Annotated in this window: 57 protein-coding genes, 4 tRNA genes and 1 pseudogene (2 of these 62 running past the window's edge); 34 read left to right on the plus strand and 28 right to left on the minus strand. The window is 67.4% G+C overall.

Features of this window, described 5'->3' with window-relative positions; genetic code table 11:
* Both SBI67_RS23035 and SBI67_RS23040 read left to right on the plus strand, forming a co-directional pair.
* On the plus strand, positions 1-2777 hold the 3' portion of the coding sequence (locus tag SBI67_RS23035; protein WP_318982783.1) for a PecA family PE domain-processing aspartic protease. 718 nt of this gene lie to the left of the window's left edge; 2777 of the gene's 3495 nt are visible here — the last part of the coding sequence; its start codon lies off the left edge, out of view; the stop codon is at positions 2775-2777.
* 196 nt (positions 2778-2973) lie between these two features.
* Positions 2974-3366: a nuclear transport factor 2 family protein gene (locus tag SBI67_RS23040; protein WP_318982784.1), complete on the plus strand. Its 393-nt coding sequence runs from the start codon at positions 2974-2976 to the stop codon at positions 3364-3366.
* A gap of 18 nt (positions 3367-3384) precedes the next feature.
* On the opposite strand, the gene SBI67_RS23045 is transcribed toward SBI67_RS23040, so the two are convergent.
* Both SBI67_RS23045 and ppgK read right to left on the minus strand, forming a co-directional pair.
* Positions 3385-4809, minus strand: a complete 1425-nt coding sequence (locus SBI67_RS23045; protein WP_318983032.1) for an RNA polymerase sigma factor — start codon at positions 4807-4809, stop codon at positions 3385-3387.
* A 205-nt stretch (positions 4810-5014) separates the two neighbouring features.
* Positions 5015-5803: a polyphosphate--glucose phosphotransferase gene (ppgK, locus tag SBI67_RS23050; RefSeq protein ID WP_318982785.1), complete on the minus strand. Its 789-nt coding sequence runs from the start codon at positions 5801-5803 to the stop codon at positions 5015-5017.
* A gap of 70 nt (positions 5804-5873) precedes the next feature.
* Between ppgK and SBI67_RS23055 the strand changes: the two genes are divergently transcribed.
* Entirely contained in the window at positions 5874-6707 is an 834-nt protein-coding gene (locus SBI67_RS23055) for an inositol monophosphatase family protein (protein WP_318982786.1), read from the plus strand.
* Here SBI67_RS23055 and cei read toward each other — a convergent pair whose 3' ends face one another.
* Entirely contained in the window at positions 6708-7358 is a 651-nt protein-coding gene (cei, locus tag SBI67_RS23060) for an envelope integrity protein Cei (RefSeq protein ID WP_318982787.1), read from the minus strand.
* 160 nt (positions 7359-7518) lie between these two features.
* On the opposite strand from cei, the gene SBI67_RS23065 reads away from it, so the two are divergent.
* On the plus strand, positions 7519-7821 hold the full coding sequence (locus SBI67_RS23065; protein ID WP_024449775.1) for a DUF4193 domain-containing protein: 303 nt from the start codon (positions 7519-7521) through the stop codon (positions 7819-7821).
* Between the two features lie 7 nt (positions 7822-7828).
* On the opposite strand, the gene SBI67_RS23070 is transcribed toward SBI67_RS23065, so the two are convergent.
* Positions 7829-8305 (minus strand): DUF3093 domain-containing protein, encoded by a 477-nt coding sequence (locus SBI67_RS23070; protein ID WP_318982788.1) that lies wholly within the window; start codon positions 8303-8305, stop codon positions 7829-7831.
* 25 nt (positions 8306-8330) lie between these two features.
* Here SBI67_RS23070 and dut point away from each other — a divergent pair, with 25 nt between their 5' ends.
* Both dut and SBI67_RS23080 read left to right on the plus strand, forming a co-directional pair.
* Complete coding sequence (dut, locus tag SBI67_RS23075) at positions 8331-8795, plus strand: dUTP diphosphatase (protein WP_318982789.1); 465 nt, start codon at positions 8331-8333, stop codon at positions 8793-8795.
* On the plus strand, positions 8795-9475 hold the full coding sequence (locus tag SBI67_RS23080; RefSeq protein WP_318982790.1) for a DUF3710 domain-containing protein: 681 nt from the start codon (positions 8795-8797) through the stop codon (positions 9473-9475). Before dut ends, SBI67_RS23080 begins: the two co-directional genes overlap by 1 nt.
* Here SBI67_RS23080 and SBI67_RS23085 read toward each other — a convergent pair whose 3' ends face one another.
* Positions 9476-10183, minus strand: coding sequence for an alpha/beta hydrolase (locus SBI67_RS23085; protein WP_318982791.1), 708 nt, complete (start codon positions 10181-10183; stop codon positions 9476-9478). It abuts the gene before it with no gap.
* 124 nt (positions 10184-10307) lie between these two features.
* Here SBI67_RS23085 and SBI67_RS23090 point away from each other — a divergent pair, with 124 nt between their 5' ends.
* Both SBI67_RS23090 and SBI67_RS23095 read left to right on the plus strand, forming a co-directional pair.
* Positions 10308-10679, plus strand: coding sequence for an OB-fold nucleic acid binding domain-containing protein (locus SBI67_RS23090; RefSeq protein ID WP_024449780.1), 372 nt, complete (start codon positions 10308-10310; stop codon positions 10677-10679).
* Positions 10676-11392: a DUF3159 domain-containing protein gene (locus tag SBI67_RS23095; protein ID WP_318982792.1), complete on the plus strand. Its 717-nt coding sequence runs from the start codon at positions 10676-10678 to the stop codon at positions 11390-11392. Before SBI67_RS23090 ends, SBI67_RS23095 begins: the two co-directional genes overlap by 4 nt.
* Here the strand turns inward: SBI67_RS23095 and SBI67_RS23100 are convergent.
* Together SBI67_RS23100 and SBI67_RS23105 are read right to left on the minus strand one after the other, a co-directional pair.
* Entirely contained in the window at positions 11389-12054 is a 666-nt protein-coding gene (locus tag SBI67_RS23100) for a potassium channel family protein (protein WP_318982793.1), read from the minus strand. The genes SBI67_RS23095 and SBI67_RS23100 overlap by 4 nt on opposite strands.
* Positions 12054-12722: a potassium channel family protein gene (locus tag SBI67_RS23105; protein WP_109762181.1), complete on the minus strand. Its 669-nt coding sequence runs from the start codon at positions 12720-12722 to the stop codon at positions 12054-12056. The genes SBI67_RS23100 and SBI67_RS23105 overlap by 1 nt, the downstream gene beginning before the upstream one ends.
* A gap of 111 nt (positions 12723-12833) precedes the next feature.
* Between SBI67_RS23105 and SBI67_RS23110 the strand changes: the two genes are divergently transcribed.
* From SBI67_RS23110 to dxs, 4 genes are all read left to right on the plus strand, one after another.
* The gene (locus SBI67_RS23110; protein ID WP_318982794.1) at positions 12834-14825 is read left to right on the plus strand and encodes an APC family permease; all 1992 of its coding nucleotides are present in this window, start codon (positions 12834-12836) and stop codon (positions 14823-14825) included.
* Complete coding sequence (locus tag SBI67_RS23115; RefSeq protein WP_318982795.1) at positions 14822-15994, plus strand: class I SAM-dependent RNA methyltransferase; 1173 nt, start codon at positions 14822-14824, stop codon at positions 15992-15994. The genes SBI67_RS23110 and SBI67_RS23115 overlap by 4 nt, the downstream gene beginning before the upstream one ends.
* A 63-nt stretch (positions 15995-16057) precedes the next feature.
* Positions 16058-17326 carry a Na+/H+ antiporter NhaA gene (nhaA, locus tag SBI67_RS23120; protein WP_318982796.1) on the plus strand — a complete coding sequence of 423 codons (1269 nt, stop codon included), beginning with the start codon at positions 16058-16060 and terminating at the stop codon, positions 17324-17326.
* Between the two features lie 27 nt (positions 17327-17353).
* Positions 17354-19264, plus strand: a complete 1911-nt coding sequence (gene dxs, locus SBI67_RS23125) for a 1-deoxy-D-xylulose-5-phosphate synthase (protein ID WP_318982797.1) — start codon at positions 17354-17356, stop codon at positions 19262-19264.
* Here the strand turns inward: dxs and SBI67_RS23130 are convergent.
* Positions 19265-19708: pseudogene (locus SBI67_RS23130) on the minus strand (winged helix-turn-helix transcriptional regulator); the annotation flags it as partial. It lies immediately after the preceding gene.
* Positions 19709-19762: 54 nt separating this feature from the next.
* Here SBI67_RS23130 and SBI67_RS23135 point away from each other — a divergent pair.
* Positions 19763-20653, plus strand: coding sequence for an alpha/beta fold hydrolase (locus SBI67_RS23135; RefSeq protein WP_318982798.1), 891 nt, complete (start codon positions 19763-19765; stop codon positions 20651-20653).
* Here SBI67_RS23135 and SBI67_RS23140 read toward each other — a convergent pair.
* Both SBI67_RS23140 and SBI67_RS23145 read right to left on the minus strand, forming a co-directional pair.
* A complete protein-coding gene (locus tag SBI67_RS23140; protein WP_318982799.1) occupies positions 20633-21889 on the minus strand; it encodes an HRDC domain-containing protein in 1257 nt (418 codons plus the stop codon). The genes SBI67_RS23135 and SBI67_RS23140 overlap by 21 nt on opposite strands.
* Entirely contained in the window at positions 21889-22425 is a 537-nt protein-coding gene (locus SBI67_RS23145; RefSeq protein WP_318983033.1) for a DUF3000 domain-containing protein, read from the minus strand. Before SBI67_RS23145 ends, SBI67_RS23140 begins: the two co-directional genes overlap by 1 nt.
* A gap of 124 nt (positions 22426-22549) precedes the next feature.
* Between SBI67_RS23145 and hemE the strand changes: the two genes are divergently transcribed.
* From hemE to hemQ, 3 genes are read left to right on the plus strand one after another with little or no spacing between them, the layout of a single operon-like run.
* Positions 22550-23599, plus strand: coding sequence for a uroporphyrinogen decarboxylase (hemE, locus tag SBI67_RS23150; protein ID WP_318982800.1), 1050 nt, complete (start codon positions 22550-22552; stop codon positions 23597-23599).
* Complete coding sequence (locus SBI67_RS23155; RefSeq protein WP_318982801.1) at positions 23596-24951, plus strand: protoporphyrinogen oxidase; 1356 nt, start codon at positions 23596-23598, stop codon at positions 24949-24951. Before hemE ends, SBI67_RS23155 begins: the two co-directional genes overlap by 4 nt.
* A gap of 4 nt (positions 24952-24955) precedes the next feature.
* Positions 24956-25648 carry a hydrogen peroxide-dependent heme synthase gene (hemQ, locus tag SBI67_RS23160; protein WP_318982802.1) on the plus strand — a complete coding sequence of 231 codons (693 nt, stop codon included), beginning with the start codon at positions 24956-24958 and terminating at the stop codon, positions 25646-25648.
* Between the two features lie 18 nt (positions 25649-25666).
* Here the strand turns inward: hemQ and msrB are convergent, their stop codons facing one another.
* The 4 genes from msrB to SBI67_RS23180 are packed head-to-tail and all read right to left on the minus strand — an operon-like array spanning position 25667 to position 29778.
* Positions 25667-26092 carry a peptide-methionine (R)-S-oxide reductase MsrB gene (gene msrB, locus SBI67_RS23165; RefSeq protein WP_318982803.1) on the minus strand — a complete coding sequence of 142 codons (426 nt, stop codon included), beginning with the start codon at positions 26090-26092 and terminating at the stop codon, positions 25667-25669.
* Positions 26089-27375, minus strand: a complete 1287-nt coding sequence (aftC, locus tag SBI67_RS23170) for an arabinofuranan 3-O-arabinosyltransferase (RefSeq protein ID WP_318982804.1) — start codon at positions 27373-27375, stop codon at positions 26089-26091. Before aftC ends, msrB begins: the two co-directional genes overlap by 4 nt.
* 20 nt (positions 27376-27395) lie before the next feature.
* Positions 27396-28952 (minus strand): alpha/beta hydrolase, encoded by a 1557-nt coding sequence (locus SBI67_RS23175; RefSeq protein WP_318983034.1) that lies wholly within the window; start codon positions 28950-28952, stop codon positions 27396-27398.
* Between the two features lie 58 nt (positions 28953-29010).
* Positions 29011-29778: a pyrimidine reductase family protein gene (locus tag SBI67_RS23180; RefSeq protein ID WP_318983035.1), complete on the minus strand. Its 768-nt coding sequence runs from the start codon at positions 29776-29778 to the stop codon at positions 29011-29013.
* 35 nt (positions 29779-29813) lie between these two features.
* Between SBI67_RS23180 and zapE the strand changes: the two genes are divergently transcribed.
* Complete coding sequence (zapE, locus tag SBI67_RS23185; RefSeq protein WP_318982805.1) at positions 29814-30851, plus strand: cell division protein ZapE; 1038 nt, start codon at positions 29814-29816, stop codon at positions 30849-30851.
* Here zapE and SBI67_RS23190 read toward each other — a convergent pair.
* From SBI67_RS23190 to SBI67_RS23205, 4 genes are read right to left on the minus strand one after another with little or no spacing between them, the layout of a single operon-like run.
* Entirely contained in the window at positions 30848-31372 is a 525-nt protein-coding gene (locus SBI67_RS23190; RefSeq protein ID WP_318982806.1) for a GNAT family N-acetyltransferase, read from the minus strand. The genes zapE and SBI67_RS23190 overlap by 4 nt on opposite strands.
* Positions 31373-31377: 5 nt before the next feature.
* A complete protein-coding gene (locus SBI67_RS23195; protein WP_318982807.1) occupies positions 31378-31911 on the minus strand; it encodes a hypothetical protein in 534 nt (177 codons plus the stop codon).
* A gap of 52 nt (positions 31912-31963) precedes the next feature.
* Positions 31964-32389: a PPOX class F420-dependent oxidoreductase gene (locus SBI67_RS23200; protein WP_318982808.1), complete on the minus strand. Its 426-nt coding sequence runs from the start codon at positions 32387-32389 to the stop codon at positions 31964-31966.
* Between the two features lie 8 nt (positions 32390-32397).
* Entirely contained in the window at positions 32398-33126 is a 729-nt protein-coding gene (locus tag SBI67_RS23205) for a Clp protease N-terminal domain-containing protein (protein WP_318982809.1), read from the minus strand.
* An 82-nt stretch (positions 33127-33208) separates the two neighbouring features.
* Between SBI67_RS23205 and SBI67_RS23210 the strand changes: the two genes are divergently transcribed.
* Positions 33209-33397 (plus strand): hypothetical protein, encoded by a 189-nt coding sequence (locus tag SBI67_RS23210; protein ID WP_318982810.1) that lies wholly within the window; start codon positions 33209-33211, stop codon positions 33395-33397.
* Positions 33398-33400: 3 nt separating this feature from the next.
* Here the strand turns inward: SBI67_RS23210 and SBI67_RS23215 are convergent, their stop codons facing one another.
* Positions 33401-33898, minus strand: coding sequence for a UCP032817 domain-containing protein (locus SBI67_RS23215; RefSeq protein ID WP_318982811.1), 498 nt, complete (start codon positions 33896-33898; stop codon positions 33401-33403).
* 108 nt (positions 33899-34006) lie between these two features.
* Between SBI67_RS23215 and SBI67_RS23220 the strand changes: the two genes are divergently transcribed.
* Positions 34007-34279 carry a hypothetical protein gene (locus tag SBI67_RS23220; protein ID WP_318982812.1) on the plus strand — a complete coding sequence of 91 codons (273 nt, stop codon included), beginning with the start codon at positions 34007-34009 and terminating at the stop codon, positions 34277-34279.
* A 275-nt stretch (positions 34280-34554) separates the two neighbouring features.
* On the opposite strand, the gene SBI67_RS23225 is transcribed toward SBI67_RS23220, so the two are convergent.
* The gene (locus SBI67_RS23225) at positions 34555-34854 is read right to left on the minus strand and encodes a hypothetical protein (protein ID WP_318982813.1); all 300 of its coding nucleotides are present in this window, start codon (positions 34852-34854) and stop codon (positions 34555-34557) included.
* A gap of 163 nt (positions 34855-35017) precedes the next feature.
* On the opposite strand from SBI67_RS23225, the gene SBI67_RS23230 reads away from it, so the two are divergent.
* On the plus strand, positions 35018-35212 hold the full coding sequence (locus SBI67_RS23230; RefSeq protein WP_318982814.1) for a hypothetical protein: 195 nt from the start codon (positions 35018-35020) through the stop codon (positions 35210-35212).
* Positions 35213-35571: 359 nt separating this feature from the next.
* Here SBI67_RS23230 and SBI67_RS23235 read toward each other — a convergent pair.
* The 4 genes from SBI67_RS23235 to SBI67_RS23250 form a co-directional block, all read right to left on the minus strand.
* Positions 35572-35646, minus strand: a tRNA-Val gene (locus SBI67_RS23235).
* Between the two features lie 13 nt (positions 35647-35659).
* Positions 35660-35733: transfer RNA gene (locus tag SBI67_RS23240), tRNA-Cys, on the minus strand.
* 27 nt (positions 35734-35760) lie between these two features.
* A tRNA-Gly gene (locus tag SBI67_RS23245) sits at positions 35761-35833 on the minus strand.
* A 95-nt stretch (positions 35834-35928) separates the two neighbouring features.
* On the minus strand, positions 35929-36342 hold the full coding sequence (locus SBI67_RS23250; RefSeq protein WP_413232550.1) for a DUF6636 domain-containing protein: 414 nt from the start codon (positions 36340-36342) through the stop codon (positions 35929-35931).
* An 85-nt stretch (positions 36343-36427) separates the two neighbouring features.
* Between SBI67_RS23250 and SBI67_RS23255 the strand changes: the two genes are divergently transcribed.
* A tRNA-Val gene (locus SBI67_RS23255) sits at positions 36428-36502 on the plus strand.
* A gap of 320 nt (positions 36503-36822) precedes the next feature.
* Complete coding sequence (locus SBI67_RS23260) at positions 36823-40101, plus strand: bifunctional diguanylate cyclase/phosphodiesterase (protein ID WP_318982815.1); 3279 nt, start codon at positions 36823-36825, stop codon at positions 40099-40101.
* Between the two features lie 17 nt (positions 40102-40118).
* Here the strand turns inward: SBI67_RS23260 and SBI67_RS23265 are convergent, their stop codons facing one another.
* Positions 40119-40820, minus strand: a complete 702-nt coding sequence (locus SBI67_RS23265; RefSeq protein ID WP_318982816.1) for an MspA family porin — start codon at positions 40818-40820, stop codon at positions 40119-40121.
* Positions 40821-41068: 248 nt separating this feature from the next.
* Between SBI67_RS23265 and SBI67_RS23270 the strand changes: the two genes are divergently transcribed.
* Positions 41069-41239: a hypothetical protein gene (locus SBI67_RS23270; protein WP_318982817.1), complete on the plus strand. Its 171-nt coding sequence runs from the start codon at positions 41069-41071 to the stop codon at positions 41237-41239.
* Positions 41240-41284: 45 nt separating this feature from the next.
* On the opposite strand, the gene SBI67_RS23275 is transcribed toward SBI67_RS23270, so the two are convergent.
* Both SBI67_RS23275 and SBI67_RS23280 read right to left on the minus strand, forming a co-directional pair.
* The gene (locus SBI67_RS23275; protein WP_318982818.1) at positions 41285-41797 is read right to left on the minus strand and encodes a DUF2510 domain-containing protein; all 513 of its coding nucleotides are present in this window, start codon (positions 41795-41797) and stop codon (positions 41285-41287) included.
* Entirely contained in the window at positions 41798-42142 is a 345-nt protein-coding gene (locus SBI67_RS23280; RefSeq protein WP_318982819.1) for a hypothetical protein, read from the minus strand.
* Positions 42143-42296: 154 nt separating this feature from the next.
* Here SBI67_RS23280 and SBI67_RS23285 point away from each other — a divergent pair, with 154 nt between their 5' ends.
* From SBI67_RS23285 to SBI67_RS23295, 3 genes are all read left to right on the plus strand, one after another.
* Positions 42297-42929 (plus strand): TetR/AcrR family transcriptional regulator, encoded by a 633-nt coding sequence (locus SBI67_RS23285; protein WP_318982820.1) that lies wholly within the window; start codon positions 42297-42299, stop codon positions 42927-42929.
* 56 nt (positions 42930-42985) lie between these two features.
* A complete protein-coding gene (locus SBI67_RS23290) occupies positions 42986-44182 on the plus strand; it encodes an acyl-CoA dehydrogenase family protein (protein ID WP_318983037.1) in 1197 nt (398 codons plus the stop codon).
* A gap of 104 nt (positions 44183-44286) precedes the next feature.
* Positions 44287-45297, plus strand: coding sequence for a hotdog family protein (locus SBI67_RS23295; protein ID WP_318982821.1), 1011 nt, complete (start codon positions 44287-44289; stop codon positions 45295-45297).
* A 19-nt stretch (positions 45298-45316) separates the two neighbouring features.
* Here the strand turns inward: SBI67_RS23295 and SBI67_RS23300 are convergent, their stop codons facing one another.
* On the minus strand, positions 45317-45772 hold the full coding sequence (locus tag SBI67_RS23300; RefSeq protein ID WP_318982822.1) for a nuclear transport factor 2 family protein: 456 nt from the start codon (positions 45770-45772) through the stop codon (positions 45317-45319).
* A 480-nt stretch (positions 45773-46252) separates the two neighbouring features.
* Here SBI67_RS23300 and SBI67_RS23305 point away from each other — a divergent pair, with 480 nt between their 5' ends.
* The 8 genes in view from SBI67_RS23305 to SBI67_RS23340 are tightly spaced (at most 42 nt apart) and all read left to right on the plus strand, a layout consistent with a single transcriptional unit that may run on beyond the window.
* Positions 46253-46963 carry an MlaE family ABC transporter permease gene (locus tag SBI67_RS23305; protein ID WP_318983038.1) on the plus strand — a complete coding sequence of 237 codons (711 nt, stop codon included), beginning with the start codon at positions 46253-46255 and terminating at the stop codon, positions 46961-46963.
* Positions 46964-46977: 14 nt separating this feature from the next.
* Positions 46978-47817 (plus strand): ABC transporter permease, encoded by an 840-nt coding sequence (locus SBI67_RS23310; RefSeq protein WP_318983039.1) that lies wholly within the window; start codon positions 46978-46980, stop codon positions 47815-47817.
* A 4-nt stretch (positions 47818-47821) separates the two neighbouring features.
* Entirely contained in the window at positions 47822-49219 is a 1398-nt protein-coding gene (locus SBI67_RS23315) for an MCE family protein (protein WP_318982823.1), read from the plus strand.
* 42 nt (positions 49220-49261) lie between these two features.
* On the plus strand, positions 49262-50290 hold the full coding sequence (locus SBI67_RS23320) for an MCE family protein (protein WP_318982824.1): 1029 nt from the start codon (positions 49262-49264) through the stop codon (positions 50288-50290).
* The gene (locus tag SBI67_RS23325; RefSeq protein ID WP_318982825.1) at positions 50287-51651 is read left to right on the plus strand and encodes an MCE family protein; all 1365 of its coding nucleotides are present in this window, start codon (positions 50287-50289) and stop codon (positions 51649-51651) included. Before SBI67_RS23320 ends, SBI67_RS23325 begins: the two co-directional genes overlap by 4 nt.
* Positions 51651-52943, plus strand: coding sequence for an MCE family protein (locus SBI67_RS23330; protein WP_318982826.1), 1293 nt, complete (start codon positions 51651-51653; stop codon positions 52941-52943). Before SBI67_RS23325 ends, SBI67_RS23330 begins: the two co-directional genes overlap by 1 nt.
* Positions 52940-54079 (plus strand): MCE family protein, encoded by a 1140-nt coding sequence (locus tag SBI67_RS23335; protein WP_318982827.1) that lies wholly within the window; start codon positions 52940-52942, stop codon positions 54077-54079. The genes SBI67_RS23330 and SBI67_RS23335 overlap by 4 nt, the downstream gene beginning before the upstream one ends.
* On the plus strand, positions 54080-55314 hold the 5' portion of the coding sequence (locus SBI67_RS23340; RefSeq protein WP_318982828.1) for an MCE family protein. It continues 235 nt past the right edge of the window; only the first 1235 of its 1470 coding nucleotides appear in the window; the start codon lies at positions 54080-54082; its stop codon lies beyond the right edge, outside the window. It begins immediately after the preceding gene.

Raw genomic sequence — 55314 nt, forward strand, 5'->3', positions numbered from 1 at the left:
TCACCGCGCCGACGGTGATCACGGCCAGCAGCGTCACCGGGGTGGTCACCGGCTCGGCGATCGCCACCGACGCCGACAACGACAAACTCACCTACAGTGCCACCGCGACCAAGGGCACCGTGACCGTCAATACCGGCACCGGCGCGTTCAGCTACACCCCGTCGGCGGCCGCCCGCCACGCCGCTGCGTCCGACACCGCCACCGATGCCGACCGGTCCGCCACCGTCACGGTCAGCGTCACCGATGGCCACGGCGGCACTGCGGCCACCGTCGTCGACGTGCCGGTGGCCCCGAAGAACAGTGCGCCGGCGGTGACGGTCAGCGTGGGCAGCCCGAACGCGACGACAGGTGTGGTCGCCGGCAGGATCACCGCCACCGACGCCGACCGCGACGCCCTGGCCTACAGCGTGACGACGACGGCCGCGAAGGGGACGCTCACCGTCGATGCGAGCACCGGCGCCTACAGCTACACCCCGACCGTGGACGCGCGTCTGGCCGCGGCGGCCAAGGGTGCCACCACCGCCGACAAGCACGACACGTTCACCGTGGCCGTCGACGACGGCCACGGTGGCGTCACCGCCAAGACCGTCACCGTGTCGGTGGCCCCGCTGGGGGACCGGCCGGTCGCGGCGACCCCGACCGTGAACGCCGCGGACGCCACTGGAACCGTCGACGGCGCAGTCGAATTCATCGAGCCGTATGCCCAACTGCCGCTGACCTACACGGTGACCAAGGCCACGGCCAAGGGTACGGTCACCGTCGACGCGGCCACCGGTGAGTTCGTCTACACCCCGTCCGCGGCGGCCCGCCTGGCGGCCGGTGTCTCGACCAAACCGGTGACCGACAAATTCACCGTCACCGCGGCCAACTCGATCACCTCGACCACCGAGACGGTCACCGTCACCGTGGCGCCCGCCGTGCTCGCGGTCACCGGTTCGGTCGACCCCGCCGGTGCGCCGCGTGCCCTCACCGGTGCGGTGAGCCCCGACGGCAAGACCGTCTACGTCGCCGACGCGACCGCCGGCACGGTGTCGGCGATCAGCGGGGCGCTCACCACCACGATTCCCGTCGGCGGCGCGCCGGGCGCCGAGGCGATGAACCCCAGCGGCAGCAAGGTCTATGTCGCGGACAGGGCCTCCGATGTGGTGTCGGTCATCGATACCGCGACCGACACCGTCACCGGCACCATCACGGTCGGACGTAATCCCTCGGCGCTGTTGGTCAGTTCCGACGGCGCCACCCTGTATGTCGCCAACGCCGGTTCCAATACGGTGTCCGTGGTCAACACCGCCACCGGGACGGTGACCAAGACCATCCGGGTGGGCAGTACGCCGTCGGGGCTGGCGCTCAAACTCGACGGCAGCCGGCTCTATGTCGCCAACACGGGTTCCGGCACGGTGACGAAGATCAACACCGCCACCCGGGCCGTCACCATGACGCTGAAGGTCGGCAGCGCACCCGTCGGGCTGGCCGTGAGTCCCGACGGCAGTGCGCTCTATGTCGCCGACACCGGCGCCGACGCCATCTCGATGATCTCGACCAGCAACAATTCGGTGATCACCACCAAACTCCAAGTCGCGGTCGACGCACTGGCGACCGCACCCGATGGCGGCCTCTACGCTTCCGACGGCGCCGACACGGTATCGGTGGTGTCGGTCCGCAGCGGGGTCGACACCCCGGTGCTGACGAATATGACGGTCGGTTCGCCCGATGCCAGGACGGGTGTGGTCACCGGGTCCGTCACCTTCCTCGACCCGTCGGGGAAAGCGTTGACCTACAAGGTGATCACCGCGCCGGCCGACGGCACGGTGACGGCCACCTCGGCGGGTGTGTTCACCTACACCCCGACCGCCACGGCACGGCTGGCCGCCGCAGCGACCGATACCACCGACACCTTCACCATCGTCGCCACCAACGGGTTGGCCACGACGTCGCAAACCGTGACGGTGCCCGTCGCCGGCCAAGTCAACGCGTCCGTCGCGCTGAAGATGGTGTACGGAACCGAGCCGGTGGTCTACGTGTCCGTCAACGGCGGGGCCCGGGTTCCCGTGCTGGTCGACACCGGATCGGTGGGCCTGGTGATCACCTCGAAATACGTTGGCACACAACAAGATCTCGGCGTCTCCACCGGATCTGGGGCCAGCGGATACTCGGGCGGTCTGAGCTATACCTTCGACACCTACACGACCACAGTCGATTTCGGCAACGGAATCGTGTCCGGACCCACCTCGGTCGATATCGTCAGCTCCGCCTCACAGTCGGCCTTCGCATCGTTCGCCGCCCGCGACGGTGTCGTGGGAATCCTGGGCGTCGGGCCGAATTCGTATGGGCCCGGGCCGAGTTCGGTGATCTCGGCACTCTCGGGTGACCTGAACTATGGCGTGCTCATCGACGAACAGAATGGCCTGCTTGAATTCGGCCCCAACCCGTTGGCCGCGCTGGTGACGCTGACCGGCTCGCCATGGACCTCGGTGCGGGTGCAGGTCGGCAGCGGCACCATCCGGCAGGTGACGACTGTGCTCGACTCCGGTGGGGTCTACGGCACCATTCCGTCCTGGTTGGTCGGCGGTGCATCGACGGTTCCGGTGGGCACCGTCATCAGCGTGTACACGAGCGACGGACGCACCCTGCTGTACTCCTACACGACGACCGCATCGAACAGTCCCACCGTGACCTCGGACTCCTATATGAACTCCGGCTACATGCCTTTCGACATGGGGCCGATCTACGTCTCCTATGTCGGCGGTGGCGGCGGTCAGACGATTTTCGACGTCTGACCGGTCGCACGCGAGGTCATGTTGTTCACTCGGCAATGACCGGTGGATCTGCGCCTGTACATCGCTCGGGTACGGACTTACATTCGATGTGGTGCGTGGACGGTCTGTCTGATCCGAGAGCCGACGTTGCGTGACTTCCCGAACCGGCTACACCCGCCACGGCCGAATATCGGATCGGTGCGGAAGGGAACAGCACATGTCAGAGCAACAGGACAATATCGATCTCGTCACCCGGGGCTACGAGGCGTTCACCAAGGGCGATATCGACACCGTGATGGCGTTGTTCGACGACAACGTCGAATGGGTACAGCCCGGCAACAGCACCATCAGCGGCACCTATCACGGCAAGGGTGAACTCGGGCAGTACCTGGCCCGCCTGGCCGAGAAGAACGTGTCGGTCACCTTGAACCGGCTGGTTGCCGACGGGGACACCGTCGTCGCGCTCACCGAAGTCGCCGTTGGCGACGAAAAGGGAAGCGACGCCGACGTCTTCACGATTCGTGACGGTAAGACCGCCCGGGTCCAGGTGCACACCGACACCGCGTTGATGGAGCGCGTCTACGGTTCCAAACAGCACGCCGCCCACTAGGCAGGTGCCGGCGACGACCTAGTCGAGGTAGTCGCGCAGCACCTGCGAACGGCTGGGATGCCGCAGCTTGCTCATGGTCTTCGACTCGATCTGGCGGATACGTTCGCGCGTGACGCCGTAGACCTGTCCGATCTCGTCGAGGGTGCGCGGCTGCCCGTCGGTCAGGCCGAAGCGCAGCCGGACCACACCGGCCTCGCGCTCGGACAGCGTCTCCAGGACCGACTGCAGCTGGTCCTGCAGCAGCGTGAAGGAGACGGCGTCGACGGCCACGACGGCTTCGGAATCTTCGATGAAGTCGCCGAGCTGGCTGTCGCCCTCGTCGCCGATGGTCTGGTCCAGCGAGATGGGCTCACGCGCGTACTGCTGGATCTCCAGCACCTTCTCCGGCGTGATGTCCATTTCCTTGGCCAGTTCTTCTGGCGTGGGTTCGCGGCCCAGGTCCTGCAGCAGCTCGCGCTGGATGCGGCCCAGCTTGTTGATCACCTCGACCATGTGCACCGGGATACGGATGGTGCGGGCCTGGTCGGCCATCGCGCGGGTGATGGCCTGGCGGATCCACCAGGTGGCGTAGGTGGAGAACTTGTAACCCTTGGTGTAGTCGAACTTCTCCACCGCGCGGATCAGACCCAGGTTGCCCTCTTGGATCAGGTCCAGGAACGCCATGCCGCGGCCGGTGTAGCGCTTGGCCAGCGACACCACCAGACGCAGGTTGGCCTCCAGCAGATGATTCTTGGCGCGGTCACCGTCGCGGCAGATCCACTGGTAGTCGCGGCGCTGGGCGGTGGTCAGCTTCTCGCCCTTCTCGGCGAGTTCGAGCATCAACTGGGTGCAGTACAGGCCGGCCTCGATGCGCTTGGCGAGTTCGACCTCCTCCTCGGCGTTGAGCAGGGCGACCTTGCCGATCTGCTTCAGGTACGCGCGGACCGAGTCGGCGGATGCGGTGAGTTCGGCGTCCTTGCGGGCCTGGCGCAGGGCCTCGGACTCTTCCTCGTCCCAGACGAAGTCGCCGGAGGCCTTGTCCTTCTCGGACGGTTCGGGGTGCTCCTCGTCGGCCTCGGCGGCCTTGGCGGCAGGCTTGGCGGCGGCGTCGGCCGCGCCCTCGACGACGTCGGCCTCCTCCTCGTCGGCCTCGGTGTCGTCGCTCTCGTCCTCGGCGTCGGCCTCCAGGTCGTCATCGAGGACGACGTCGTCGACCTCGAGATCGTCACCGGGCTCCACGTCGAGGTCGTCGGCCTCCAGGTCGTCCCCGAGGTCTACGGCATCGGGATCGATATCGGCCTTACCCGCCGCCTTCGCGGCGGCCTTCTTGGCCGGGGCCTTGGTGGCCCGCTTGGCCGGCGCCTTGGCGGCGGTGGCCTTGGCCGGGGCCTTTTTCGCAGGAGTCTTGGCGGCGGTGCGCTTCACCGGCTCGTCGGTTGCCGGGCTTGCTTTTGTCGCTGCCACGTACACCCTTTCGGTCTTGCGGATCCCGGTGCGCACGCATGCACCACCGGAAAGCGTCGGCTGTGTCGAATATTGGCGATGATCTCTGCTCGGAAACCCGCCGCTATTCGGTAGGCGGCCGCCGTTGACCATTGTAACGACAGTGTGAGATAAGGCTGTGCCGTGCGGCAAATTCGGCCCGTTCGCGCGCGTCGCCGGCGACCGATCAGGCGCTGCCCGCGGTACCGTCCGCGCTCGCTGAGGCGGCCAGCGCGGCCCCGACGATGCCGGCCTCGTTGAGCAGTGTCGCGGCCACCACCGGCGTGCGGTTCTTCAACAGGGGAATCCACTTGTCGGCCTTGCGGCTGATACCGCCGCCGGCGATGAACAGATCCGGCCAGATCGCGTTCTCGATGGCCACCAGCACCTTGGTGACCTCCTGCGACCAGCGCTCGTAGCTCCACTCCTTGCGCTCTTTGACCGAGGACGCGGCCCGGTGCTCGGCCTCCTTGCCGTCCACCTCCAGATGGCCGAACTCGGTGTTGGGCAGCAGCACGCCGTTGTGGATCACGGCCGAGCCGATACCGGTGCCGAAGGTCAACAGCACGATCACCCCGGACTTGTCCTTGCCGGCGCCGAACCGTTCCTCGGCGAGCCCGGCGGCGTCGGCGTCGTTGAGCACGGTGACGGGCGCACCGCCCAGTTCGGTGCTGATGATGTCGACGGCGTTGGTGCCGATCCAGCCCTTGTCGACGTTCGCCGCGGTGCGCACGATCCCGTTGGTCACCACGCCTGGATAGGTGACCCCGAGTGGCCCGGTCCAGCCGAACTCACGGACCACCGCGGCCACCGTCTTTGTGACGGCCTCCGGGGTGGAGGGCTGTGGTGTCGGGAGCTTGAACCGTTCACCGATGAGCGTGCCGCTGTCCAGGTCGACGATGCCGCCCTTGATGCCGCTGCCGCCGACGTCGACGCCGAACCCGCGGCGCGGCGTGCTGGACTCGGGGTCGGTCATGAGCGCTCCTCACAGGACGGCGGATGCGACGCGCCACACACATTAGTGCCCCGAGACATGCTGTGTTGCGATGGTGGGTGTGCAAACCAACAACTGTGATCCGCTGACGTTGCGCTCCGTGGCCGAGCAACTGGCCACCGAGGCTGCCGATTTCGTCTCCCGCCGCCGCGGTGAGGTGTTCGCGAGCGCGGCCACCGCCGCCCGGTCGGTGCGTTCCAAGAGCACGCCGACCGACCCGGTGACCGTGGTGGACACCGAGACCGAGCGGTTGATCCGGGACCGACTGGCGGTGCTGCGGCCCGGCGACCAGGTGCTCGGCGAAGAGGAGGGCGGTTCGGCGGAGGCCGAACCGGGGCGTCCGGTCTGGGTGATCGACCCGATCGACGGCACGGTGAACTTCGTCTACGGCATCGCCGACTACGCCGTGTCGGTGGGCGTGCAGATCGACGGCACCTCGGTGGCCGGCGCGGTGGCCAACGTGGCCACCGGCGAACTGTACTCGGCGGCGCTCGGCCACGGCGCCACCGTAACCCGAAGCGGACAGTCAAGGACGTTGCGCTGCAACGATATCGATGATCTGAGTCTGGCTCTGGTGGGCACCGGCTTCTCGTACGACGCGCAGCGCAGGGCCCGGCAGGCGCAGGTGCTGGCCGCGTTGCTGCCCCAGATTCGCGATATCCGTCGGATCGGCTCGTGCGCGCTGGACCTGTGCATGGTGGCCGCCGGTCAGATGGACGCCTACTTCGAGGACGATGTGCACGTCTGGGACTGGTCGGCCGGGGTGCTCATCGCAACCGAGGCCGGTGCGGTCGTGCACCTGCCGGACCCCGACATGCTCTACGCGGCAGCACCGGGGGTGGCCGGCCCGCTCGGTGCCGCGCTGGATGCCCTCGGCGCCGGCTGATCAGCAGGCGGCGCTGTGGATCTTGCGCAGCAGCGCGGGATCCGGCGGCTGGGTGGCGTCGGGTCGCAGACTGGCCAGCATCGCGTCGATATCGTCGTTGTGGCTGAACTCGGTGAATTCGGTGCCCACGGCGAGGTCGACGGAGTCGTCGGTGCGCTGGTCCTGGAACAGCTCGGTGCACGGCGCCACCAGCCACACCGCCGCGGCGGCGGCCTGGCCGGCGGGGCCGAACCGGATCTGACCCTGGCATTCCAGCCGGGTGCCGGCGTAGATGGGGTCATTGGATGCGGTGGGCTGGGCGAAGCCCAGATCGCGTAGTGCGCCGGACACCTCGGCGGCCTGGCCGCCCTGGCCGCTGGCGTTGAGCACCTTGATCTTGGTGTCGGCCAGCTTGGCCGGCGTCACGTCGGTCATGGTGTCGCGTGCCACCTGCTGGCCGAGCTTGGGTGCGTTCGGGTCGGTGGCCGGTGGCGGCGCGTTGCAGGCCACTGCCTCGTGCACATCGGTGGGCCGGTTAAGCGCGATCACCCACACCACGCCGGTGGCTACGGCCAGCGCCAGGAACAGGCACAGGATGGGCACATGGTTCCGTCTGCGGAACGGGCGACCGTGCTTGTCGAACGCCGTTCCGTCGGTGATGAGAGCGACCACCCCTGCACCTTAGAGGCATCGGCCGGTACCGTCGCCCAGCCGGTGAGAAGGGATGTGATGCAAATCACACCCCTTCGGCGTGCATTCGGGGCACGAATCATTTGGTGTAGGCGTTCGACGCTGGTACAAAGCTCTGCTGCAAGGTAACGGAGGGGATGAGATGGCTACCGACTACGACGCGCCGCGGCGTTCAGAGACCGACGACGTGTCAGAGGATTCGCTGGAGGAGCTCAAGGCCCGGCGCAACGAGGCCCAATCGGCCGTCGTGGACGTCGACGAGTCCGAGTCTGCGGAATCGTTCGAACTACCCGGCGCCGACCTGTCGGGCGAAGAACTCTCGGTGCGCGTCATTCCGAAGCAAGCCGACGAATTCACGTGCTCGAGCTGCTTTTTGGTGCATCACCGCAGCCGGCTCGCCAGCGAGAAGAACGGCGTGATGATCTGCACCGACTGCGCCGCCTAACAGGCGCTCAGGAGCGCAGGGCTGCCAGCACCCGGTCCGGGTGCCGGCAGCTCACCAACCAGTACGGCGTGGGGTCGTCGGGATCGTCGAGGACGACCAGCACCATGGGCCCCACCCAAGCCCGATGCAACACATAGGCGGCGGGGTCGAGCTGGCGGCCCAGCGCCGCCGACTTGGCCGACTTCGGCACCTCCGCCGAGCGGGAGACGACACCGACCGGCAGATGCGCCGGACCAGCCCACAACTCCGCCCCGCCGGGCCCGTCGACCACCCGCACCTCCATCCTGCTCATCCAGACCAGCACGGCCGCGGCCACCGGTAGCAGCACCGCGAATGGCACCCAGTCGGGCAGGCTCTGCACACCCATGTTCACCTCGGTCGCGATCAGGGCGGCCAGCCCCAACGCGGGCGGCCAGAACCACCACGGCACCGTCAGCCGTTCCCGATAACGCAGCGATTGGGTGGTTGCGCGCGTGTCAGACACGTGGCCAAGGGTAATCTCTCGCGTCGTGCCCACTTCTCTGGCGGTCGTGCGTCTGGACCGCGAACTACCGATGCCCAGCCGGGCCCACGACGGCGACGCGGGTGTGGACCTGTTCAGCGCCGTCGACCTGGAACTGGCGCCCGGCCGCCGCGCCCTGGTGCCCACCGGGATCGCCGTCGCCATCCCACACGGAATGGTCGGATTGGTGCATCCCCGTTCGGGTTTGGCTACGCGCGTGGGCCTTTCGATCGTGAACAGTCCCGGCACCGTCGATGCCGGGTACCGTGGGGAGATCAAGGTGACCCTGATCAATCTCGACCCGGAGCAGCCGATTGTGATCCGGCGCGGTGACCGCATCGCCCAACTGCTGGTGCAGCGGGTCGAACTTCCCGAGCTGGTGGAGGTGTCGTCGTTCGACGAGGCCGGGCTGGCCGATACCTCCCGTGGCGATGGTGGCCACGGTTCATCCGGCGGACATGCGAGTTTGTGATGGCAGATAACGACGATTTCGACGGCCCCTTCGACATCGAGGATTTCGACGACCCCGAAGCCGCCACGGTGGCCCGGCTGGACCTCGGGTCGGTGCTCGTCCCCATGCCCGAGGCCGGTCAGGTGCAGGTCGAGCTCACCGATCAGGGCGTGCCCAGCTCGGTCTGGGTGGTGACGCCCAACGGGCGCTTCACCATCGCGGCGTACGCGGCACCGAAATCGGCTGGGCTGTGGCGTGAGGTGGCCGGTGAGCTGGCCGACTCGCTGCGCAAGGACGGCGCCAAGGTGCGGATCGAGGACGGCCGCTGGGGCCGCGAAGTGGTCGGTGTCGCGACTGCCGCCCCGCAGGGGCAGACGCCCGGCGTCGTGCGGTTCATCGGAATCGACGGCTACCGCTGGATGATCCGTTGTGTGGTGAACGGCGCACCCGAGACGGTCGACGCACTCGCCGCCGAGGCGCGAGAAGCGTTGGCCGACACGGTGGTTCGTCGCGGCGAAACCCCGCTGCCGGTGCGCACACCGCTCGCCGTGCAGCTGCCCGCCCCGATGGCCGAGCAGCTGCGTGCCGCCGCGGCGCAAGCCCAGGCGCAGGCCGAGCAGCAGGCGCCGCCGCAGGAGGACGCCCGCCGCACCGCCATGTCGGCCATGCAGCAGCTGCGCAGCACCATCACCGGCGGCTAGTCAGACCTCCAGCAGCGCCCCGACGCAGGCCGCGCCCAGGGCGCCCGGATCGGCGCCCAACACGTCCAGGGTGAGCGTGCGCAGTGCCGCGTGCGGTGCGGCCGCCACCCACTCCAGCGCCACGTCGACCGGATGGATCGGATCGTCGGTCGCGGCCGCCACACCCATCGGGACCGCCAATGTGGCCAGTTCGGCGTTCGTCGGTGCCACATGCCGGGCCGCCTCGTCCATGGCGTCGGGCAGTTCCGGCCACTGCGCCAGCCAGGACCGGGCCAGTTCGTCGCCCAACCAGGCCGGGCTGGATGCCCGCATCGTGGCCACGGTGGCGGCCAGCCCGTCGGTGCGCAACAGCGTCGCGGTGTGCTGCGCGGACAACGCCGCCGGGGCGTTGCCGGGCTGGCCGGTCCACGCCGGCAAAGCGGCCAGCACGGCCACGGTGTGCGCCGGATGTGCCAGCGCCCAGGCGGCCGCCACCGCCGCGCCGATCGATACGCCGCCGACGGCAATGGTGTTGTGTTCGTCACCACGCGCCGCGTCGTCCAGGGCGGCCAGATATCCGGCGATCAGCTGCCGCGGCTGCGGCGGCGGTGTCACCACAACCGCTCCCACCTCGTGTAAAGCACCCGAAAAGGCCCGGTAGACATAGTCATCGTCAGACCCGGTACCGGCCAGCAGGACCGTCGTGACACCGCGCAGATTCACCGCCATGACTCGATGTTGCACCCATCGGCGCGACGCGCCCGACACGACGTGGCGATTCGGACCCAACAGGTCTACGGTGGCGAGGGTTAGGGAAGCGGATCCACGACGGATTCGCGGCAAGGGAGAGGCCATGGCTACGGCCGAAGGGTATCTGCGCCGGCTCACCCGGCGACTCACAGAAGACCCCGAGACGCTCGATGTCGAGGAGCTCAGCGACGAGGCGGCCAGCACCGGTGCGCAGCGCGCGATCGACTGTCGACGCGGGCAAGAAGTCACGATGGTGGGCACCCTGCGTTGTGTCGAGACCAACGCCAAGGGTTGCGCCAGCGGTGTCCGCGCCGAATTGTTCGACGGCACCGACTCGGTCCAGCTGGTGTGGCTGGGGCAACGCCGCATCCCCGGCATCGAATCCGGCCGGACCCTGCGGGTGCACGGGCGGCTGGGCACGCTGGAAAACGGATCCAAGGCGATCTACAACCCGCACTACGAGATTCAGAAGTGACCCACCCCGACCAGGGGACAGCAGACCAGGTCGAGGACGGCGAGAAGCCGCAGAACACCGGCGCGCGGGCCATTCTCGACCAGATGGGCGGCGTCAGCGGCCTGATCTATTCGTCCCTGCCGGTCCTGGTGTTCGTTCCGGTGTCGACCACCGCGGGTCTGCTGCCCGCGATCTGCGCCGCCCTCGGGGTGGCCGCGCTCGTGCTGTTGTGGCGGCTGTTCCGCCGCGACTCGCTGCAGCCCGCGCTGTCCGGGTTCATGGGGGTCGGTATCAGTGCGCTGATCGCCTATCTGGTCGGCGCCTCCAAAGGGTATTTCCTGCTGGGCATCTGGTCCTCGCTGATCTGGGCTGCGGTGTTCGCGCTGTCGGTGCTGATCCGCCGGCCGATCGTCGGGTACGTGTGGGGCTGGATCAACGATCACGGCCGCGGCTGGCGCCAGGTGCGCCGCGCCGTGCTGGCCTTCGATGTCGCCACCCTGGTGTGGGTCGCGGTGTTCGCCTCCCGGTTCGTGGTCCAACACCGCCTCTATGACGCCGACGAGACCGGCTGGCTCGGCGTGGCCCGGATCGCGATGGGCTGGCCGCTGACGGGCATCGCGGCGATCGTCACGTACTTCGCCATCCGGTACGCCCAGCGGGCCGTGCACGCGCAGCACGCGGCCACCGCAGACCGGCCCGACCAGACCGATGAGCGGGCCGACGAACGGACTTAGGGCTTCGCGGGGTGCAGCAGCAGTTCCCGCAGTTCTTCCTCGACCTCGGCGACGGCCACGAAGATCAGCTCGTCGCCGCCCTCCAGGGGTTCGTCGCTCTCCGGCACGATCACCCGCGGCCCGCGCAGGATGGTCACCAGCGAGGCGTCACGGGGCAATTGGAGGCGTTTGACGGCCTTGCCGCCCCACGGGGTGTCGTCGGGCAGCGTGATCTCGACCAGATTCGCCTGGCCCTTGCGGAAACTCATCAACCGCACCAGATCGCCGACGGCCACCGCCTCTTCGACCAGTGAGGCGAGCATCCGCGGGGTGGATACCGCGACGTCCACGCCCCAGCTCTCGTCGAACAGCCACTCGTTGCGGGGATCGTTGACCCGGGCCACCACGCGCGGGACGGCGAACTCGGTCTTGGCCAGCAGGCTGACCACCACGTTGGCCTTGTCGTCGCCGGTGGCGGCGATCACCACGTCGAACTCCTCCAACTTCACCGACTCCAGCAGGCTGAGTTCACAGGCGTCGCCGAGGCGCCACTGTGCGGCGGGGATGGCGTCGACGTCGATATGTTGCGGGTCCCGTTCCAGCAGCGTGACGTCGTGGCTGTCGACGAGTTCGCGGGCGATGGACCGGCCGACGGCGCCGGCACCGGCGATGGCTACCTTCATCAGTTCTCGTCCTCGCTGGGCGGCAGTGCGGAGATGGCCATGGCTTCGGCGATATGCCCGGAGATGGCCGCCATGTAGACGTTGTCACCGGCCTGGATGACGGTCTTGGCATCGGGCAGCAGTCCCGTTCCCAGCCGCAGCAGGAACGCCACCCGGCCACCGGTGGCGGCCTCCAGTTCGGTGATGGGGCGGCCGGCCCATTCCTCGTGCAGCGGCAGCTCGGCCACCCCGACGTTGCCGGACGGGTCGCGCCATTTGGTGGTTTCGGTTTCCCGGGTCAGCACGTTGAGCAGCCGGTCGGTGGTCCACGGCACGGTGGCCACCGTCGGGATGCCGAGGCGTTCGTAGACGGCGGCACGCTTGGCGTCGTAGATGCGGGCCACCACCCGCTCCACCCGGAAGGTCTCCCTGGCCACCCTGGCCGAGATGATGTTGGAGTTGTCGCCGGAGGACACGGCGGCGAAGGCGCCGGCCTCCTCGATGCCGGCCCGCAACAGCACATCGCGGTCGAAGCCCATCCCCAGCACCCGCTCGCCGGTGAACTCGGGGGAGAGCCGGTTGAACGCCGTGCCGTCACGGTCGATCACGGCCACTTCATGGCCGATCCGGGACAGCCCGTCCGCTAACGATGCGCCCACGCGGCCGCATCCCATCACCACTACCCGCACTCTGGGTCCTCTCGCCCGTCTGCCAGGAACAGCGCCCTATCCGACATGCCATTCAACCGTGCGCACCCGGAACGCTACAGCCAATCGGCGGTGGGCTTAGTCTTGGCACTCGTGTCCAAGCTTTCGACCGCCGCGCGCCGGCTGGTCCTGGGAAGGCCGTTCCGCAGCGACAAGCTCGCGCACACGCTGCTGCCGAAGCGGATCGCGCTGCCGGTGTTCGCCTCCGACGCCTTGTCGTCGGTCGCCTACGCCCCGGAGGAGATCTTCCTGGTGCTGTCGGTGGCCGGGCTGACCTCCTACTCGGTGGCCCCCTGGGTCGGGTTGGCGGTGGCCGCGGTGATGATGGTGGTGATCGCCAGCTACCGGCAGAACGTGCACGCCTATCCCTCCGGCGGTGGTGACTACGAGGTGGTCACCACCAACCTGGGGCACACCGCCGGTCTGACGGTGGCCAGCGCGTTGCTGGTCGACTATGTCCTCACCGTGGCGGTGTCGATGGCCTCGGCGATGTCGAACATCGGCTCGGCGGTCCCGTTCATCGCCCAGCACAAGGTGGTGTTCGCGGTGGTGGCGATCTTGGTGCTGGCCTCGCTGAACCTGCGCGGTATCCGCGAATCGGGCACCGCCTTCGCGATTCCCACCTACGCATTCATGATCGGCATGTACCTGATGCTGGGGTGGGGGTTCTTCCAGATCTTCGTCCTGGGGCACGAACTGCGGGCCGAGTCGGCCGGTTTCGAGATGCATTCCGAGCACGGCGATGTGCTCGGACTGGCCATGGTGTTCCTGGTGGCCAGGGCGTTCTCGTCCGGCTGCGCGGCGCTGACCGGTGTGGAAGCCATCAGCAACGGCGTGCCGGCGTTCCAGAAACCCAAGTCGCGCAACGCCGCAACCACCCTGCTGTTGTTGGGTGGGATCGCCACGACGTTGTTCCTCGGCATCATCGTGCTGGCCAAGGAGACCGGCGCGAAGATGGCCGAAAGCCCCGATCAGCTGGTCGGAGCACCCCCGGGATACCACCAGAAGACCCTGGTGGCGCAGTTGGCCGACGCGGTGTTCCACGACTTCCCGATCGGGCTCTACGCCATCGCGGGGGTCACCGCACTGATCTTGGTGCTGGCCGCGAACACGGCCTTCAACGGTTTCCCGGTGCTCGGTTCGATCCTGGCGCAGGACCGCTACCTGCCACGGCAGCTGCACACCCGCGGTGACCGGCTGGCCTTCTCCAACGGCATCCTGTTCCTGGCATTCGCCGCCATCGCGTTCGTGGTGGCGTTCCGCGCCGAGGTGACGGCGCTGATCCAGCTCTACATCGTCGGTGTCTTCGTCTCGTTCACCCTCAGCCAGATCGGCATGGTCCGGCACTGGACCAGGCTGCTGCGTATCGAGACCGACCCGGCGGTGCGCCGCCACATGATGCGGTCCCGGGTGATCAACAGCATCGGCTGCGTGTGCACCGGCACCGTGCTCGTCATCGTCATCCTGACGAAGTTCCTTGCCGGGGCGTGGATCGCGATCCTGGCGATGTCCTCGCTGTTCGTCATCATGAAGCTCATCCACAAGCATTACGCCACCGTGTCGCGCGAGCTGGAGGAGCAGGAGGAATCGGCGGGTGACATGGTGCTGCCCAGCCGTAACCACGCCGTGGTGCTGGTGTCCAAACTGCACCTGCCCACCCGGCGGGCCCTGGCCTACGCCAGGGCCACCCGCCCGGACGTGCTGGAGGCCATCACCGTCAGCGTCGACGACGCCGAGACGCGTCAGCTGGTACACGAGTGGGAGGAAAGCGAAGTCAGTGTCCCGCTCAAGGTGATCGCCTCGCCGTATCGCGAAATCACCAGGCCGGTGCTGGATTACGTCAAGCGGGTCACGAAGGAGTCGCCGCGTACCGTGGTGACGGTGTTCATCCCCGAGTACGTGGTGGGGCACTGGTGGGAGCAGGTGCTGCACAACCAGAGCGCGCTGCGGCTCAAGGGCAGGCTGCTGTTCGAGCCGAATGTGATGGTGACCTCGGTGCCGTGGCAGCTGAACTCGTCGGAACGGCTCAAGAAGCTGGCGCCGCAGTCCGCGCCCGGCGATGCCCGTAGAGGTTTCCTGGATTGAGCGAGCTGACGCTGACCATCGGGCCGGCGGCCAACGGCGGCAGCTGCGTGGCCCGCCACGACGGCCGGGTGGTGTTCGTCCGCTATGCCCTGCCGGGGGAGACGGTGCGGGTTCGGGTGCGCGCCGAGCGGGGATCGTATTGGCATGCCGACGTTCTGGAGGTGCTGGAGGCGTCACCGGACCGGATCGAGCCGTTGTGCCCGATCGCCGGTGTGGATGGCTCGGGCTGCTGCGACCTGGCCTTCGCCGAGCCGTCGGCCGCCCGCCGGCTCAAGGGCGAGGTGGTGGCCAATCAGCTGGCCCGGCTGGGCAACTTCGAGTGGAGCGGCGTGGCCGAAGAGGTCGGCACGACCGGCGCCACCGGGTGGCGCACCCGGGTGCGTCTCGATGTCTCGGAGTCCGGCCATGCCGGGTTTCACCGCTACCACAGCACCGAGCTGTACCCCGAGCTGAACTGCGGGCAGCTGCGGCCCGGGCTACTGGACGGTGTGGCCGGATCGCGCTGGCCGGCGGGGACCCAACTGCACATCGCCGTCGACGACGACGGGGTTCGGCATATCGTGCAGACCGGCCCCGGCCGCAAGGCTCAGACACAGGTCGTCGAGGGTAACTACGAGGCGGTACAGCGCATCGGCGGCAGGCAGTGGCAGGTGCCGGTGACGGCGTTCTGGCAAGCCCACCGCGACGCCCCGGAGCTCTACAGTGCGCTGATCCGCGATGCGGCCCGGCTGCGACCGGGTATGTCGGCGTGGGACCTCTACGGTGGCGCAGGGGTTTTCGCGGCCGCGCTGGCCGCCGAGGTCGGTGCGTCGGGACAGGTGTTGACCGTCGACACCTCCCGCGGATCGGCGCGTGCGGCGCGTGCGGCGTTGGCCGATATGCCGTGGGTGTCGGTGGTGACGGACTCGGTACGCCGTGCATTGTCGGGGCAGCGCCGCCCGACGGCGGATGTCGCGGTGCTCGACCCGCCGCGGACCGGGGCCGGTCGCGAGGTGATCGACATGATCGCCGGGGTGCCGAGGGTGATCCATATCGGCTGTGAGACGGCATCGTTCGCTCGCGACGTGGGGGAGTACCTGCGCAACGGGTACACCGTCGAACAGTTGCGGGTGTTCGATGCGTTCCCGCTGACCCACCATGTCGAGTGCGTGGCGGTGCTGACGCGATAACCTGGGCGCTGGTGTGCCGGGAAGTCTGGTCGGCGTCGCTGACCGCTACCCGCAGGAGATTTCATGATCAGACGCCGACTGCTGAGCCGGGGCTCCTGGCCGGAAGCCAAACGGCTCAGCGAGATCCTGCGCGGCGAAACCGTCGGCGGCATGCTGCTGCTCGTCGCGGCCGGCGCGGCGCTGATCTGGGCCAACTCGCCGTGGGCGGACGGCTACCGCCGACTCTCCGCGTTCACCATCGGCCCCGAAGGGCTGCACCTGAATCTGACGATCAGTGCGTGGGCCGCCGACGGGCTGTTGGCCATCTTCTTCTTCGTCGTCGGCGTCGAGCTCAAACGCGAGTTCGTCGCCGGTGATCTGCGCGATCCGGCCCGTGCGGCGCTGCCGATCGCGGCGGCCGTCGGCGGCATGATCGCGCCGGCCGCCATCTTCGTGGCCGTGAATGCCGGGCACCGCGAGAATCTCGGCGGCTGGGCCGTCCCCATCGCCACCGATATCGCGTTCGCGCTGGCAGTGCTGGCCGTGCTGTCCACCCACCTGCCGACCGCGCTGCGAACCTTCTTGCTCACCCTGGCCGTCGTCGACGATCTGCTGGCGATCACCGTCATCGCCGCGTTCTACACCGAGCATCTCGCGCCCGGTCCTCTGCTGGCCGCGCTCGTCCCGGTCGGACTGTTCGGCCTGGCCGTGCAGAAGGGCATCAGGCACCCGCTGCTGCTCATCCCGCTGGCGGTCACCGCCTGGGCGCTGGTGCATGCCAGCGGGGTGCACGCCACCGTGGCCGGGGTGCTGCTGGGGTTCACCGTTCCGGTGCTGGGGCGCCACGCCGCCGCCGAGTCCGTCGAACACCGCATGCGGCCGCTGTCGGCCGGGGTGGCGGTGCCCGTGTTCGCGTTCTTCGCGGCCGGCGTCTCGGTGGGTGGGCTGAGCGGCCTTGGCGACGCATTGCGGCATCCGGTGACGATCGGCATCATCGCCGGGCTGGTGCTGGGCAAGCCGATCGGTGTGTTCTGCACCACATGGCTGCTGGCCCGGTTCACCGGCGCCAGCCTGGACGACGAGCTGGCCTGGCGCGACGTCCTCGGGGTGGCGCTGCTTGCCGGTATCGGGTTCACCGTCTCGCTGCTGATCGGCGAGCTGGCCTTTGCCGAGGGCAGCGTGGCGTACACCGATGTCAAGATCGCGGTGCTGGGCGGGTCGGTGCTGGCCGGTGCGCTGGCTGCGGTCGTGCTGGTCAGCCGCAATGCCGCCTACCGGCGCATCCACGCGCTGGAAACCGCCGACGCCGACCGCGACGGTGTGCCCGACATCTATCAGGCTCGACGGGACTGACCGGTGTTGCGTGGGTAAGCTGACGGGATGCTTGAACAGATCCGCGGACCCGCAGATCTGCAGCACCTTTCCCAGTCGCAGCTCAACGATCTGGCCTGTGAAATCCGTGAATTCCTGATTCACAAGGTTGCTGCAACCGGCGGTCATCTCGGTCCGAACCTCGGCGTGGTCGAACTGACCCTGGCGCTGCACCGGGTGTTCGACTCGCCGCACGACCCGATCATCTTCGACACCGGCCACCAGGCCTACGTGCACAAGATGCTCACGGGCCGCTGCGCGGAGTTCGCCAACCTGCGGATGAAGGGCGGCCTGTCCGGTTACCCGTCGCGGACCGAGAGCGAGCACGACTGGGTGGAATCCAGCCACGCCAGCACCGCGCTGTCCTACGCCGACGGGTTGGCCAAGGCATTCGAGTTGTCCGGGCATCGCAACCGGCACGTGGTGGCGGTCGTCGGTGACGGGGCACTGACCGGCGGCATGTGCTGGGAGGCGCTGAACAACATCGCCGCCGCACACCGGCCCATCGTCATCGTCGTCAACGACAACGGACGCAGCTACGCCCCGACCATCGGCGGGCTCGCCGACCATCTGGCCGGCCTGCGCCTGCAGCCGGGCTACGAGAAGCTGCTGGAGAAGGGCCGCGACACCGTGCGCGGTGTGCCGTTGATCGGTGAGCTCTGCTACCAGTGCATGCACAGCGTCAAGGCAGGCATCAAGGATGCGCTGTCGCCGCAGGTCATGTTCACCGACCTGGGGCTGAAGTATGTCGGCCCGATCGACGGCCATGACGAGCGCGCCGTCGAAGCAGCGCTGCGCAGTGCCCGTGGTTTCAACGCCCCGGTGATCGTGCACGTCGTCACCCGCAAGGGCATGGGCTATTCGTTCGCCGAGAACGACGAAGCCGAGCAGATGCACTCGACGGGCGTGATCGACCCGCACACCGGGCGCTCGACCGCTGCGTCGCCGCCGGGGTGGACCTCGGTCTTCTCCGACGAGCTGATCCAGAAGGCGGCCCGCCGCCGCGATATCGTCGCGATCACCGCGGCGATGCCCGGCCCGACCGGGCTGAGCGCCTTCCGGGAGCGCTATCCGGACCGCTTCTTCGATGTCGGCATCGCCGAACAGCACGCCATGACGTCGGCGGCCGGATTGGCGATGGGTGGCATGCATCCCGTGGTGGCCATCTACTCGACGTTCCTGAACCGGGCATTCGATCAGCTGATGATGGATGTCGCCTTGCACAAGCTGCCGGTCACCATGGTGCTGGATCGGGCCGGCGTGACCGGCAACGACGGTGCCAGCCACAACGGCATGTGGGACCTCTCGATGCTGGGCATCGTGCCCGGTATTCGGGTCGCGGCTCCGCGCGACGCGGCGCGGCTGCGCGAGGAGTTCGGCGAGGCGCTCGACGTCAAGGACGGTCCGACGGCCATCAGATTCCCGAAAGGTGCTGTGGGAGAAGATATCCCGGCACTGGAGCGGCGTGACGGCGTGGATATCCTCGCGGTGCCTGCCGACGGCTTGTCGACCGACGTGCTGCTCGTCGCGGTCGGTTCGTTCGCGGTGATGGGACTCGCCGTCGCCGAGCGTCTGCAGCAGCAAGGCATCGGTGTCACCGTCGTCGACCCGCGCTGGGTGATCCCGGTGCCCAGGGCGCTGCACGCGCTGGCGTCCGCGCACAAACTCGTCGTCACCCTCGAGGACAACGGTGTCAACGGTGGGATCGGTTCCCTGATCTCGGCTGCGTTGCGCCGCAACGAGATCGACGTTCCATGCCGCGACGTCGGGGTTCCGCAGCAGTTCCTGGAGCACGCGTCACGTTCGGAGATCCTCACCGAGATCGGGCTCACCGATCAGCACATCGCCCGCCAGATCACCGGGTGGGTGGCCGCGCTGGGCAGTCCGGTCGGCGACCACGTCGGTCAGCAGATCGACTGAACCCGGCCCCGGTTCGGGTGTGACATCGCGTGCGGTGACCTCGTCACCGCAGGTGTCGCAACACAGCCGTACCTCCACCTGACCGCCGCATGCCGTGTGCCGGTAGCGGACGAAGGGGCCGTCGGGTGCGAGATACTTGTCGCCCCATGCCCGCAACGCCATCAGCACCGGGTACAGGTCCAGTCCTTTTTCGGTGAGCCGGTATTCGTAGCGGGTGCGGCGCTCATCGCGGTAGGCGCTGCGGGACAGCACCCCGGCGTCCACGAGTCGAGCCAACCGCTGCGCAAGCATGGAGCGGCTGATCCCCAGGCTGGACTGGAAGTGCTCGAAGCGTCGGACGCCCGCGAACGCCTGGCGTAGCAACACCAGCGTCCACCGGTCACCGAGCAGGGCGAGCGGCCGCAGGATCGAGCACGGTTCCTCGTGCAGGGCGTCGAAGCGCATGGCGTCAGCATATCGCTATTGCATTCTATTTTAGAACCCAGTTACGCTCGGTCCATGGACGCCGAGCTTGCGCAATGGAAGGCCGCGGGAAAGTCGTTCGACTACCTCGGCTTCGACATCTTCTACCGGTACGAGGGCACCGGCCCGAATCTCCTTCTCATCCACGGGTATCCGTTCAACTCTTGGGACTGGGCCCTGATCTGGCCGGAACTGACCGCCCGATTCACCGTGATCGCCCCCGACATGATCGGCATGGGTTTCTCGGAGAAGCCCCAGCGATACGGCTACTCGGTGCCCGACCACGCCGATATGCACGAGGCGCTGCTGGCGCACCTGGGGGTGGACACGGCTCATATCCTGGCCCACGACCTCGGGGTGTCCGTGGGCCAGGAACTGCTGGCCCGCCACGAGCGGGCCGAGCAGGTCTACGGCTCGTTGCACATCGACTCGATCACCTGGCTCAACGGCGGGCTGTTCGTGGAGGCCTACGAACCCCGGTTGCTGCAGCAGCTGTTGTCGCGAACCCCGTTGGGCGACATCATCAGTCCGTTGCAAGCCAGCCCGCTGTCGCGGCGGCTGTTCGACCCCACCATCAAGGAGATGTTCGGGGTGCACACCAAACCGACGCCGCACATGATGGACCAGTTCCACGAGATCCTGGACTACCACGACGGCAAGCGGGTCACCCACAAACTCGGTCGGTTCGTCACCGATCGGTACACCTACCGCAACCGATGGGTGCGCGCCATGCGCGAGACCGCGGTGCCGATGCGCTTCATCAACGGACCGTCGGATCCGAACTCGGGGCGGCATATGGCGCAACGCTATTCGGAGGTCATCCCGAATCCCGATGTGTATCTGCTCGCTGACGACATCGCGCACTGGCCCCAAATCGAGGCGCCGGAGGCGGTGTTGAAGGCGTTTCTAGCCCACGTCGGGCGATAACGCCGCCGTCAGCACCGGACCTGTCAACTCGCGCTGCCACGGGCGCGCCCCGGCTTGCGCCAGGAATTCGTCGACGGCGGCCCCGACATCGGGCACCGGCTCCCAGTCCCAGCACAGTCGACGCAGGGTGTCCGGGGTGAGCAGGTTCTCTGCCGGCACCGAAACCCGTTCGGACAGTTCGGCAAGTCCGGCTCGCGCCTTCTCCAGCCGCTCGGCGGCCTCCGGTTTGCGCCGCGACCACCGCGACGTCGGCGGTGGGCCGTTCACCGGTTCGGCAGCCGTCGGCGGATGGGGGTCTTGGCGCGCCCTGGCCAGCGCATCCAGCCACACCGCAGCGCTGCGCCGCTGCCGGCTGCCGCCGAAAATGGGTAGTGCCGTGAGCTTTTCGACGGTATCGGGATCGGCGACCGCGGCGGCGATGATCGCCGAGTCAGGCAGGATTCGGCCGGGCGCGATATCCCGCCGGGCGGCGATCTGGTCCCGGGTGGTCCACAACTCGCGCACCGCGGCCAGCGCCCGCGGGTTGCGCACCTTGTGGATACCGGACGTGCGGCGCCACCGGTCGCGCCGGGTCGGGGTGGGTTCGACGCTGCGCAGGTACTCGAATTCCTGTGCGGCCCATTCGGTTTTGCCCTGCTCTTCGAGCACGGCGGCGACCGCGTGCCGCAACTCCACCAGCACCTCCACATCCAGTGCCGCGTAGTTCAGCCATTCCGGGGGCAGTGGCCGTTTGGACCAGTCCGCCGCGCCGTGCCCCTTCACCAGGCCGAGTCCCAGCAGCCGGCGCACCTCCTCGGCGAGGTTGACCCGTTCGAAACCGGCCAGCCGGCCGCCCAATTCGGTGTCATACAGGCTCGGCGGGGCCATCCCGAGTTCGGCGAGGCACGGCAGGTCCTGGTCGGCGGCGTGCAGCACCCACTCGTCGGTGGCCAGCACCTGCGCCACCGGTGCCATCACCTGCAGCGGGTCGTCACCGTGGTTGACGGGGTCGATCAGCACCGTGCCCGCGCCGGCCCGCCTGATCTGCACCAGGTAGGCCCGGTTCGAGTACCGGAAACCGGATGCCCGCTCTGCGTCGATGGCGAACGGGCCGGTGCCGCCGGCGAGTTTTTCGGCGGCCCTGGCGATATCGCTCGGATAGACCGACAGGTCGGGCACCCCGTCGGCGGGCGCCAGTAGCGGGGTGGGCTCGGGTTCCGGGGAATCGGTTTCGGATTCCGGCGCCGGATCGGTCATCAGGCGCGCGTACGGGAGCCCAGGCTGGTGACTCCCGCCGGCGGAAGGCCGGCCGCATGCTCGAGGACCTCACAAAATGCCTGCACGTGCGGCCCGAGTTCGAGGTCGGTGGCCGTCCAGGACGCCCGCAACTCCAACTGGTGGGCGCGTGGTGGACCGGAGATATCGCCGTAGCGCACCGATGTGGTCGCCGTGACGGTGCCGCCCAGGGCCGTCACCGCGTCCGCGTGTGATGCCAGCGCGTCGACCAACCAACTCCAGGCCACCTCGGGCAGTAGCGGGTCGACCGCCTCGGTGGAATCCAGGTCGGCCTGGATATAGGCGACCAGCCGCATGGTGCCGTCCCAGGCCTCGGCGCCCTCCGGGTCGTGCAGCAGGATCAACCGGCCGAACGCGTCGCCATCGGAGCGCTCCGGCACGACAGCCGCCTCGGGGTGGCGGACCTCAGCACCCAGCGCGTAGCTGTACGGGGCCAGCCGCTGTGGGGGCCTGATCGGGCCCAGCTCGATCTCCGGCCGCACCGTCGCGGCATTCATCGCCGCGACCGCGGTACGGAACTGAGCCGGTTCGGCGGACGTCACACCAAATCACGCTAGACCCAACCGGCCCGACGGGTGCGCAGGCGCGCCGGATTGGTCCCTCGTGGCAACATGGTGGCCGATGAATACCCGCCGTGACCTGCCCGAGTCGCCCTACCTCGCCGCCGCTGCCGGTCGTACGCCCTCGCGTATACCAGTGTGGTTCATGCGCCAGGCTGGCCGTTCGCTGCCCGAGTACCGCGAACTGCGGGCCAACCACAAGATGTTGGAGGCCTGCTTCGACCCGGACCTCGTCTGCGAGATCACCTTGCAGCCGGTACGCCGACACGGTGTGGACGCCGCCATCCTGTTCTCCGATATCGTCGTGCCCCTGAAGGCCGCCGGGGTTGCGCTGGACATCGTGCCCGACGTCGGACCCGTCATCGACCATCCCATCCGGACCCGGGCCGATGTCGACTCCCTCGAACCCCTTGAACCCCAACAGGTGGCGCCGGTCTCGCAGGCGATTTCGCTGTTGGTCTCCGCGCTGGGCGACGTCCCGCTCATCGGGTTCGCCGGTGCGCCGTTCACCTTGGCCTCCTACCTGGTGGAGGGCGGCCCCAGCCGCAACCACGAGAAGACCAAGGCCATGATGCTGGGTGATCCGGAGACCTGGAACGCCCTGATGACGGCGCTCACCGACCTCACGATCGCCTTCCTGAAGGCGCAGCTGGCCGCCGGTGTCGATGCCATCCAGGTCTTCGATTCCTGGGCCGGCACCCTGTCGCTGGCCGACTATCGGGCCTCCGTGCTACCGCACAGCTCGAGGGTGTTCGATGCGCTCAAGGGCGAGGGGGTGCCGATGACGCATTTCGGGGTGGGGACCGCCGAGCTGCTGGGGGCCATGGGGGAGGCCGGGGCGACGGTGGTGGGGGTGGACTGGCGCACCTCGCTCGCCGATGCCGCCACTCGGGTGCGGCCCGGCACGGCCCTGCAGGGCAACCTCGATCCCGTCGTATTGCTGGCCGGCCGGCCGGTGGTGGAGCGTGCGGCGCGCGCCGTCGTCAACGATGGACGCGCGGCCGTCGACAAGGGCGCCGCCGGGCACATCTTCAATCTCGGTCACGGTGTGCTACCGGCCACCGACCCCGACATCATCACCGAGCTGGTGGAACTGGTGCACTCATTGTGAAATCGGCCTATTGCGTTGTCGGCGGCGGCATCTCGGGATTGACCGCCGCGTATCGACTGCGCGTTGCGGCCGGTCCAGATGCGGAGATCACGCTGTTCGATCCGGCCGACCGGCTGGGCGGTGTGTTGCGCACCGAGCAGGTCGGCGGGGTCTCGGTGGACCTGGGCGCCGAGGCGTTCATCGCTCGCCGGCCGGAGGTGCCGGCACTGCTTGCCGAGCTCGGCTTGGCAGGCAGGCAGGTGGCCAGCGTCGGGGCGCGCCCGTTGCTCTACAGCCAGGGCCGGTTGCACCCGGTGCCCACCGGCACGCTGCAGGGCATCCCGGCCCAGGCTTCCGCGGTGGCCGGCCTGGTGGACGACGCCACCCTGGCCCGCATCGCGGCCGAACCGGGCCGGCCGCTGCGGTGGCGTGCCGGCGCGGACCCGTCCGTCGCCGAGCTGGTCGGTGACCGATTCGGTGCGCAGGTGGTCACCCGGTCGGTGGAGCCGCTGCTCACCGGGGTGTACGCCGGTTCGGCGGACACCATCGGGATCCGTTCGGCGGTCCCCACCCTGGCCGCGGCCCTGGACCGGGGTGCGACCAGCCTGCATGCCGCGGTGCGCGAGGCGCTGCCACCGCCGCGGGACGGGGCGGTGTTCGGCGCCATCGCGGGCGGCTACGGCGTGTTGGTCGACGAGCTGGCCCGGCAGGCCGGCGTGCGCTGGGTACAGGCCGGTATCGAGCGGGTGATGCGGTCGGCACGCGGCTGGGATCTGGTCGACGACGAGGGCGGGCATTGGAGCGCCGACGGTGTGGTGGTGGCGGTGCCGGCCCCGCGGCTGAGCCGGCTCATCGAGCACGTGGCGCCGCGCAGCGCGGCGGCGGCGCGTCGGGTGCAGGTGGCCTCGTCCGCGCTGGTGGCCCTCGCGCTGCCCGGCGGGACACCGCTGCCCAACCAGTCCGGGGTGCTCGTCGCCGCGGGAGAAACGTTGCACAGCAAGGCCATCACGTTGACCACGCAGAAGTGGGGCAGGCGCGGCAACGTTGAGCTGGTGCGGTTCTCGTTCGGCCGGTTCGGTGATCAGCTGGCCCGCAGCGTGGGCGATGACGTGCTGCTGAACTGGTCGCTGGCGGACCTGGACCGGCTGTTCGGCATCGTCGCCGAGCCGGTGGACTGCCGGGTGCAGCGCTGGATCGACGCGATGCCGCAGTATGCGCCGGGGCACGCCGATGTGGTCGCCGAGATTCGCGACGGGCTGCCCGCGACGCTGGCCGTCGCGGGTGCATATCTGGACGGTATCGGGGTGCCCGCGTGTGTTGCGGCGGCGACCCGGGCGGCCGAGAAACTGACCGGCTCGGGCGTGGCACGATAGCGGTATGGCCAAGCTCGATTACGACGCGCTCAACTCGATGACCCGGTACATGATGATCTCGGTGTTCTCCGTGCAACCCGAGGCGCTGGATGCCGACCGTACCGCGGTGATCGACGAGACCGCCACCTTCCTCAAACAGCAGGAGGAACGCGGCGTCGTGGTGCGCGGGCTCTACGACGTCGCCGGGTTCCGGGCCGATGCCGACTTCATGATCTGGACCCACGCCGAGCGGGTCGAGGACCTGCAGGCCACCTACACCGCGTTCCGGCGGACCACCCTGGGGCTGGCCAGTGACCCGGTCTGGAGTGTCGTCGCGCTGCATCGGCCCGCCGAATTCAACAAGAGCCACGTGCCGGCCTTCATCGCCGGTGAGGCGCCGGGCGACTACATCTGCGTCTACCCGTTCGTGCGGTCGCTGGACTGGTATCTGCTGCCCGACGACGAGCGCCGCAAGATGCTCGTCGAGCACGGCATGGCCGGCCGGGAGTACCCCGATGTCCGGGCCAATACGGTGCCGGCCTTCGCGCTCGGCGATTACGAGTGGATCCTGGCCTTCGAGGGGCCGGATCTGGCCCGCATCGTCGAGCTGATGTGGAAGCTGCGCTACACCGATGCCCGCCGCCACGTCCGGGAGGAGACCCCGTTCTTCACCGGTCCGCGGGTCGCGGTGGAGGACCTGCTGTCCCGCTTGCCCTGACGGTGCCGGCCGAAGCGCTCAGGCGCCGGCGGGCACCAGCCGCAGTGAGATGGAGTTGATGCAGTACCGCTGGTCGGTCGGGGTCGGGTAACCCTCACCCTCGAAGACGTGGCCGAGGTGGCTGTGGCAGTTGGCGCACAGCACCTCGACCCTGGTCATCCCCAGCGAGTCGTCGCGGCGCAGGATCACCGCGTCGGAATCCGCAGGATCGAAGAAAGACGGCCAGCCGCAATGGGATTCGAACTTCTCCGTGCTGCGGAACAGCTCGGCGCCGCAGGCCCGGCATTCGTAGAGGCCGGGGGTCTTGGTATCGGTGTACTCGCCGGTGAACGGGCGCTCGGTACCGGCGCGGCGCAGCACCGCGAACTCGGCGGCGCTGAGCTTGTCCCGCCACTGGTCATCGGTCAGCTGGAGGCGAGGTGCCGGCAGTCCTGCGTCGGTCATGTCGCCACGCTAGCGCGTGGCCGGTCCTCCGTCATCCACGGCGGGTCGATGCCCGCCTCCAGTCGGCCGTCGGCCTTGGCGTCGGCGTAGCGGTAGTAGAGCACGCAGAACACCACCACCAGCAGCAGCGACCAGCCGTAGGTGATCTTCATGTACTCCAGGAACCGGCCCGTCGTCGGCCAGCGCCACAGCAGCCAGCGGTCCATGGTGAGGAAGCCGTACACGCCCAGCCAGGCCGGCCAGTTGCGCACCACCGAGTTGGGCAACACCACCGTCATGAGGAACGGGAACAGCATCATCGAGTAGTAACCCTGCGCCAGGGACAACACCAGCCACGACGCGATGAGCAGGACACCCGATGACGTCAGCATCCAGAACAGCGGATCGCGCACCCGGTAGTACCGGTACAGCAGCCACAGGCTGACGGCGGCCAAGATCACCGCGGCCACCCGCAGCACCACGATGAGCCACATGGGCAGGCCGTAGTAGATGCCGTTGCCCAGGATCGAGGAGTTGAAGTAGTCGCGCGTTTCCAGGATGTAGGGCACGGTGTTGTGCACGAAGCCCATCGGGTCGGCCGACAGTGGCCAGGCCACCGCGTTGAACACCAACGGCACGGCGAACGCCGTCACCAGCGCGCGCCACTGTCGGTTCAGGACCGGCAGCAGCAGCAGCGGTACCAGCAGCGGTTTGACCACCAGCGTCAATCCGATCGCGGCACCGGCCCACCACTGGTGGCTCACCTTCCCGGACAGCAGCCAGTAGAAGAACAGCACCTCGGCCAGCAGCAGGCAGCCGTTGATGTTGGTGAACACCAGTGTGTTGGTCACCGATTCGGTGCAGTACATGGCCAGCAGCAGGGCGGGCAGCGCCACCGACGTCAGCGAGAACTTGAACAGCCGTACCAGAATGCAGGCGGCGATGATGACGGCCACCGAGTTGAACGCGACGAACCAGAACCGAGAGGCGAATTCGGGCAGAAACCCGAAGGGCGCCAACAGCAGCGTGCCGCCGGGCGGGTACAGGTAGTGCGGATCGACGTAGTTGAAGTGCTCGTTGTAGATGTCCCAATGCCGCCGGAAATTGGAGACCGCCCGGTACACCGGCCCGAAATCGTCGGTGATGTAGCCATTGGTGGACAGCACGTAGCTGCGGTGGATGATCGACATGATCGCGATCGGCCACAGGGCCGCCCGGACCACATTGGCGGTGCTGGGAGCGGTCGTGCGAGGCCGAAAGACGCTCAGGATGATATCGGTTGGCGCCACCTGCGCACCGTACACTGCACCGCGCCGGCCTCCGTTCAGGCGGGGCAGAACGTGTCGGTCTCGGGCAGCTTGCCGGTGTCCAGGTAGCCGAGCACGGGCGGCAACGCGCAGGGGCTGTAGATGGTCGCGCCGTGGCCGATGCCCTGCCAGATCACCCGCCTGCTGGTGGCGCCGGCGTTGATGATGGTTGCGGCCACCGCGGCGACGCCCTCGTTGCCGATGATCGGGTCGTTCTGCACGCCGAGCAGCAGCACCGGGATCTTGAGATCCTTGGGATCCTTGGGGGCGTTGCCGCTGGGCCAGCTGAGGCAGTTCACCATGCGCAGCGCACCGACGGTACCGAACTGCGGGTAGAGCTTCGGCCAGGCGACGACCAATTCCCGCACCCGGTCGGGGGTGGGGCGGTTGAGGGCGTCGCTGCAGCCGTTGACGAACTGGCCGTCGGTCTGGCGCACCGCGTCGGCCTGGTTGATCAGATCGTTCAGGCCGCCGGCGTCTCCGCCGCGGGCCGCGGCGAGCGCCCCGGCCAGCGCGTTGGTGGCGGCCACCCGGTCACCGCGAGGGAAGGCCAACGCCGTGCTGATGGCGTCGGCGACGGCGGCGACGCTGGCGCCGCCGGGTCCGTTGCCGGCGCGGGCGGACGCCAGAATCGCGTCGACGGCGCCCTTGGGGTCGGGCCCGAGCGGGCAGTTGACGGCGGCGCACTGCGCGGCGAACGCATCCAAGGCGGCCTGCTGGCCCTTCACCTTCTGTTCGGCGGTGGCCTCGGCGTTGATCGCCAGTGGCAGTGGCGAATCCAGCACCAGGCGCGACACCTTGTTCGGGTGGGACCCGGCATAGGCCAGGGCGACCTGTGCCCCGTTCCCGATGCCGAGCAGGGCCACGGTGTCGACATTCCAGGTGCTGCGCAGTCGTTCGATGTCCTCGGCGGCGTGTGCGTTGTCGTAGGCCGAGTCGCCGGGGGCGATGGTGTCGGTGCAGCTGGTGGTGGCGGTCTGGGCGATGGCGCTCAGGTTGGCCACGGGATCGTCACCGGACTCGAACTGGGCCTGGTCGATCATCTCCTGGCGGTCATAGGCGTCGCGGCAGTTGATGGCGGCCGACGTGCCGGTCCCGCGGCGGTCCACCGCGACGATCGGATGCGTCTTGAGCACGTCGGTGCCGCTGCGGCTCAGCCAGGCGGGCAGCTGGATCGACGACGGCAGGTCGGTTCCGGTGGTCATCACCAACGGCCCCGCGTCGGCGGGGGTGTCGGCCCGCGACGCCCGCACCACGCCGATGTCGAGGGTGCCGTTGGCGCCGCTGATCGGGTCGAGATCGGCCTCGAAGGTGGTGCATTCCAGCTTGACGCCGGGCACCGGCGCGACGGCGGCCGTGCTGAAAGTCTGCGCCGTGCAGTCTCGCCAGCCCGTCAGGTCGTTCTTGGGGGCAGCGATGGGAGGCGGCCCGGCCACCGTGCTCGTCGTCGGGGGCTGGCCCTGCGGGTGGGCGCCGGAGTCGGTGGCGTAGCGCGGGTTTGCGGCCAGCAGCGGAGCGCATGAGGTGAGCAGCATGACGGTCACACCCAGACCGATGGCCGCAAGTGGACGCATTCCCGGGGCCGTACGCATGCCGACCACAGTAGCGATGGTCAGCGCCGGCACTTGTGCACTAACGGCTGTACCGCGTGTACAGGTAGCCCTCCGCATCGGTGAGCACATGCCGGGGGGACAGCCGGCGCAGCGCCTCGTGCGGGCTGTCGGTGACGCGTTTGGCGGTGCCGCCCACGACGAACGGGGCGATGGTCAAACACAGCTCGTCGAGCAGGTCCGCGGCGATGAAGGTGCCCAGCAGGCTCGGGCCGCCCTCGGTGAGCACTCTGGTCAGCCCGAGGCCGGCCAGGGTCGCGACCATGGCGTGCGGATCCACCTCGTCGGGATCACCGGCCGAGCAGTCGTGCACCTCGGCCAGCCCGGCCAGTCGGCCGCGAGCGCCGCCGGCCGCGTTGTGCGAGGTGAGCACGAGCGGCACCACCTCGGTGTGGGTGAACACCAGCAGATCGTTGTCCAGCCGGCCCGAGCGGGTGACGATCGCGATCGGTGGGATCTCGGCCTGGCCGCGGTCCTGGCGCAGCGCCCGTTCGCCGGCGCTGAGTTGGGCGCCGGAATAGTTCTCGGTGCGCACGGTGCCCGCGCCGACGACGATGACGTCGGCGAGGGCGCGCATCAGCCCGAACAGCCCCCGGTCGCCCGCCCCGCCCAGCCCGCCGGAGCGTCCGCCGGTGGTGGCGGCGCCGTCCAGGCTGGTGATGAAGTTGGCCCGCACCCAGCAGTCGGTGAGCCCGTCCGGATACCCGTACTGCTCGGCCAGCTGGCCGTCGGTGGTGCCCCCGGCGGGTTGCAGCGTTGTGAGTTCTGTCCCAGCGGCGGCATCCGACATGGGGATCATTGCAGCACGTCGATAGGGTGCACGACATGCAAAGCGGCGCAGGTGTCGAAGCTCTGGTGGATCGGCACCCCAAGGTCACGCCGGAACAGCTGGTCGCGCGGCTGGTCCCGCCGCCGACCTTCGCCGATGTCAGCTTCGACAACTACCGGCCCGATCCCGCGGAGCCGTCGCAGGCGCAGGCCGTGGTGCAGTGCCGCTCGTTCTGCGAGCAGGCGCTGGCGCGGCGCGCCGGCAAGAAGAAACTGTTCGGCAAGCGTGAGGTGCTGCCCGGGGTGGGGGTCTACCTGGACGGCGGGTTCGGCGTCGGCAAGACCCACCTGCTGGCCTCGACCTATTACGCCCTGTCAGCGGCCGACGTGGCGCCGACGGCGTTCGCGACGTTCGGCGAGCTGACCCAGCTGGCCGGGGTGTTCGGTTTCACCGAATGCATCGATCTGCTCGCCGAATACGTGGTGGTGTGCATCGACGAGTTCGAACTCGACGATCCGGGCAACACCACGCTGATCTCGCGCCTGCTCTCGGCGCTGGTGGAGCGCGGGGTGTCCATCGCGGCCACCTCCAACACGTTGCCCGAGCAGTTGGGTGAGGGCCGGTTCGCCGCGCAGGATTTTCTGCGGGAGATCAACACGCTGGCGGCGATCTTCACCACGGTGCGGGTGGAGGGTCCGGACTACCGGCACCGCGGCCTGCCGCCCGCGCCGGAGCCGCTGTCCGACGATGACGTGCGCGCCCGCGCTGAGGGGGTGCCCGGGGCCACCCTGGACGATTTCGACGCGTTGTGCGCGCACCTGGCCACCATGCACCCGTCGCGCTATCACGCGCTGATCGAGGGCGTGCGCGAAGTGTTCATCACCGGCGTGCACCCGATCGAGGACCAGAGCGTGGCGCTGCGGCTGGTGTCATTGACCGACCGGCTCTACGACGAAGGTATTCCCGTGCTGGCGTCGGGCACCAAGCTGGACACCATCTTCAGCGCCGAGATGCTGGCCGGCGGCTTCCGCAAGAAGTATCTGCGTGCCACCTCACGTCTGCTGGCGCTGACCGCCGCCGCGCAGAGTGCTTAAACAGCACGCACCATGACGTAGTCGTTTTCGGTGTGGTCGCCGAGCCGAAAGGTCTTGGTACCGCTGACCGTGAATCCCGCCTTGGTGTAGAAGCGTTGGGCCCGTTGGTTTTCCTGATTGACGCCCAACCAGACACAGGCCGCGCCCAGCTCCGCGGCGCGCCGCAGCGCCTCGGTCATCAGGGCCGCCGACACGCCTTCGCCGTGCACGTCGGGCAGCACGTACATCTTGGACAGCTCGACGGCCGGTCGCAGCGGCACCGCCGCCGCCACGCCCGCGTCGTCGGGTGCAGCGCGAATCAGCATGGCGTAGCCCAGGATTCGGTCGTCGTTGCGAGCGAGCAGCACCATCCGCTGCGGGTCGTCGAGGTGACGCGCGAAGTGGTCGGCGGTCAGGTTGGCGGCGATGAACGCGGCGACGTTGTCGGGGGATACCGCCGGCGGACAGGCCAACGGGAAGGTGGTCGCGGCCACCTGCGCCAGTTCGGACAGGTCCCGGGGCCCGGCCGGTTCGACGCGCATGGTCCTTACGGTAGCGGGGTGCCCGGCTGCCAGATGTTCCACTGCGCCAGGTGGGTACCGGTCTGCGGGTTGAGCATCACCACATTGGTCACCAGACCGCGGTAGACGTCCCAGTACACCGCGCCGTCGACGGTCGAGCCCGGGGGAGCGTTGAGCAGCGCGGTCTCCAGCGAGTCCGGGGCGTCGGTGTGCTTGGCGGTGTACGCGTCGGCGTAGGGGGTGACCCCTTTGAACGTGGTGGCGATGGAGAGCTGGTACGGGTTGGGTGCGGAGATGACGTGCACCGTGACCGGCGCCTTCCACGGCCCACCGGTGGCGCGCCAGCGCGGCGAGCCGTTCCAGGTCCAGCCGGGCGGGACGTCGGTGGGGACCACGTCGTGCACCGTGACGTCGGCGGCGAAATCGTCGAATTGCACGTGCAACGTGTCTCCGAGATTGCCGATCGGGGCGACGGCGTCGGTGGATTTGGGCGCCGCCGCCGCTTGCGGCGCCAGCCCGAACGCCATCACCGCTGTCAGTCCAGCAATCACTGCCGCCATCGCGCGAAGCATGTCTGGCATCTTGGCACATGCCTTCGCGCGCGTCGGAGCTTTACTCGACCCAGGGGCCGTGCCCACCCACCGCGTTGATGCGGATCCGGGTCAGGAAGCCGTCGGGCGCATCGGCCGGCGGGAAGTGTTCGGCGGAGCCGAGCAGCGCGGTCGCCAGGTCCTTGAGCAGCTCGGGAGCGCCGCCCTCGACGACCCGCGCGGTCCCGTTCACCGACAGGTACTCGCGCTGCAGTCCGGGTTTGGCGGGAGCCAGGATGGTCAGTGCCACGTTCGGGTTGCGGCGCACGTTGCGCACCTTCTTGTAGTTCTCCGACAGGTGCGCGGACACCAGCTCGTCGCCGTCGGAGGTGGACTGCACAGCGACCCACACCACCGACACCTGCGGGGTGCCGTCCGGGTTGATGGTGACCAGTGTGGCGTCGGCGCCGGCCCCGATGAGGGTGCGGGCGGCTTCGTTGAGTGTCATGGCATTCACTACTCCGTGTCGCCGGGATTCATTCCCGACAGGGCGGACAGGAGCGAGACCAGATCCGTCTCGGCGCGGTCTTTGTCGATGCCGACGCGGTGCAGCGGGCCGCTGCCGTCCTCGGATTCCAGCAGCGCCAGCAGGAGGTGTTCGGTCCCGATGTAGTTGTGGCCCAGGCGAAGCGCCTCGCGGAAGGTCAATTCCAGGACTTTCTTCGCCGAGCCGCTGAAGGGCACCAGGCTCAGTTTCTCGCCGGTGTCGGCGGGGAGCCGGACGGCGTCGCGGATGGCGGCGGTGGTGATGTCCTGTGCCTTGATGACGGCGATGCCCAGCGAGCCCTCGTCGCCGAGCAGACCCAGGATCAGGTGGTCGGGGGTGATCTCGGTGTTGCCGGCGTCGCGCGCGGTGTCCTGGGCGGCGACGACGGCGGCCCGGGCGCGGGGGGTGAAGCGGGCGAAACCCTCGTTCGGGTCGATCGTGTCGGCTTTGGGCACGAAGCGCTTCTGGGCGGCCTGTTTGGTGACGCCCATGCGAGCACCGATCTCGGTCCAGGAGGCGCCGGAGCGCCGCGCCTGGTCGACGAAGTGACCGATGAGGTGGTCGGCAACCTCGCCGAGGTGTTCGGCGGCCAGCATCGCGTCGGTGAGTTGGTCCAGCGCGTCGTCGTGGACCGACTTGATGGCGCGGATCAGGGTGTCGAGGCTGACGGAGGACGTGGGGGACGGGGTTTCGGCCATGCGTCAACGGTAGGTTGACGCAGCCTCTTCGTCAACCGTCGGTTGACGGCGGGCCGCGGCCGGTGCGACGGCCTACTGTGGAGTGGTGCGTTACTTCGTGATCGGTATCGGTGTGGTGCTGGCGTTCTTCGGGACGGTGTGGGCCCTGCAGGGCTTTGGCGCCCTCCAAGGCAGTCCGATGAGCAACACCACCACATGGTCGATCATCGGGCCGATCACCGCGCTGATCGGGCTCGGCATCGCGATCTATGCCTGGCGCCTGCGCAAGTAGACGCTAACGGCGTTGACGCCCAGGAAGATTCGCCAGTGCGTCGTCGATCTGCCGGACCTTCTGCGGGTCGATTCCCCACGGGTGCTCGACGCCGACGCGTCGGTCCAGGTCCCACAGCACGCACTGCTCGCCCGGTTCGGCGACCAGTGACCAGGCGATGACGGTGCGGCGCAACTGCTCGGCCATCGAGTCCGCCGTGGCAGACGCATCGCCGTCGGGGTGGTGGTGCAGGAAGCGGCCGTAGGCCCGGTCGCAGAATGCGGCATAGCGGGCAGTGCACAGGATCAGTCCGTGCCAGGCCTCGTCGACGGCGTGCGAGGGCATCCCGATCACCTGGTTGTCCCGCAACGCCGCGCCGCAGCACCGAAGCCATTGGCGCAGGCCGATTTCGACAAGTTCGCGGGGCTCCCACGGGCACGTCTTGAATACCGCGTCGGGCAACTCCAGGGCGGCGACGGCCGCGGCCGTCTGCCCGGGGTGATGTCGGCGCCGCGTTCGCACAGTCCCACGATAGTGCTCACCGCGGGTCGGCGGTCGCGGTGAACACATCGTGACAGGTCGTGAATCGGGTGCTGTGTCGGGGAAATAACCGTCTGGCACCGTGCGCTGATGCAGACCTCCGCCGCGCGTACTGTGCGGCCGGCCGTCGCCCATCGTGGTGACGTATGCCAGGCCGAGTACTACCTGAATCTGCTCGACGAGTTGCGCTCGGCGGTCACGGAGGATTTGGCGCATCAGCGGGCGGCGCTGGCCAAGCGCGAACTCGACGGTATGGGTTTCGGCGTGAGCCGGCTGCAGCGGGCCATCAAGATGAAAGAGGCCGAGCTGGCCACGCTCACCCGCTTGGCCGATGCGCTCAGTTACCGGTTCCCGACCGTGTAGGGCAACAGATTCGGTCGTTCGTAGGACGGCTGGGTCCGGCGGCGTCGAGCCGCCCGGTTGCGTGACGAGACGCCGCTGCAACGGTATCGGCGTGCGGTCCGCACCCTGCGCCGCACCTCCGGCCCGGCGCGCGGCGCCGTCGGCGGCGCAGCGGGGTTGTGGGCCACCGGTGACGGGACCGGATCCGGGGACGGCGGCCATGGTCACAGCGGTTGTAGTGGTGGTGGCTGCGGTGGTGGCGGTTGTGGCGGGGGCGGAAGCTGACGGTTCTCGGGTCAGGCGATGGCGCGATCGTCGCCGTCGGCATGGCGCACGGTCCAGCCCACCCTGCCCAGCCGGCGGATCACCTGCGTCGATTGGCGTCGGATATCGCCGTCGTGGCCCAAGCTGGTGTGCTGGACGCTGATCAGGTACGGCCATTGCTCGGTGGCGTCGTACCGTGCCACCGCGAAGACCGCTTCACCGTCGAGCCAGACGCTGGCGATGCTGCCCAGCGGGCGGGGATGGCCGGGTGAAAGGGCAGACACCAGCGCAGCCAGCGACGCGGGGCCGCTCACCTCGAGGAAATCTGTCATGGGCTCATATTCTCGTGAAGGCGTACGCGGACTCAACTGTTTTTCACCCGGTGCGCACAGCCGTGCCCGAATCCCGGTCGGTGCTCAGGAATGCACCTGCCCGGGCATGTAGGTGGGCTTTTCCGGGGGCTTGGTATGCCTGCTTTGCGTCGGGTGCGGGGTGGTGGTCGACGGGGTGGTCGTGGACGAGGGTTGGGGGGCCGGCGTCCACGGTGCCTCGGATGTCCAGGGCTCTTCGGTTGCCGGCGGCGCGGTGGTCGTCGGTGCCGTCGCGGTGGGTTCGACGGTGGTCACAGGTGCTTCGGTCGTCGTCGGCGAGGGCGTTGTGGACGACGGCTCCGGTGCTTTCGGAACGTAGGGAGGTGCGCTGGGTGAGTGGAGGAGCACCAGCGCCACACCTCCCGCGACGACCGCTGCGGCTGCTGCCACCATCAGCCCACGTGCAGATACATGCCGCTTCAGCCAGTGACTCACCTTCCCAAGCACGGGCCTGAACTTTACTTTGCCGCCGTGTCAATTCAGTGGGTGGACGGTTGCGACTCGGTTTCGGGCCTGGCGCGGAACGACGGTAGATCTGCCGCCCGGAATGCTGGTGCGATGTCGCCGCGAGGGGATCCAGTCATTCAGTCTGAACGAATACTGACAGAATGCGAGCTGGGCCCGGCTCTCAGGCTTCTATGAGCGAGCCTAGGCGCAGCGTCTGAGCTGCAATGATCGTGGTGCGCGATACTGGGATTGAACCAGTGACCTCTTCCGTGTCAGGGAAGCGCTCTCCCGCTGAGCTAATCGCGCCGGGTCCAACTTTTGGAGGTGGAGACGGGAATCGAACCCGTGTGCACGGCTTTGCAGGCCGTTGCCTCACCACTCGGCCACTCCACCGCTGGGGTTGATGCCACTGCACCTTCGAGCGGATGACGGGATTCGAACCCGCGACCCTCACCTTGGCAAGGTGATGCGCTACCAACTGCGCTACATCCGCGTGCCTCGGGTGAGATCGTCACCCGGTGCGGGATGGAACATTAGTCCAACCATGCGAAGAACCACAAATCACTTGGAACCGAAGGGCAATCAGAGTCAAAACAGCTGGTAAATCTCCCGTGAGAGCGAGAACCCGCGACCAGTGCCCGTATCCCGGCACCCGACCCCGGCCTCGGAACTCTCGCATGTGAGCCGCCCGCGGGTCAGTGCGTCGCCGTAGCCGAGCACCCGTTCGCCGCCCAGGGTGGTGTCACCGGCGCAGACGAACGCCGCCGGTTCGCCCGGCGCCAGCCCGATGCCCTGGCCGTAGTCGAATTCGCAGTCGGCCGGTCGGGGCGGCGGATTCCAATCGCGGTCGACGATGTCGCAGCGGGCGTAGTGAGCGTCCAGGACGCAGCCGACGTTGCCGCTCGGCGAGATGAACGTCACCAGGTCATCAGCCGCGGCAGTCGGGGTGCTCAGCGGCACCAGCGCGGCTGCCGTGAGGACGGCGAGAGGCCAACGGTTCACCGGTCAGACGTTACTGGCCGGCGGTCCGCGCCGATGCGATTCGGGAGCCGGGGACCGAGCGTGCTAATGTTCCACGTCGTTCCCCGGTCTCGTAGCTCAGGGGGAGAGCGTCCGCCTCACACGCGGAAGGTCACTGGTTCGATCCCAGTCGGGACCACCACAAGAACCCCACTCAGGTGGGGTTTTGTGGTTTCTGGCAGAGAAGGCTCGACATTCCCGACCATCGAGAAGCGAGCCGTGGTCTGCTCGACGGTCGAGAATGTGAGCGCCCCAAGGGATATGCCGTCGTGCGCCGCACGGCGTCCGGCGGCGGCATGCGGTGCGCTCAGCGTTGCCGCGCCGGCGCGGTTTTGCGGTTCTTGAGCGTCACCGCTGTCGTGCCACCTCGGCACCACTTCGCCACATTTCCGTCGGTTTGCCCCTGTGAGGCCGGTGGGGGCCTCATGCTGGTAATTGACGTATCTGCTGAATCGGGGTGCGATGGTTCGAATAGTCGGCTCTGTGACGCTCCTGCTGGCGTTTGCGCTGGCCTACGCGCTCTCCGTGGTCGCCGGGCGGGCGACACGGTTGGGTGGTGGTGAGGTCGCGTTGGTGTGGCCCGCTGCCGCGGTGGCCGTCATCTGGCTCTTGACGGTCCGCTGCGATCGGCTTCGGTGGCCGGCCCTGCACGTGGCAACGTTCGGCTTGGTGACGCTTGTGACGAACCTCGCCACCGGCGCGCCGCCGCCGCTCGCCGCGTGGTTTGTCGTGGTCAATGGCGTCCTGGCGGGGGTGACTGCCAGCCTCATGGCAGGTGGGCATCGAGCTGTGGCGCTGCGCGACCCAGCGGATCTGGCGCGACTCGTCGCAGCGGTGACCATCGGAACGTGTTGCGCGGCGGCGCTGGCGACGGCCTACCTGGCCGTTACGAGCCAGGTCCGCATCGGGGAAACGTTCGCGTTGTTCGCCGTTCGGAACGGCGCCTCGGCACTGCTGGGCGTGGCCATCTGGCTTCGCCTGCGCGACCTGACCTGGACCCGGCCGAGATTCTCCGCGGCAGCGGTGATCGAGGCGCTGGCCGTTTCGGCAGGTGTGGGATCCGTCTTCTTCTGGATCTTTTGGGTCAACAGTGGGATGCCCTTGGCGTTCCTCAGTCTGGTTCCCACGATGTGGTTGGCGCTGCGCTACAGCACCACCACCAGCACCCTGTTCCTCACCGCTGCGGGGGTGTGGATCATCTTCGCCACCCTTTCCGACAAGGGCGTCTACGTCGGCCCGGATGCCCAGGCGCGGGCATTGCTCGCTCAGGCGATGGTCTGCAGCCTCGCCGTCGTGGTGCTGGCGTTGGCGCTCTACCGGGATTCCCGGGCGCGCTTCATCGCCGAGTTGAAGGTGGCACGTGATCAGGCCGATCAGAATTCCGAGCTGTTGGGCGCGGTGCTCGACAGCATTCATGACGGTGTGGTCGTCGTGGGCGCGGCCGGCGAAGTCGTCCTGCAGAACGTGCGTGCCGGTGCTTCCGGCTTGACGGCTGCGGTGGTCGAATCGGTGCCGAATCTACCTGTCTCCAAGGGTGATCCGACCGATCGGCGGTGTGATGTCAGCGTTGCCGCCCAAGATTCCAGGGTCGTCGAGCTGTCGACGGCGCCGTTGGCTCGACAGCCGCGGTTGAGCGTCGTGGCATTCCGCGACGTCACCGACGAACGCAGGAACGCGCAGACGCTTCGCGAAACGCGTGATCTGTTTGCTGCGGTGTTGCAGGCGGTTTCGGAACAGGCCGTCATCGGCACCGATCCGCGCGGCCGCATCACGGTCTTCAACAACGGCGCCGAGCGGATGCTGGCTTGCCCGCGCGCCGAAATGCTGGGGCGGACGCCCATGGAGTTCCATCATCTTCCCGAAGTCGCGCAACGGGCAGGGGAATTGGATATCCCCGTCGGCTTCGACGTGTTCATCCACAACGTCACTTCCGATCGGGCAGAGGTGCGGGAGTGGACCTACGTACGCCGCGATGGCAGCCGGGTCCAGGTAAGTCTGGCGGTATCTGAGATGGTGGATGCCGAGGGCGCCTGCACGGGATATATCGGTGTGGCAACGGACATCACGGAACGAAAAGCGGCCGAATTGGCCTTGATGGAAAGCGAAGAGCGGTTCCGTCTCGCGTTCGACACATCCCTGATGGGCATGTTCATGTTCGAGATCGGACCACACCGCGGCGGACATATCACTCGGTGCAACCACGCCATGGCCGGCTTTGTCGGCCGGTCGGTAACCGGCTGCTACCTCACCGAGTTGAGTGTGACCCCTTCGGCCGCATGGGGACAACTCCTCGAGTTGGAGGCGGGAGCTCAGGTCGAAACAGAGGTTCAGTTCCAACGGGCAGACGGCACCACCATGTGGGGTTCGATATCGGCTTCCGTCGTAGCGCCGGAAGGCTCTGCTCCATACGGATTCTGCGTCGTCGAGGACATCACCGCCCGCAAGGCGGCCGAGGCTCAACTGCACCACATGGCCTTGCACGACGCGCTGACGGGCCTGGCCAATCGGGCACTGTTCGTCGACCTTGTCGACCGAGCGATGTCTGATGCGGAGCACCCGGACTTCGGCGGCGTCGGGGTGATCTTCTTGGATCTCGACGGCTTCAAGGAAGTCAATGACACCTGGGGCCATGCGCTGGGTGACCAAGTGCTCACCACCGTGGCTCAACGGATAGCGTCCACCATCCGGCCCGACGACACCGCGGCACGTCTTGGCGGTGACGAGTTCGCCGTGTTATGCCCTGGCATCTCCGGGCCTGCCGAACTTCACCAGGTCGCGCGTAGGATTCGGGCGACGATCCGACAACCGATACAACTGTCTGCCGGCACCATCTGCGATCAATTGTCAGCCAGCACCGGCGTGGCGGTGGCACAGTCGGGTTGCACGGCAGAGACGCTGTTGAAGCAGGCGGATGCGCTGATGTACCGCGCGAAGCGAAGCGGTCAAGACCGTGTCACTCTCGGTGCCGACTTCTGTTCTGAGGCAAGGGCTTCTGCGGTTCAGATGATGCCGGAATTGGCCCGCGGCGTATATCAGACCGAATTTGTGCTCCATTTCCAGCCCATCGTGAACATCGCCACGGGCCACCCCGTCGCAGCAGAGGCACTTCTGCGCTGGAAACATCCGGACCGTGGTCTGCTCACACCCGATCAGTTCCTGGCCGTTGCCGAGAGTTCGCAGTACATGCCGGCCATCGGCCGATATGTGCTCCGTGAAGCCTGCCGCCAAGCGACGCAATGGAGCGGTCCCTGGTCGCGCGCAGCTGTGCACGTCAACGTGTCCGGTCGGCAATTGGAGGCTGGAGATCTGCGCGCCGACGTCGTGGACGCGCTGGAGACAACGGAACTGGACCCGCAGCGGCTGGTGCTCGAACTCACCGAAACCTATGCCGGTCTCATCGCGGACTCCACCAAAAGGGGACTGGAACGTCTTCGACGGGATGGAGTACGGATCGCGATCGACGATGTCGGTACCGGCTTCAGCGGCCTTGTGAAAATCGTTGACCTTCCGATCGACATCCTGAAGATCGACCGGCAATTCATCGCCGGACTTCCCGGCGACCTGCGATGCATCGCCATCACCAAGGCCGTGTTGAGTTTGGGCCGAAGTCTGGACCTGTCGATCATCGCCGAAGGCATCGAGTCCCAGACGCAGCGCTCACTGCTGCTGGAGTGGGGCTGCGAGTTCGGGCAGGGATTCCTCTTCGGTGAGATGACCTCGGCAGAAAGGCCGATGCGTTGATCATCGCTGCGAGCTAATTACACCGATTTGGTGACGCCCACGTAGGACAGGACGACATCCGATTGATCGGTGCGTCTGATCAGCGTGGCGTACGAACGGATGAACGACTGCCCCACACACCCGTCGATCTTGACGTGGAAGTTGGTGATCATCACCCATGGATCCGCGCTCTTGAATTCCTTCTTGTCGACAGGCACCACGATCACCAGGCCGGGTTTCAGCCCGACCGTGATGACTCCGTTGACGGGCGTCGAGACGGCGGGCACCACCGTGGTCGGGAGGGCACCGAGAGGTCCCGATGCGCCCAGCGTAGGGGTGATGCCGGCGCTTCCCGCCATCGTCACACCGTTGGATGTGCTCATGTCGATTCCGCAGCCGATCTCGTAGCCGACCTCGAACACCCCTCGGGGCTCCTCGGGACCACGTAGCGAGCCGATGAAGGTTCCGCTGGACAGGTACTCCCGAGACGAGACCGCGGTCGTCAACGGTGGCACCGGCACCTGAGACTCGTCCTTGGCGCCGAGTGTGAGGGTCCAACCGTCAGGGGTGTTGACGACGGCGGGATCGTTGGAAGCAAGGCGGCCGTCGTCGGGGTTTGTGGTCGCCGCGGCGGGCTCCGCGTCGGGGTCGGCCCGCGCCGGCGATATGACAGTCGTGGAGACGACGATGCACACGGCGGCCGCCAGCGATCGGCGGACGATCTGGGCCGTCTGCGTCATGGCGACACCGTAGGCGGCGCCCGATTCGAAGGGGCAGACTCACGGGCGCGGCATTCCGGGTCGTTGTTGATCCGTGACGGGAAAGCGATCTACGGTCCGTCCGTACTGGAAACCTTCCCATCTGGGGTGACATATCCTGAAGGGCAGGTCAGCGCAAGCCGAGGGAGCAACGGATGAGAACTCGTCTTTGCGTTCGTGCTGTGCTGGTGAGTGCACTGAGCGTTGTCGGCCTTGGTCATGCTGTCGGCGTGGCTGTCGCGCAACCGGATCCGTCACCGCCCTGGGTGCCGTCGATCATCGATCAGTTGATCACGCAGACGCCGGTGCTGTCCGTGGACCCCACTGACCAAGGTGGGCCGGCAACGCAGTGGGGCGGCTTCGGAATGTTCTGCCAGAACCACGGTGTCACGTGTCGCTGAGGCACGATCCCGCACGGTGAGACGTGCCACGGCGGCTGATTGTGCCTACTTCAATCCCGGCGGCGGTCCGTGGTCCCTGAGGTAGTCCTGCGCTCCTTGGACGCAACCGCGTCGGAGCTCGCGATTGCGGAAGCGGCGGGAACTGTCGCCCAAGTTGATCTTGCCGATCAAAGCCAAAGCGCATGCCTCATCCGGGTCCTGACCCATTGAACTCACCGCGCCGGCCTTGTGGTAGCCCACGTCGTAGCCCTCCTGGTACCAGTCGGTGGAGGATGTGTTCTGCGCCAAGAAGTACCAACCGATGCCACCCGCCACCAGAACGACGGCGGCGATCACCGCGAGCACTCGGGTGCGCTTCTTGTGCGCCGCCTGCGCGGCCGCCACATCGTGGACCCACTGCGGTGGCACATAGGATCCGGGCGTGCCGGGTGGGTACGGATGTGCTTGTTGCGGAACGGTTTGACGGTGCTCGGTCCACTGCTGCCCATCCCACCAACGCAGCCCTCCGGTGGTCGGGTCGGGGAACCAGCCTGGGGGAGTGCCGGTGCTGTAGGTCATCTAGGCCTGACCCGTTCGCACGTAGGTGTGCCACCATTCGGCATAGGCCTCGGCGTTCTGCGCGTCCTGGTTCAGCTTCTTTCGGGATTGCGAATTATGGATGAGGGCAACCCAATTGAGAATCAGGATCGACAGGAAACTCCACCAGCCGACGATGAGGTTCTGGGTCTGAGCCGATCGCAGGGCGGCGTCGCACTGCTGGTAGGTCCCGTGGACCGTCCTGCGCTGGTTGAACCAGAAAATGAGTGCACCGATATGGCTCATGGTCGTGACCTGGAAGATCGGCACCTCCGGCGGCGCCGGATAGGCCGCATACGGATTCGGCTGCTGAATAGGACCTGCCATGCGATTTCCCCCTGTTGTCGTGCTCCCCGGGTAGCAGCTTAGGCCAACGCCGACACTGGACAGGACACCAATCGGCCATTGCCATCCAGGGAGATCGGCGCTTTCGCTCGCCGGATTCGCGGCCGGCTGCAGCGTTGTTCAGTAGCCTGCCGTGGTGGGTACCGAGCCGCGAACCGAACACAAGTCACGCCCCGAGCGGCGGTCGGACAGCCGAGCTCTGATCCTCGAGGCGGCCGTGCAGGCCCTGGTCGAGCACGGCTACGGTGGGGCGACAACCGTGGTGATCCAGCAACTCGCGGGCGTGTCCCGAGGCCGACTACTGCACTATTTCCCGTCGCGTGACGAGTTGCTCGTGGCCGCTGCACAGCACTTGGCTGTGGAACGGATCGGCGAGATGGAACGCTGGTTCGACGCCGCCCCCGTGGCGCCCGCGGTGGGGGCGCAGCGCATCGACTACGCGGTTGCCGCACTGTGGCAGACATTCCGGCAGCCCTATTTCTGGGCGGCGATGGAACTGTGGATGGCGGCCCGGACGGATCCCACCCTTCGGGCGCAGTTGGCCGACCATGAACGCCGGCTCGGGCGGTCCATCGAGCACGTGATCACGACGATGTTCGGCCCCGTGTACGGCAGCCATCCCGCTTTCGCCGAGCTCCGTGAACTGCTGTTCACCAGCATGCGGGGCGTGGCGCTGACCTATGCCTTCGATGAGCGCAATGCCGATGAGGATCCGCATGTGGCGTTGTGGTCGGCACTGGCGAGGCAAGTGTTGACCACCGACCAATAACAGTCAGATCTGACTGTTATTCTGCGGTGGTGACACCAGCACGTACCCAAGACCGGATGACCCACGATGTCTGGCTACCCGACGAGATCGTCGCCCTGCGTGCAGAGGCCAGGGAGGCGGTTCGGCGCAGCGTCGTGCCCCACGCCCGCGATATCGGGCAGCGGGAAGAATCTGTCGACAGCTTCCCGTGGCAAGCGTTCCGGGGTCTCGCCGACGACGGCATGTTCGCGGTGCCCTTCGGGCCGAAGTTCGGCCGGGGTTTGGAGCATCCGATGCTCGGCACGTGCACGGTCGCCGAGGAGATCGCCTACCACTCGTCGTCGCTGGCCGGCGTCTACGACGGCCAGTGCATCCTCGTCCCGCAGACGCTGACCTTCGCCACCGACGAGTTGCAGGCCAGGCTGATCCCCGAACTGATCAGCGGCCGTGTGGCTTTCGCCTTCGCCACCACCGAACCAGAAACCAGTTCCGACCTGACCGCCACACGACTGGGCACCGTCGGCGAGGAGGCCGCCGGTGGTTTCGTGGTCAACGGCCGCAAGCGGTGGATCACCAACAGCGTTGCGGCGGGCTGGGTGTCGGTGCTGGTTCGGGCGGGAGCCCACGCCGACCGGGCCACCATGCTCCTGGTAGACCTCAGCTCGCCCGGTGTGCGGATCGGTACACCCGACCTGAAGATGGGGCACCGGGGTCAGATCACCGCCGATATCGAGTTCACCGATGTCTTTGTGCCCCGGGAGAATCTACTGGGGGCCGCCGGCGGTGGCATGAGTGTGGCACTGTCGGCGTTGGTGCGCGGACGCATCGGGATCGGCGCTGCGGGTGTCGGGGTCGCACAGGCCGCCCTCGACCTCGCCGTCGAACGGCTGCGCACCCGTGAGGTATTCGGAGCCCCGCTCGGTGCCATGCAGCACTGGCAGTTCACCATGGCCCAGCGCGCCACCGAGATCGAGTGTGCGCGAACGCTCTACCAGAAAGCGGCGACGCTCGTCGACCGCGGTGACCGCACCGCCGAGCCGGAGGCGGCTATGGCCAAGGCGTATGGCACCAGGCTGGCCAACGATCTGGTGCGCGAGGCGATCCAGATCTACGGCGCGCTCGGCTTCGCGCGTCGGGTTGGCGAGACCGGTGAATCGGTGCGTTTGGAGGAGATGTACCGAGACGCCAAGATCCTGGAGATCTTCGAGGGCGCCAACGAACTGCAGCAGTGGATCATTGCGCGGCGGCTGATCGGCCGCGACGTCACCGGCTGAGCGACGGCCCGACATCCTGATCTGCTACCTTCGCCTTGAATGCGAATTCAAAAGCTGTGGCTCCTCGGGTGGAACGGAGTCACGCGCGGCGTGGAGGAATTCAGATGACCGACGTCGGCCGATCCCAGATCGCGGGTGGTCCGCACTTCGACGAGCTCGAGGTCGGGCAGGTTTTCGACACCGCGCCGGCAATGACGCTCACCGAGGGCGCAGCTGCCGTGCACCAGGCCGTTCTCGGGGACCGGCTGCGCCTCGCCCTCGACGCAGGACTGGCCGCCGCGGTCACGGGGAGTTCCTCGGCGCTGGCCCACCCGTCGTTGGTGACCGATGTCGCCATCGGTCAGAGCACACTGGCAACCCAGCGTGTCAAGGCCAATCTCTTCTACCGTGGACTGGCCTTTCACCGTTTTCCGCACATCGGTGATTCGCTGTTCACCCGGACCGAGGTGGTCGGCTTGAAGGAGAACTCCCGTCGCGAAGGCCGAGCACCGACCGGGCTCGCCGCGTTGCGGATCACGACGGTCGACCAGCATGAGCGGCTGGTTCTGGACTTCCATCGGTGCGCCATGTTGCCGCTCTCGCCCCAGGCGCCGGAGACGGGTCACGACGATGATCTCGCGTCCATCGGCACCGGCGGAGTGCAGACCGATCCGGCCCGTGACTGGGACGCCGGGGCCTTCCGGGATCGCGTCCCCGGCCCGCACTTCACCACGGATCTGGCCGGCACCATGCTGCGCAGCACCGGGGATGTCGTCAGCAGTGCTCCCGAACTGGCGAGACTGAGTCTCAATATCGCTGCGACACATCATGATCAGCGAATCGGTGGGCAACGACTGGTCTATGGCGGCCACACCATCGGCCTGGCCCTGGCCCAGGCGACGCGCTTGCTGCCCAACCTGGCGACCGTGCTGCGGTGGGCATCGTGCGATCACACCGGCCCGGTGCACGAGGGCGACACGCTCTACAGCGAGCTTCACGTCCTTGCGGCGACGCCGCTGCCGGACGACCGGGGCGGCACCCTCGAGCTTCGGTCGCTGGTCTACGCCGCGGGGGAGGCCGCGCCCGACGAGGACCGGCAGGTCCTGGATTGGCGTTTCACCGCGCTGATGTTCTGATTCGGCGCCCGGCGCGACGTCAGGCCGGGGCCGCCGTCAGCGATCGGCCGAACTGTTCGACCAGCAGCCCCACGTCCCAGAAGTCGCGGTGGCTGGTCAGCTTGCCCTCGTCGTCGAACCGGCACGACGCAATTCCGGTCACCGAGAAGTCCTTTCCCGTGGCATCGAGCTGGCTGCCGTCGGGCAGGCGTAGTGGGCCGTTGATCGAGCCGCTCCACGTCCACTCGTAGTAGGCCCGGCCATCCTGTACGGCCGGTTCGCCGAACACGATCAGCGAGTCGGGTGAGAACTTGAGCATCCAACGGTGGAAGCGCTGGATGCCCTGGCGCCCGGTATAGGTGCCGCCCATCGCGACATCCTCGTACACACCGTCTTCGGCGAAGAAGGCGCACAGGCCCTCGGGGTCTTCGGTCCACGCGCGGCTGTAGGCCTCGGCAAAACCGGCGTCGGCAGGATGCGGAAGCGGTGTAGGCATGTGCAGAATTTATCACCGATTCGAAAACGTTGTATCGAAATCTGGCTGCACAGTCTTCTGTGCGTCCGCCTCCGGTCGTCGGCTCCGCCGGTGCGGCGTCCGGGCTTGACGGGCGACTGGTTAGGCCGGGTAATCACCTGGCATTGCACGGTAATGGGCAAATCCTGACGGCTCCGTCAAAACGGTGAGGGCCTGCGGTGATGGTGCGTCCGCGACCAGGCCGTCCCGCAGGCGGGGGCCGCGGGCTTGAATTTTTAGTTTACTTTTGATTCTATTCGTGAGCCGCATCACTCTGCGGCTACCGATGTGACGCACCAGTCGACGGTCGGAAGGGGCCGACCGTGGCGCTCGTGGCGAATCGCACCCGGTGCGAGGACATCGGTTGTGGAACCTGCCATCGGTGCGGAACCTGTGAGGAGCTCGGTGTTCAGAACCAGTAGTGCAACCAAGCCGGTGCGTGCCATCGGTGGCTTCTTCGCCATGTCCCTGGACACCGCGATGGCGATGTTTGCGCGCCCGTTTCCATGGCGGGAGTTCATTCTTCAGAGCTGGTTTGTGGCGCGGGTGTCCTTGCTGCCCACCTTGATGCTGTCGATCCCGTTCACGGTGCTCACCGTCTTCACCTTCAACGTGTTGCTGGCCGAGTTCGGAGCCGCCGACTTCTCAGGGACCGGTGCGGCACTGGGCGCGGTCACCCAAATCGGGCCTATCGTCACGGTTCTCGTAGTCGCGGGGGCCGGTGCCACGGCGATGTGTGCAGATCTCGGCGCCCGCACCATCAGAGAGGAATTGGACGCCCAGCGGGTGATGGGTATCGACCCGATCCGTGCGCTGGTCGTGCCGCGCGTGCTGGCCGCCACGGTGGTGGCGCTGCTGCTGTCCTCGTTGGTGATCCTCATGGGGCTGGCCGGTGGGTTCGCCTTCTCCGTCTTCTTCCAGCACGTGACGCCCGGCGCGTTCGTTGCCGGGCTGACCCTGGTCACCGGCGTTGGCGATGTCGTCGTCTCGCTGATCAAGGCCACGCTGTTCGGGATGACCGCCGGCCTGATCGCCTGCTATATGGGCACCACCGTGGGCGGTGGGCCGGCCGGCGTCGGCAACGCCGTCAACGAAACCGTCGTCTTCTCCTTTCTCGCGCTCTTCGTGATCAACATCTTCATGACCGCCGTGGGGATCAAGGTGAATCTGTGAGCTTGAAAATCGTTATGGATCAGCGCTTTCCGCGGCTGTCGCAGCGTTCTGCGAACTGGCATGCCGGGTGGACCCGCGTCGGCGAGCAGACCCAGTTCTACGGCCGCACCCTCGGTTCCACGCTTGATGTGTTCGTGCACTACAAGACCGAACTCCTCCGGCTGATCGCCCAGATGAGCCTGGGCACCGGAGCCTTGGCGGTCATCGGCGGGACCGTCGTCATCGTCGGCTTTCTGACCATATCGACCGGTGCGCTGGTGGCCGTCCAGGGTTACAACCAGTTCGCGCAGGTCGGTGTCGAAGCATTGACCGGTTTCGCGTCGGCGTACTTCAACGTCCGCCTCATCGCGCCGCTGACCGCCGCCATCGCCATGGCTGCCACCATCGGAGCCGGGTCCACGGCCCAGCTGGGCGCCATGCGGATCAACGAGGAGATCGACGCGCTCGAAGTCATGGGCGTCCGGTCATTGGCCTACCTGGCCACCACCCGCGTGCTGGCCGGCGTCGTGGTGGTGGTTCCGCTGTACTGCGTCGCCGTGATCATGTCCTTCCTCGCGGCGCGTTTCGGCACCACCGTCATCTACGGCCAGTCGACCGGCGTGTACGACCACTATTTCCGCACCTTCCTCATCCCCACCGACCTGATCTGGTCCTTCGTCCAGGCGGTGGTCACCGCGGTCGTGATCATGCTGGTGCATACCTACTATGGCTTCACCGCGTCGGGGGGACCGGCCGGCGTCGGTGAAGCGGTGGGGCGTGCCACCCGAACGTCACTGGTGGTCGCCGTATTCGTCACCCTCCTCGTCACGCTGTCCATCTACGGACAGTCCGGCAACTTCAATCTGGCGGGCTGAGGGCATGGCGCGCCGCGCGGGCCAATCCCGCATCCACCCGGACTGGTGGACGGCGATTCTCATCGTCGTCGTCATCGGGTCGCTCGCCCTCACCTGGGTGCTGTTCAACGGATCGTTCCGGCGCTTCGTCCCGGTCACCCTCAACTCCGATCGGGCCGGTCTGGTCATGGAGGTCGGTGCCAAGGTGAAGATGCGCGGTGTCCAGGTGGGCCGCGTCGGATCGGTGCGCGGCGGTCGCGACCCGGTGAGCCTGCAGTTGGAACTGGACCCCGACAAGATCCGCTACGTGCCGTCGAACGTGCAGGCACGCATCGCCTCCACCACGGTTTTCGGCGCCAAGTACGTCGACCTCATCCCCCCAGAACAGCCGTCGGGCACGGTGCTGGCCGCCGGTGCCGTGCTCCAGTCACAGAACGTCAGCACCGAGGTGAACACCGTCTTCCAGGACCTCGTCGGTGTCATCAAGAAAATCGATCCCGCAAAACTCAACTCCGTGCTGTCGGCGGTCGCCGAAGGTGTGCGTGGCCAGGGGCAGCGCATGGGCGAGGCCACCACCGCGGCCAACGAGGTGCTCACCGCGCTGAACCAGCGTGCGGACACCATCGGTGCGGACTGGCGCGCCTTCAAGGACGTCAACGACACCTACGCTGCAGCCGCGCCCGACATCATCCGGATTCTCGACGGCGCCACCACGACGAGCGCCACCGTGGCCGCCCACGCCCGCGACCTCGATTCGTTGTTGATCAACGTTGTGGGGTTCGCGCAGAGCGGTACACAACTGCTCGGTCCCAACAAAGACAACCTCGTCACCGCGATCAACACCGCACGGCCCACCACCGCGCTCTTGCACACGTACAACCCGGAGTACACCTGCACTATCCAAGGCGGGAAGAACGCCATCGATTTCGGACAGGCCGACTACACCGGAGGCGCCAACGGCAAGTCCTTGATCGTGGACGCGGCGCTGCTCCTCGGCGATGATCCCTACCGCTACCCCGACAATCTGCCGATCGTGGCCGCCAAGGGTGGGCCGGGAGGTAAGCCCGGTTGCGGGTCGCTCCCGGATGTCGCGAAGAACTGGCCGGTGCGCACCCTGATCACCAACACCGGATTCGGTACCGGTCTGGACAACCGGCCCAACCCGGGTATCGGGTTCCCCGGCTGGGTCAACTTCTTCCCCGTCACTCGGGCGGTCCCCGAGCATCCCAGCATCCGGTATCCCGGTGGCCCGGCGCCCGGCCCGACGGCGCCGTGGGAACCACCCTATGGCGCAGCGCAATACGGGCCCGACGGCACTCCGCTGTTCCCGGGTGTGCCGCCCGCACCCCCGACCGCCGCGCAAGCACCCATCCCGCCCGGGATTGCCGGCTTGCCACCCGACCCCGCGCTGCCGCAGGGGTGACATGAGACGGCACAGCACCGAGATCTGCGAGAGGTAATCGAGATGAGAGACAATCTGTCAGGCGCGGCCTGGCGGCTCATCGTGTTCGTGGTCGTCGCCGCACTGGGTATGTTCGCGCTGCTCACCATCTTCGCGCAGTTCCGGTTCGGCGAGGCGCGGAGTTTTCAGGCGGTGTTCACCAACGTCACCGGGCTGGAGAACGGCAACTTCGTCCGGATCGCCGGTGTCGAGGTCGGCAAGGTCAAGAAGATCGCACTGAACAAGAACAGCACCGTCACAGTGCAATTCAGTACCGACGACTCGGTGGTGCTGACCGAGGGCAGCCGGGCGGCGATCCGCTACGACAATGTCATCGGCGGTCGCTACCTGGCACTGGAAGAGGGAACGGGCTCGGCGCGGATACTGCCACCCGGTGCCACCATTCCCGTCGAACGCACGTCGCCGGCCCTGGACCTCGACGCGCTGATCGGCGGCTTCCGCCCGCTGTTCCGGGCGCTGGATCCCAAGCAGGTGAACGCACTGAGCGGACAACTGCTGTCTGCGCTGCAGGGACAGGGGGCGACCGTGGGATCCTTCCTGTCGCAGACTGCGGCGTTGACCAACACCCTGGCCGACCGCGACCAACTCGTCGGTCAAGTGGTGACGAACCTCAACACCGTTCTGGGCTCTCTCGGTGACCAGAAGGACAAATTCGGCAGTGCCATCGACTCACTGACCGACATCGTGCACACGCTCGAAGCCCGTAAGGACGACCTCAGCAACGCCGTCGCGTACACGAATGCCTCGGCAGCCAGCGTCGCCGACCTCCTGGCGCAGGCGCGCCCGTCGCTGGCCGAGACCGTGCACCAAACCGACCGCACCGCAGGCATCGTGGTGGCCGACCATGACTACGTCGACCACTTGTTGGCCACCCTGCCCGAGTCCTACCGGATCCTCGGGCGGCAGGGACTCAACGGTGATTACTTCTCCTTCTACATCTGCGACCTGGTTCTCAAGCTCAACGGCAAAGGCGGACAGCCGGTTTACGTGAAGATGGCCGGCCAGGACACCGGGCGGTGCACGCCCCGATGAAAAGCTTCCAAGAACGCAACCCGATCGTCATCGGCGTCGTCGGGGTGGTCGCGGTGGCCGCGATCGGCGTGGGCGTGCTCAACTACGACAAGCTGCCCTTCGTGTCCGGCCAGAAGGCCTACGCCGCCTACTTCGCCGAAGCCGGGGGACTGACGTCGGGCGCTGATGTCCAGGTATCCGGCTTCACGATCGGCAAGGTCGACGACATCTCGTTGGACGGTGCCCGGGTGCTCGTGCGCTTCGACGTCGACGACGACGTTCATCTCGGGGACCGCACCGAGGCCGCCGTCAAGACGAAAAGCCTTCTCGGGTCGAAAGTCCTGGACATCACCCCGCGCGGTGACGGCGAACAGCAGGGTGTCATCCCCCTGGAGCGGACCACCTCGGCCTACCAGCTTCCCGATGCCATCGGTGATATCACCGCCCAGATCAGCGGACTGAACACCGGTCAATTGTCGGCGTCGCTGTCGACGTTGGCCGACACCTTCCGCGACACCCCGGACGATCTCCGCCTGGCAGTCGACGGGGTCGGCCGATTCTCCGACACCCTCAACCGTCGGGACGAACAGCTGCGCAACCTGTTGGCTAACGCCAACAAGGCGACGACGGTCCTGGCGCAGCGCAGCGACAAGATCGTGCAGCTGGTCCGCGAATCCAACGCGCTGCTGGTGGCCCTGGACGGCCAGCGCGCTGCGCTGGATCAGATCTCGACCAACATCTCGGCATTGGCCACGCAGATCAAGGGCTTCATCGGTGACAATCGCGAAACGCTCAAACCGGCCTTGGACAAACTCAACGGTGCCCTGACGATCATCGCCAATCGTAAAACCGAAGTGCAGCAATCGATCAAGGGCATCACCACCTATGCTTTCTCGCTCGGTGAGTCGGTGGCATCCGGTCCGTTCTTCAAGGCCTACCTGTCCAACCTGCTGCCGGGGCAGTTCGTGCAGCCCTTCATCGACGCGGCCTTTTCCGACCTCGGGCTGGACCCGCATGTGCTGGCGCCCTCGCAGCGCACCGATCCGCAAACCGGTCAACCCGGCACACCGGCACTGCCGATTCCGTTCCCACGCACGGGCCAGAGCGGCGAACCGCGGATGACAATTCCCGACGCGATCAGCGGTAATGCCGGTGACCGGTCATGCGGTCCGCCGGGGATCCCGCTGCCCGGGCCCGGGTGTTACCCGCTGCGTGATCCGGGACCCGCCGCCGCACCAGGTGGCCCGCCACCGGGCCCACCGGCGGCGGAGGCACCCGGCCATGTGTCGACCCCCGACCCGACACCGAGCCCGGTTTTCGTACCCGCACCCGGTGAAGTCGGGCCCGACGGCACCCCCGTGTCGCCCGGAGGAACACCCTGATGACCCAGCCCCGCATCCGCATTGCCGCCATCGTGATCGTTCTGCTCCTGCTCGTCGCAGGAATCGTGTTGGTGATCCCGAAAGCCACCACCATCAGCCGCACTCAACTGGTCGCCTACTTCGACAACACCAACGGCCTCTTCGTCGGTGACGAAATCCGCGTCCTCGGGGTTCCGGTGGGCGAGATCGACCGTATCGACGTCGAACCTCAGCGCGCCAAGGTCAGCTTCTGGGTCGATGACAAGTACAAGGTGCCCGCCGATGCCAAAGCCGTCATCCTGGCACCGTCGTTGGTGACCGCCCGGGCGATCCAGCTGACCCCTGCCTACACCAGCGGGTCGACCCTGGGCGACGGTGCCGTCATCCCACGGGAACGCACCGCGGTGCCGGTGGAATGGGATGACGTCCGAATCCAATTGCAGCGTCTGACCGAGATGCTGCAGCCAACGCAGGCCGGTGGCACCAGCACCCTCGGATCGTTGGTGAACACGGCCGCCGACAACCTGCGCGGGCGCGGTGTGAGCATCCACGACACCTTGGTCAAACTGTCCCAAGCGACCTCGGCGCTCGGGGACCACAGCACCGACCTGTTCAGTACCTTGCGCAACCTGTCCCTGTTGGTGTCGGCATTGCAGGACAGTTCGGACCTGATGAAGCAGCTCAACCGGAACCTGGCCGCCGTCAGCGGCGCCCTCGCCGACGAGCCCGATGCCGTGGGTAACGCGGTCCGCGATGTCAGCGACGTCTCCAGCGAGGTATCGACATTCGTTGCGCAGAACCGAGAGTCGCTGGGCACCACATCGGACAAGCTCGGCACCGTGTCGCAGACGGTGACCGAGAGCATCGACGACGTCAAACAGTTCCTGCACATCTCGCCGACAGTGCTGCAGAACTTCATCAACATCTATCAACCCGCCCAGGGCACCCTCTCCGGTGCGCTGTCGACCAATAACTTCAGCGACCCGATCAGCTTCATCTGCGGTGCGGTGCAAGCGGCTTCGCGGCTCAATGCCGAGCAGTCGTCGAAACTGTGCGTGCAGTACCTGGCGCCGATCGTCAAGAACCGCCAGATGAACTTCTTCCCGATCGGCGGTAACCCATTCGTCGGTGCCACTGCCCGGCCCAACGAAGTCACCTACAGCGAGGACTGGATGCGTCCCGACTACGTGCCGCCGCAACCACCGCCGGCGCCTGCGGCCACTGTGCCGGCACCGCTGCCGGCCGAGGCGGCCCAGACCGATCCCGGGGCGGGTCTGCCCGGTCTGATGGTGCCGCCGGGAGCTGGCTCGTGAGCCGGCCGGCACCGCTCGTGCGCGTGGCCGGCGCCGCCATCGCGGTGGCGCTGCTGCTCGGCGGCTGCGGGCAATGGCGGGGGCTGAACTCGGTGCCCATGCCTGGCACCGAAGGCGAGGGGCCCGCAGCGTTCACGATCCAGGCGCAGTTGCCCGACGTGAACAACATCCAGCAGAACTCGCGGGTCCGGGTCGGCGACGTCAACGTCGGCACGGTCACCCGCATCGAGCGTCAGGGGTGGCATGCGCTGTTGACGATGCGCCTCAACGGCGACGTGAACCTGCCGGCGAACGCGACGGCGACCGTCGGGCAGACCAGCCTGCTGGGCTCCCTGCACATCGAACTCGCCCCGCCGGTCAACGAGCCGGCCGAGGGCCGACTGCACAACGGTTCGGTCATCTCGTTGGCGTCCTCGGGCGGATACCCGTCGACCGAGCAGACCTTGGCGGCGGTGTCCCTTCTGCTCAACGGCGGTGGCATCGGCCAGATTCAGGACATCACCGCGGCGTTCAGCACTGCCTTCGCCGGCCGCGAGAACGATCTCAGGGGTCTGCTCACCCAGCTGGATACCTTTATGCGCAACACGAACGCGCAGACCGACGACATCATCGCCGCCACCGACAGCCTCAACAAGGTGGTCAGCGATTTCGCCGACGAGCAGCCGGTGCTCGACCGAGCGCTCACCACGATCCCCGAAGCGCTGTCGGTACTGAAAGACGAACGCACCAAACTCGCCGACGCTCTCGACCAACTCGGCAAGTTCGGCGCGCTGGCCGCCGACTCGGCGAACCAGACCAAGGAGGCTCTGGTGCAAGAGCTCAAAGATATTGCGCCCGTGCTGAAATCACTCGCCGATTCCGGGCCGGCGCTGACCCGGTCGCTGGGCTTCTTCTCGGTGTACCCCTTCGCGCAGGAGACGTTGAGCAAGTGGTTCCGCGGTGACTACGCCAACCTCACCGCGATCATCGACCTGACGCTCAGCCGGCTGGACTCGTCGTTCCTCACCGGCACCCGCTGGGAAGGCAACCTGACCGAACTCGAAATGCAATGGGGGCGCACCATCGGCCAGCTCCCCAGTCCGTACACGGCGGGCAACCCGCTGATCATTCCCTACCACCTGAATCAGGGGCCGTAGATGGTTCTCAGTAGGAGAGTTCTCGTCCAGCTGGCATTCTTCGCGGTGATCACGCTGGTCGGTGGTTCCGTGATGATCTTCAACTACATGGGGCTGCCCGGATTGTTGTTCGGCATCGGCCAGTACCACGTCTCGGTGCAATTGCCCGCGGCGGCCGGCCTGTACAAGAACGCCAACGTCACCTACCGGGGTACCGAGGTGGGCAAGGTTACCGATGTCCGGCTCGACGACACCGGTGTGGTCGCCGACCTCGCGCTGAAATCGGGTATCCCGATTCCCAGCGACCTCACCGCCGAAGTACACAGCGCCTCCTCGATCGGCGAGCAGTACGTCGCGCTGCTCCCGAAGGGTGATTCCAGCCCGCTCAAAGCCGGTGACGTCATCCCCAGGGACCGCACGTCGGTGCCGCCTGATATCAGTACCCTGCTGGCGGCAACGGACAAGGGACTCAACGCCATCCCGGGGGACAACCTGCAGACCGCGGTCAGTGAGGCGGCCACCGCCGTCGGTGGCCTTGGCCCCGATCTGTCCCGACTGGTCAAGGGCTCCACCACACTGGCGATCGACGCCCGCACCAATCTCGACGCCCTGACCAACCTCATCGACAATGCCAAACCGGTGCTGGACTCGCAGACCGCCACCGCGGGCAGCATCGAGAGGTGGGCGGCCAACCTGGCCTCGGTGACGTCGCAGCTCAAAGATCAGGACGCGTCGGTCCAGGGCGTCCTGCGCAACGTTCCGGACGCGGCCGACCAGGTCCGGCAGTTGTTCGATCGGTTCCAGCCGACACTGCCGGTGGTACTGGCCAACCTCGTCACGATCGGCAACGTCGCGGTCACCTACCAGCCCAACATCGAGCAGCTTCTCGTGCTGCTGCCGTCGGCCGTCGAGGTGGTGCAGGGCGCCGGTGTCACGAACCGCAACACCAAGCAGGCGTACAAGGGCGCCTTTCTCAGCTTCAACCTCAACCTCAATCTGCCCCCGCCCTGCCTGACCGGTTATCTGCCACCGCAGCAGGCGCGAACGACGAGCCTGACCGACTACCCGGACCGGCCCGCAGGCGACTTCTACTGCCGGGTGCCCCAGGATTCCCAGTTCAACGTGCGCGGAGCACGTAACTACCCGTGTGAAACCCGGCCGGGTAAGCGTGCCCCGACGGTCAAGATGTGCGAAAGCGACGAGAACTACGTGCCCCTCAACGATGGCTTCAACTGGAAGGGTGACCCGAACGCCAC

The sequence above is a fragment of the Mycolicibacterium chengduense genome, from assembly GCF_033741155.1.
Taxonomy (GTDB): domain Bacteria; phylum Actinomycetota; class Actinomycetes; order Mycobacteriales; family Mycobacteriaceae; genus Mycobacterium.

Coding starts and splice junctions, on each gene's coding strand:
- SBI67_RS23040 (WP_318982784.1), top strand. CDS start 2,974: ATGTCAGAGCAACAGGACAATATCGATCTCGTCACCCGGGGCTACGAG.
- ppgK (WP_318982785.1), bottom strand. CDS start 5,803: ATGACCGACCCCGAGTCCAGCACGCCGCGCCGCGGGTTCGGCGTCGAC.
- SBI67_RS23055 (WP_318982786.1), top strand. CDS start 5,874: ATGGTGGGTGTGCAAACCAACAACTGTGATCCGCTGACGTTGCGCTCC.
- SBI67_RS23065 (WP_024449775.1), top strand. CDS start 7,519: ATGGCTACCGACTACGACGCGCCGCGGCGTTCAGAGACCGACGACGTG.
- SBI67_RS23080 (WP_318982790.1), top strand. CDS start 8,795: ATGGCAGATAACGACGATTTCGACGGCCCCTTCGACATCGAGGATTTC.
- SBI67_RS23085 (WP_318982791.1), bottom strand. CDS start 10,183: ATGGCGGTGAATCTGCGCGGTGTCACGACGGTCCTGCTGGCCGGTACC.
- SBI67_RS23090 (WP_024449780.1), top strand. CDS start 10,308: ATGGCTACGGCCGAAGGGTATCTGCGCCGGCTCACCCGGCGACTCACA.
- SBI67_RS23100 (WP_318982793.1), bottom strand. CDS start 12,054: ATGAAGGTAGCCATCGCCGGTGCCGGCGCCGTCGGCCGGTCCATCGCC.
- nhaA (WP_318982796.1), top strand. CDS start 16,058: ATGATCAGACGCCGACTGCTGAGCCGGGGCTCCTGGCCGGAAGCCAAA.
- dxs (WP_318982797.1), top strand. CDS start 17,354: ATGCTTGAACAGATCCGCGGACCCGCAGATCTGCAGCACCTTTCCCAG.
- SBI67_RS23135 (WP_318982798.1), top strand. CDS start 19,763: ATGGACGCCGAGCTTGCGCAATGGAAGGCCGCGGGAAAGTCGTTCGAC.
- SBI67_RS23140 (WP_318982799.1), bottom strand. CDS start 21,889: ATGACCGATCCGGCGCCGGAATCCGAAACCGATTCCCCGGAACCCGAG.
- SBI67_RS23145 (WP_318983033.1), bottom strand. CDS start 22,425: ATGAATGCCGCGACGGTGCGGCCGGAGATCGAGCTGGGCCCGATCAGG.
- hemE (WP_318982800.1), top strand. CDS start 22,550: ATGAATACCCGCCGTGACCTGCCCGAGTCGCCCTACCTCGCCGCCGCT.
- hemQ (WP_318982802.1), top strand. CDS start 24,956: ATGGCCAAGCTCGATTACGACGCGCTCAACTCGATGACCCGGTACATG.
- msrB (WP_318982803.1), bottom strand. CDS start 26,092: ATGACCGACGCAGGACTGCCGGCACCTCGCCTCCAGCTGACCGATGAC.
- SBI67_RS23175 (WP_318983034.1), bottom strand. CDS start 28,952: ATGCGTCCACTTGCGGCCATCGGTCTGGGTGTGACCGTCATGCTGCTC.
- SBI67_RS23180 (WP_318983035.1), bottom strand. CDS start 29,778: ATGTCGGATGCCGCCGCTGGGACAGAACTCACAACGCTGCAACCCGCC.
- zapE (WP_318982805.1), top strand. CDS start 29,814: ATGCAAAGCGGCGCAGGTGTCGAAGCTCTGGTGGATCGGCACCCCAAG.
- SBI67_RS23190 (WP_318982806.1), bottom strand. CDS start 31,372: ATGCGCGTCGAACCGGCCGGGCCCCGGGACCTGTCCGAACTGGCGCAG.
- SBI67_RS23195 (WP_318982807.1), bottom strand. CDS start 31,911: ATGGCGGCAGTGATTGCTGGACTGACAGCGGTGATGGCGTTCGGGCTG.
- SBI67_RS23200 (WP_318982808.1), bottom strand. CDS start 32,389: ATGACACTCAACGAAGCCGCCCGCACCCTCATCGGGGCCGGCGCCGAC.
- SBI67_RS23205 (WP_318982809.1), bottom strand. CDS start 33,126: ATGGCCGAAACCCCGTCCCCCACGTCCTCCGTCAGCCTCGACACCCTG.
- SBI67_RS23220 (WP_318982812.1), top strand. CDS start 34,007: ATGCAGACCTCCGCCGCGCGTACTGTGCGGCCGGCCGTCGCCCATCGT.
- SBI67_RS23225 (WP_318982813.1), bottom strand. CDS start 34,854: ATGACAGATTTCCTCGAGGTGAGCGGCCCCGCGTCGCTGGCTGCGCTG.
- SBI67_RS23260 (WP_318982815.1), top strand. CDS start 36,823: ATGGTTCGAATAGTCGGCTCTGTGACGCTCCTGCTGGCGTTTGCGCTG.
- SBI67_RS23265 (WP_318982816.1), bottom strand. CDS start 40,820: ATGACGCAGACGGCCCAGATCGTCCGCCGATCGCTGGCGGCCGCCGTG.
- SBI67_RS23275 (WP_318982818.1), bottom strand. CDS start 41,797: ATGACCTACAGCACCGGCACTCCCCCAGGCTGGTTCCCCGACCCGACC.
- SBI67_RS23280 (WP_318982819.1), bottom strand. CDS start 42,142: ATGGCAGGTCCTATTCAGCAGCCGAATCCGTATGCGGCCTATCCGGCG.
- SBI67_RS23290 (WP_318983037.1), top strand. CDS start 42,986: ATGACCCACGATGTCTGGCTACCCGACGAGATCGTCGCCCTGCGTGCA.
- SBI67_RS23295 (WP_318982821.1), top strand. CDS start 44,287: ATGACCGACGTCGGCCGATCCCAGATCGCGGGTGGTCCGCACTTCGAC.
- SBI67_RS23300 (WP_318982822.1), bottom strand. CDS start 45,772: ATGCCTACACCGCTTCCGCATCCTGCCGACGCCGGTTTTGCCGAGGCC.
- SBI67_RS23305 (WP_318983038.1), top strand. CDS start 46,253: ATGTCCCTGGACACCGCGATGGCGATGTTTGCGCGCCCGTTTCCATGG.
- SBI67_RS23310 (WP_318983039.1), top strand. CDS start 46,978: ATGGATCAGCGCTTTCCGCGGCTGTCGCAGCGTTCTGCGAACTGGCAT.
- SBI67_RS23315 (WP_318982823.1), top strand. CDS start 47,822: ATGGCGCGCCGCGCGGGCCAATCCCGCATCCACCCGGACTGGTGGACG.
- SBI67_RS23320 (WP_318982824.1), top strand. CDS start 49,262: ATGAGAGACAATCTGTCAGGCGCGGCCTGGCGGCTCATCGTGTTCGTG.
- SBI67_RS23325 (WP_318982825.1), top strand. CDS start 50,287: ATGAAAAGCTTCCAAGAACGCAACCCGATCGTCATCGGCGTCGTCGGG.
- SBI67_RS23330 (WP_318982826.1), top strand. CDS start 51,651: ATGACCCAGCCCCGCATCCGCATTGCCGCCATCGTGATCGTTCTGCTC.